Origin of the sequence: Pseudarthrobacter defluvii, assembly GCF_030816725.1 — a bacterium.
GTDB lineage: Bacteria > Actinomycetota > Actinomycetes > Actinomycetales > Micrococcaceae > Arthrobacter > Arthrobacter defluvii_A.
The window spans coordinates 2,114,849-2,172,519 of sequence record NZ_JAUSYG010000001.1 but is presented as its reverse complement, the minus strand read 5'-3'; the positions used below and the strand labels follow the sequence as shown (position 1 = coordinate 2,172,519).

The 57,671-nt window shown below is 66.1% G+C and carries 50 protein-coding genes, 1 tRNA gene and 2 pseudogenes (2 of these 53 running past the window's edge); 24 read left to right on the top strand and 29 right to left on the bottom strand.

Going from position 1 to position 57,671, the window contains the following annotated elements; genetic code table 11:
* The 4 genes from QF031_RS10155 to QF031_RS10140 all read right to left on the bottom strand — a co-directional run.
* Window positions 1–99, bottom strand: the 5' portion of a protein-coding gene (locus tag QF031_RS10155) for a carbohydrate ABC transporter permease (RefSeq protein ID WP_370874501.1). It extends 864 nt beyond the left edge of the window; only the first 99 of its 963 coding nucleotides appear in the window; it begins with the start codon at window positions 97–99; its stop codon lies beyond the left edge, outside the window.
* Complete coding sequence (locus QF031_RS10150; RefSeq protein ID WP_307427431.1) at window positions 65–559, bottom strand: hypothetical protein; 495 nt, start codon at window positions 557–559, stop codon at window positions 65–67. The genes QF031_RS10155 and QF031_RS10150 overlap by 35 nt, the downstream gene beginning before the upstream one ends.
* Window positions 560–576: 17 nt before the next feature.
* Window positions 577–1,284 carry an ABC transporter substrate-binding protein gene (locus QF031_RS10145; RefSeq protein ID WP_307427428.1) on the bottom strand — a complete coding sequence of 236 codons (708 nt, stop codon included), beginning with the start codon at window positions 1,282–1,284 and terminating at the stop codon, window positions 577–579.
* A gap of 267 nt (window positions 1,285–1,551) precedes the next feature.
* On the bottom strand, window positions 1,552–2,607 hold the full coding sequence (locus tag QF031_RS10140) for a LacI family DNA-binding transcriptional regulator (RefSeq protein ID WP_307427425.1): 1,056 nt from the start codon (window positions 2,605–2,607) through the stop codon (window positions 1,552–1,554).
* Window positions 2,608–2,887: 280 nt separating this feature from the next.
* Here QF031_RS10140 and QF031_RS10135 point away from each other — a divergent pair, with 280 nt between their 5' ends.
* Complete coding sequence (locus tag QF031_RS10135) at window positions 2,888–3,283, top strand: hypothetical protein (RefSeq protein WP_307427423.1); 396 nt, start codon at window positions 2,888–2,890, stop codon at window positions 3,281–3,283.
* 221 nt (window positions 3,284–3,504) lie between these two features.
* Window positions 3,505–4,086, top strand: a complete 582-nt coding sequence (locus QF031_RS10130; protein WP_307427420.1) for a DoxX family protein — start codon at window positions 3,505–3,507, stop codon at window positions 4,084–4,086.
* 7 nt (window positions 4,087–4,093) lie between these two features.
* Here the strand turns inward: QF031_RS10130 and QF031_RS10125 are convergent, their stop codons facing one another.
* From QF031_RS10125 to QF031_RS10085, 9 genes are all read right to left on the bottom strand, one after another.
* Complete coding sequence (locus QF031_RS10125; RefSeq protein WP_307427417.1) at window positions 4,094–4,336, bottom strand: SDR family NAD(P)-dependent oxidoreductase; 243 nt, start codon at window positions 4,334–4,336, stop codon at window positions 4,094–4,096.
* Between the two features lie 78 nt (window positions 4,337–4,414).
* Window positions 4,415–5,764: an MFS transporter gene (locus QF031_RS10120; protein ID WP_307427415.1), complete on the bottom strand. Its 1,350-nt coding sequence runs from the start codon at window positions 5,762–5,764 to the stop codon at window positions 4,415–4,417.
* A 231-nt stretch (window positions 5,765–5,995) separates the two neighbouring features.
* Entirely contained in the window at window positions 5,996–7,801 is a 1,806-nt protein-coding gene (locus QF031_RS10115; protein WP_307427412.1) for a glycoside hydrolase family 15 protein, read from the bottom strand.
* 118 nt (window positions 7,802–7,919) lie between these two features.
* On the bottom strand, window positions 7,920–8,675 hold the full coding sequence (locus QF031_RS10110) for a ZIP family metal transporter (RefSeq protein ID WP_307427408.1): 756 nt from the start codon (window positions 8,673–8,675) through the stop codon (window positions 7,920–7,922).
* 80 nt (window positions 8,676–8,755) lie between these two features.
* Window positions 8,756–9,862 (bottom strand): enolase C-terminal domain-like protein, encoded by a 1,107-nt coding sequence (locus tag QF031_RS10105; RefSeq protein WP_307427406.1) that lies wholly within the window; start codon window positions 9,860–9,862, stop codon window positions 8,756–8,758.
* A gap of 3 nt (window positions 9,863–9,865) precedes the next feature.
* Window positions 9,866–11,656, bottom strand: a complete 1,791-nt coding sequence (locus QF031_RS10100; protein ID WP_307427403.1) for a thiamine pyrophosphate-requiring protein — start codon at window positions 11,654–11,656, stop codon at window positions 9,866–9,868.
* A gap of 2 nt (window positions 11,657–11,658) precedes the next feature.
* Window positions 11,659–13,314: a GMC family oxidoreductase gene (locus QF031_RS10095; protein ID WP_307427400.1), complete on the bottom strand. Its 1,656-nt coding sequence runs from the start codon at window positions 13,312–13,314 to the stop codon at window positions 11,659–11,661.
* Entirely contained in the window at window positions 13,311–13,952 is a 642-nt protein-coding gene (locus QF031_RS10090; protein ID WP_307427398.1) for a gluconate 2-dehydrogenase subunit 3 family protein, read from the bottom strand. Before QF031_RS10090 ends, QF031_RS10095 begins: the two co-directional genes overlap by 4 nt.
* Window positions 13,949–14,416 carry a hypothetical protein gene (locus QF031_RS10085; RefSeq protein WP_307427396.1) on the bottom strand — a complete coding sequence of 156 codons (468 nt, stop codon included), beginning with the start codon at window positions 14,414–14,416 and terminating at the stop codon, window positions 13,949–13,951. The genes QF031_RS10090 and QF031_RS10085 overlap by 4 nt, the downstream gene beginning before the upstream one ends.
* A gap of 89 nt (window positions 14,417–14,505) precedes the next feature.
* Between QF031_RS10085 and QF031_RS10080 the strand changes: the two genes are divergently transcribed.
* The 3 genes from QF031_RS10080 to QF031_RS10070 all read left to right on the top strand — a co-directional run bounded on the left by QF031_RS10080 (window position 14,506) and on the right by QF031_RS10070 (window position 17,604).
* Complete coding sequence (locus QF031_RS10080) at window positions 14,506–15,006, top strand: MarR family winged helix-turn-helix transcriptional regulator (RefSeq protein ID WP_307427394.1); 501 nt, start codon at window positions 14,506–14,508, stop codon at window positions 15,004–15,006.
* Between the two features lie 874 nt (window positions 15,007–15,880).
* The gene (locus QF031_RS10075; RefSeq protein ID WP_307427391.1) at window positions 15,881–16,351 is read left to right on the top strand and encodes a hypothetical protein; all 471 of its coding nucleotides are present in this window, start codon (window positions 15,881–15,883) and stop codon (window positions 16,349–16,351) included.
* 464 nt (window positions 16,352–16,815) lie between these two features.
* Window positions 16,816–17,604, top strand: a complete 789-nt coding sequence (locus QF031_RS10070) for a phosphotransferase (RefSeq protein ID WP_307427388.1) — start codon at window positions 16,816–16,818, stop codon at window positions 17,602–17,604.
* 489 nt (window positions 17,605–18,093) lie between these two features.
* Here QF031_RS10070 and QF031_RS10065 read toward each other — a convergent pair whose 3' ends face one another.
* Window positions 18,094–19,605: an FAD-binding oxidoreductase gene (locus tag QF031_RS10065; RefSeq protein ID WP_307427385.1), complete on the bottom strand. Its 1,512-nt coding sequence runs from the start codon at window positions 19,603–19,605 to the stop codon at window positions 18,094–18,096.
* Between the two features lie 291 nt (window positions 19,606–19,896).
* Here QF031_RS10065 and fdh point away from each other — a divergent pair, with 291 nt between their 5' ends.
* The 3 genes from fdh to nrfD all read left to right on the top strand — a co-directional run bounded on the left by fdh (window position 19,897) and on the right by nrfD (window position 25,429).
* Window positions 19,897–23,235, top strand: coding sequence for a formate dehydrogenase (gene fdh, locus QF031_RS10060; protein ID WP_307427382.1), 3,339 nt, complete (start codon window positions 19,897–19,899; stop codon window positions 23,233–23,235).
* A gap of 98 nt (window positions 23,236–23,333) precedes the next feature.
* Complete coding sequence (locus QF031_RS10055) at window positions 23,334–24,341, top strand: 4Fe-4S dicluster domain-containing protein (RefSeq protein ID WP_307427379.1); 1,008 nt, start codon at window positions 23,334–23,336, stop codon at window positions 24,339–24,341.
* Entirely contained in the window at window positions 24,338–25,429 is a 1,092-nt protein-coding gene (gene nrfD, locus QF031_RS10050; protein WP_307427376.1) for an NrfD/PsrC family molybdoenzyme membrane anchor subunit, read from the top strand. The genes QF031_RS10055 and nrfD overlap by 4 nt, the downstream gene beginning before the upstream one ends.
* Before the next feature lie 15 nt (window positions 25,430–25,444).
* Here the strand turns inward: nrfD and selD are convergent, their stop codons facing one another.
* Window positions 25,445–26,470: a selenide, water dikinase SelD gene (gene selD, locus QF031_RS10045; protein WP_307427374.1), complete on the bottom strand. Its 1,026-nt coding sequence runs from the start codon at window positions 26,468–26,470 to the stop codon at window positions 25,445–25,447.
* 44 nt (window positions 26,471–26,514) lie between these two features.
* Here selD and QF031_RS10040 point away from each other — a divergent pair.
* The 3 genes from QF031_RS10040 (at window position 26,515) to selB (ending at window position 29,776) form a co-directional block, all read left to right on the top strand.
* Window positions 26,515–26,609, top strand: a tRNA-Sec gene (locus QF031_RS10040).
* Between the two features lie 35 nt (window positions 26,610–26,644).
* On the top strand, window positions 26,645–27,976 hold the full coding sequence (selA, locus tag QF031_RS10035) for an L-seryl-tRNA(Sec) selenium transferase (RefSeq protein ID WP_307427372.1): 1,332 nt from the start codon (window positions 26,645–26,647) through the stop codon (window positions 27,974–27,976).
* 3 nt (window positions 27,977–27,979) lie between these two features.
* Entirely contained in the window at window positions 27,980–29,776 is a 1,797-nt protein-coding gene (selB, locus tag QF031_RS10030) for a selenocysteine-specific translation elongation factor (RefSeq protein ID WP_307427369.1), read from the top strand.
* A 60-nt stretch (window positions 29,777–29,836) separates the two neighbouring features.
* Here the strand turns inward: selB and QF031_RS10025 are convergent, their stop codons facing one another.
* Window positions 29,837–30,334, bottom strand: a complete 498-nt coding sequence (locus QF031_RS10025; protein WP_307427364.1) for an AAA family ATPase — start codon at window positions 30,332–30,334, stop codon at window positions 29,837–29,839.
* 110 nt (window positions 30,335–30,444) lie between these two features.
* On the opposite strand from QF031_RS10025, the gene QF031_RS10020 reads away from it, so the two are divergent.
* Window positions 30,445–31,479 (top strand): zinc-binding dehydrogenase, encoded by a 1,035-nt coding sequence (locus QF031_RS10020; RefSeq protein WP_307433285.1) that lies wholly within the window; start codon window positions 30,445–30,447, stop codon window positions 31,477–31,479.
* Window positions 31,480–31,686: 207 nt separating this feature from the next.
* On the top strand, window positions 31,687–32,268 hold the full coding sequence (locus tag QF031_RS10015) for a lytic transglycosylase domain-containing protein (RefSeq protein ID WP_307427361.1): 582 nt from the start codon (window positions 31,687–31,689) through the stop codon (window positions 32,266–32,268).
* A 61-nt stretch (window positions 32,269–32,329) separates the two neighbouring features.
* On the opposite strand, the gene QF031_RS10010 is transcribed toward QF031_RS10015, so the two are convergent.
* From QF031_RS10010 to QF031_RS09995, 4 genes are all read right to left on the bottom strand, one after another.
* Window positions 32,330–33,499 (bottom strand): cytochrome P450, encoded by a 1,170-nt coding sequence (locus tag QF031_RS10010; RefSeq protein WP_307427358.1) that lies wholly within the window; start codon window positions 33,497–33,499, stop codon window positions 32,330–32,332.
* Window positions 33,500–33,604: 105 nt separating this feature from the next.
* On the bottom strand, window positions 33,605–34,555 hold the full coding sequence (locus QF031_RS10005) for a CPBP family intramembrane glutamic endopeptidase (RefSeq protein ID WP_307427355.1): 951 nt from the start codon (window positions 34,553–34,555) through the stop codon (window positions 33,605–33,607).
* Window positions 34,556–34,683: 128 nt separating this feature from the next.
* Complete coding sequence (locus QF031_RS10000) at window positions 34,684–35,658, bottom strand: Gfo/Idh/MocA family protein (protein WP_307427352.1); 975 nt, start codon at window positions 35,656–35,658, stop codon at window positions 34,684–34,686.
* Between the two features lie 128 nt (window positions 35,659–35,786).
* Entirely contained in the window at window positions 35,787–36,473 is a 687-nt protein-coding gene (locus tag QF031_RS09995; protein WP_307427350.1) for an endo-1,4-beta-xylanase, read from the bottom strand.
* Window positions 36,474–36,496: 23 nt separating this feature from the next.
* On the opposite strand from QF031_RS09995, the pseudogene QF031_RS09990 reads away from it, so the two are divergent.
* A pseudogene (locus tag QF031_RS09990) lies at window positions 36,497–36,793 on the top strand (substrate-binding domain-containing protein); the annotation flags it as partial.
* A 25-nt stretch (window positions 36,794–36,818) separates the two neighbouring features.
* Here the strand turns inward: QF031_RS09990 and QF031_RS09985 are convergent.
* Window positions 36,819–38,894, bottom strand: coding sequence for an acyltransferase family protein (locus tag QF031_RS09985; RefSeq protein WP_307427347.1), 2,076 nt, complete (start codon window positions 38,892–38,894; stop codon window positions 36,819–36,821).
* 228 nt (window positions 38,895–39,122) lie between these two features.
* On the opposite strand from QF031_RS09985, the gene QF031_RS09980 reads away from it, so the two are divergent.
* Window positions 39,123–40,016 (top strand): SMP-30/gluconolactonase/LRE family protein, encoded by an 894-nt coding sequence (locus QF031_RS09980; protein WP_307427345.1) that lies wholly within the window; start codon window positions 39,123–39,125, stop codon window positions 40,014–40,016.
* Between the two features lie 14 nt (window positions 40,017–40,030).
* Window positions 40,031–41,062, top strand: a complete 1,032-nt coding sequence (locus tag QF031_RS09975; RefSeq protein WP_307427341.1) for an aldo/keto reductase — start codon at window positions 40,031–40,033, stop codon at window positions 41,060–41,062.
* Between the two features lie 28 nt (window positions 41,063–41,090).
* Here QF031_RS09975 and QF031_RS09970 read toward each other — a convergent pair whose 3' ends face one another.
* A complete protein-coding gene (locus QF031_RS09970; RefSeq protein ID WP_307433282.1) occupies window positions 41,091–41,333 on the bottom strand; it encodes a hypothetical protein in 243 nt (80 codons plus the stop codon).
* Between the two features lie 18 nt (window positions 41,334–41,351).
* On the bottom strand, window positions 41,352–42,785 hold the full coding sequence (locus QF031_RS09965) for a flotillin family protein (protein ID WP_307427338.1): 1,434 nt from the start codon (window positions 42,783–42,785) through the stop codon (window positions 41,352–41,354).
* A 308-nt stretch (window positions 42,786–43,093) separates the two neighbouring features.
* On the opposite strand from QF031_RS09965, the gene QF031_RS09960 reads away from it, so the two are divergent.
* From QF031_RS09960 to QF031_RS09950, 3 genes are all read left to right on the top strand, one after another.
* Complete coding sequence (locus QF031_RS09960; protein WP_307427336.1) at window positions 43,094–44,416, top strand: MFS transporter; 1,323 nt, start codon at window positions 43,094–43,096, stop codon at window positions 44,414–44,416.
* A gap of 6 nt (window positions 44,417–44,422) precedes the next feature.
* Window positions 44,423–45,079 carry a flavin reductase family protein gene (locus tag QF031_RS09955; protein ID WP_307427333.1) on the top strand — a complete coding sequence of 219 codons (657 nt, stop codon included), beginning with the start codon at window positions 44,423–44,425 and terminating at the stop codon, window positions 45,077–45,079.
* A 68-nt stretch (window positions 45,080–45,147) separates the two neighbouring features.
* Entirely contained in the window at window positions 45,148–45,918 is a 771-nt protein-coding gene (locus QF031_RS09950) for an enoyl-CoA hydratase/isomerase family protein (protein WP_307427328.1), read from the top strand.
* Here the strand turns inward: QF031_RS09950 and QF031_RS09945 are convergent.
* The 3 genes and pseudogenes from QF031_RS09945 to QF031_RS09935 form a co-directional block, all read right to left on the bottom strand.
* Window positions 45,915–46,499, bottom strand: coding sequence for an SDR family oxidoreductase (locus QF031_RS09945; RefSeq protein WP_307433279.1), 585 nt, complete (start codon window positions 46,497–46,499; stop codon window positions 45,915–45,917). The two genes, QF031_RS09950 and QF031_RS09945, sit on opposite strands and share 4 nt — an antisense overlap.
* 92 nt (window positions 46,500–46,591) lie before the next feature.
* Window positions 46,592–46,777, bottom strand: a pseudogene (locus tag QF031_RS09940) (SDR family NAD(P)-dependent oxidoreductase); the annotation flags it as partial.
* Window positions 46,778–46,823: 46 nt separating this feature from the next.
* Window positions 46,824–49,412: an excinuclease ABC subunit UvrA gene (locus QF031_RS09935; protein ID WP_307433277.1), complete on the bottom strand. Its 2,589-nt coding sequence runs from the start codon at window positions 49,410–49,412 to the stop codon at window positions 46,824–46,826.
* A 180-nt stretch (window positions 49,413–49,592) separates the two neighbouring features.
* Here QF031_RS09935 and QF031_RS09930 point away from each other — a divergent pair, with 180 nt between their 5' ends.
* Window positions 49,593–50,417 carry a DUF1206 domain-containing protein gene (locus QF031_RS09930; RefSeq protein ID WP_307427325.1) on the top strand — a complete coding sequence of 275 codons (825 nt, stop codon included), beginning with the start codon at window positions 49,593–49,595 and terminating at the stop codon, window positions 50,415–50,417.
* Here the strand turns inward: QF031_RS09930 and QF031_RS09925 are convergent.
* On the bottom strand, window positions 50,365–51,228 hold the full coding sequence (locus tag QF031_RS09925) for an MBL fold metallo-hydrolase (RefSeq protein ID WP_307427322.1): 864 nt from the start codon (window positions 51,226–51,228) through the stop codon (window positions 50,365–50,367). The two genes, QF031_RS09930 and QF031_RS09925, sit on opposite strands and share 53 nt — an antisense overlap.
* Window positions 51,229–51,477: 249 nt before the next feature.
* On the opposite strand from QF031_RS09925, the gene QF031_RS09920 reads away from it, so the two are divergent.
* Window positions 51,478–52,221 (top strand): SGNH/GDSL hydrolase family protein, encoded by a 744-nt coding sequence (locus QF031_RS09920; protein ID WP_307427320.1) that lies wholly within the window; start codon window positions 51,478–51,480, stop codon window positions 52,219–52,221.
* A 55-nt stretch (window positions 52,222–52,276) separates the two neighbouring features.
* On the opposite strand, the gene QF031_RS09915 is transcribed toward QF031_RS09920, so the two are convergent.
* Both QF031_RS09915 and QF031_RS09910 read right to left on the bottom strand, forming a co-directional pair.
* Window positions 52,277–52,978 (bottom strand): SCO1664 family protein, encoded by a 702-nt coding sequence (locus tag QF031_RS09915; protein ID WP_307427317.1) that lies wholly within the window; start codon window positions 52,976–52,978, stop codon window positions 52,277–52,279.
* Window positions 52,979–53,006: 28 nt separating this feature from the next.
* Entirely contained in the window at window positions 53,007–53,636 is a 630-nt protein-coding gene (locus QF031_RS09910; protein ID WP_307427314.1) for an MSMEG_4193 family putative phosphomutase, read from the bottom strand.
* Between the two features lie 135 nt (window positions 53,637–53,771).
* On the opposite strand from QF031_RS09910, the gene QF031_RS09905 reads away from it, so the two are divergent.
* The 3 genes in view from QF031_RS09905 to QF031_RS09895 are tightly spaced (at most 15 nt apart) and all read left to right on the top strand, a layout consistent with a single transcriptional unit that may run on beyond the window.
* Window positions 53,772–55,160, top strand: coding sequence for a sigma 54-interacting transcriptional regulator (locus QF031_RS09905; protein ID WP_307427311.1), 1,389 nt, complete (start codon window positions 53,772–53,774; stop codon window positions 55,158–55,160).
* 15 nt (window positions 55,161–55,175) lie between these two features.
* On the top strand, window positions 55,176–57,176 hold the full coding sequence (locus tag QF031_RS09900) for a vWA domain-containing protein (RefSeq protein ID WP_307427308.1): 2,001 nt from the start codon (window positions 55,176–55,178) through the stop codon (window positions 57,174–57,176).
* A 6-nt stretch (window positions 57,177–57,182) separates the two neighbouring features.
* Window positions 57,183–57,671, top strand: the 5' portion of a protein-coding gene (locus QF031_RS09895; RefSeq protein WP_307427305.1) for a dihydrofolate reductase family protein. 117 nt of this gene lie beyond the right edge of the window; 489 of the gene's 606 nt are visible here — the first part of the coding sequence; its start codon is at window positions 57,183–57,185; the stop codon falls past the right edge of the window.

Here is a 57,671-nt window from a genome sequence, read left to right as displayed (position 1 = left end):
GCGCCACCGCGCGATGTTCGCTGTCTTCCTGCGAGGGGTCCGCTGTGCTTGCCGGGAGGGAGTTTCAGCTTGCAACGGTGAAGCCCTGTCCCTTGGCATATTGCACCAAGTCATCCTGCCATGCGGACAAGGCCGCGTTTAGGTCACCGCGGTCGCCGATGGCTTTGCCCATGGTCTTGTCATAGCTGCTGGCGGCATAGTCGTTGAACGGCAGGAACTGGAAGCCCTCCTGGACGGTCGAAGCGATATCAGTGAACTCCTTGTTGACCTTTTGGCCACCGTAGAAGCTTGCTGCGGCATCGGCGAAGGCGGGGTTCTTGAGCGTTTTCGTCGACGGCGGGAACAGGAACTGTTCGTTGGCCAGGGTCAGTGCCGCCTTGTCATCCGTGTTGACGAAGCGGGCCAGCATGGCGGCGGCAATGGGGTTCTCGCTTGACTTCAGGACGGCGTCGGTTGAACCGCCGTAGTTGCCGCTGGCCGGCTTGGAGGGGTCCCACTGTGGCAGTGGTGCGGCGCGCCATTTGCCAGCCGTGCTCTTCGCGGTTCCCTGCAGGAACACAGGGCCCCAAGCACCTGTCAGCCATGCCGGTACTTTCCGTTGTTTAGGCCCTGGTACCAGGCGTCGGCGAAGTCGGGTTCGTTACCAATGTTCCCTGAACGGAAGAGATCGTTCCAGTAGGCGGTGACCTTCTTGCACGCGGCGTCCCCGGTGAGGTTGATCTTGACGTTCTTTGTCCCGTCGAAGGAGAAGGGCCGGCCCCCGGCCTGCCAGAAGAGACCCAACATGTTCGCCTCCGAGCTGGGGGCCCAGTTGACGAGCATGCTTGATGGGTTCTTGGCCCGATAGTTCGAAACTGCGGCCGCGAAGTCGTCCCACGTCTTGGGGACGCTAATTCCGGCGGCCGTGAAGAGGTCTTCGCGGTACAGCATCCCCATGGGGCCGGTGTCCTGGGGAACGCCGTAGATACCCTTGCCACCCGGAGTCACCCCGTCCCAAACCCAGGCCGGGTAGTCGGATTTCAAATCACCTATGCCGTATGGCGTCAAGTCCAGGAGGTTGTCCGTAAGGGTGAACGAAGGCAGTTTGTCGAACTCCATCTGCACGACGTCCGGCGCCCCCTTTCCGGCTTGGATTGCCGCCCGCAGCTTCTGGTAGTGGGCCCCGCCCTGGCCGACGTTAACCACCTCGACTTTCACGGCAGGGTACTTGGCTTGGAACAAGCCCACTTCCTTTTGGATGTCCGGGACCCAAGTCCAGAAGGTCAGCTTTGTCTCCTTCTGCATTGCGGCGTCAATATCAGCTTGGGAGACGGGGGAGGATGCACCGCCTGACGCGGAGGACGTCCCGCCACCGCAGGCGCTGAGAGCGCTAACACTCAGGGCAGCCAAGGGGAATGCGGCCAAGATGGAGCGACGTGAAATATCTCGTGACATGGCTTCTGCTTTCTGATGGGTGGTGATCGGTGCGGCAGTTCGCCCGTAAGGTCGACGCGCGCTGCGCCGGGGAACTGGGTGATGTTCGTTCTTACGGGAGCTTGAGAAGCTGATAAATCAGCTCGGATTCCTGGGATAAGGTGCGGTAGAGTCCCGCACGATCAGCTCGGTAGGAAGATGAATGCTTGCCTCTTCCGCCGTGCGTCCTTCGATCAGATGAATCAGTTCGCGGACGGAACGTTCTGCGACGGCGGAAAAATTCTGGCGAACGGTCGTGAGGGGAACCATCTGGTACGCGGCTTCCGGAACGTCGTCGAAGCCGACCACTGACATGTCATCCGGGATGCGCATGCCCTGCTCACTGAAGGCGCGGATGGCTCCCATCGCCATGTGGTCATTTGCGACAACAATGGCAGTCGCTGACGTTCGATCGAGGGTCAGCGCCGCTTCGTATCCGGACTTTGGTGACCAATCACCTTCGAGGAGGGGGCCGGGGGAGAGGTCCAGGTCCTTCACTTCTTGCAGCCATCCCTCGCGGCGCCGGGCTGCTGAGTCCCAATCCAGCGGTCCGGCCAGGTGCGCAATCCTGCGATGCCCGGCGTCGTAAAGATGACGCACGGCAGCCCTCGTGCCTGCTACCTGATCCGTGTCGACTAACACGTGCTTTGCCGACTCCGTCGTGATGGGGCTGGTACTGACCAGAGGCATGTCAGTCAGGGCGGTCGCTTCGAGATGGAGAACTCCCGCCACGCCGGAAACGATCACTCCCTCAACGCCACGCACCATCAAGTAATGGATGGCTTCTTCAAGGTGCGCTTCGGATGCCTCTCTGACCGTTGTGAGTGTCAGACCGTAGCCAGCCTTCCAGGCGGCCTGCTCCAAGCTGAACAATCCAGCGGTCGGACCGTAAAGTGAGCTGGCGGTCGCGACGAGTCCGATCTGATTGGTCCGTTGCGTGACCAAGGCACGAGCGGCTGCATTCGGGCGATAACCCAAAGCCGCCACCGACCGAAGGACCTGGGCCCGGACCTGTGGCCGCACATTCGCTTCATTGTTTACGACGCGCGACACCGTCTTGGGCGAAACCCCGGCGTGAACTGCGACATCCGCAAGTCGCGGCACCACCTGTTTTGATACGTCTTTCGGTGTTGCTTCGACAGCGCTGTCATCCATGAGTGTGATCTAACTCGCAGACTGACAGCGCTGTCAATAATAAGGGCAATTTTCGTGACCGTTTCGTTATGGTTGGCCGCTGCAGTAGACATGGCACTGACTGCTCGGGTCCCACTCGCCCTTCTGTGAGGACGGGAAGTCGCTGCAGGTTTTCAATCATTGGTGGGGCCGGCCCGGTGAAACAGCCAGATCCGACCGGGAAGCAACACTGCCATACACCGCGGGCCCTATACTCTCCGACCATGAGAGGCAACAGCTATCAGCGGGAAGGGGACAGGTGATGGAGTTAACAGAAGCCGGCCGCCGTTGGGCAAGTGCGGCCGGCTGGGTCCTGCTCGTGCTCGCCTCTATTGTCATGATCGCTTACGGGATCGTGCGCGGCGGCTGGCACCTCTGGTTGCCAAGTCCTGCGGAGCAGGAGGAGATCTGGCTGGGCAGCCGCTTCATCTTCGCCGGCTGCGCGCTGTCCCTCGCGGCCGCCGCCTGGTCGCACGTTCGGGGCAACCCGGTTTGGGTAACAGTCTGCGTGGCCCTGCCAGGAGTTCTGGTGGGTTGGGCCGACCTGGCGGATCCCTACAGCCTGCTGCGCCATCTCGGCGCCGTCGTAGCTTTCCCGCTTGCTCTGGCGGGCGCCGCCGAAGTCATTTGGGCACGCGGGTACCGACAGCGGTCATAGAAAGGAACACCATGGCAAACCTCTTCTGGAGAACCTCCTGGTGAAGCACGATCCAGACATTGCTGACTGGCTGCGGCCTCCGCTGCCGGTGCACAGCGCCTGAACTTGAGCCGGCGGCCCCTCGGGCAGGTTGCGCTTACATTTCCGGTCCATGCGCTTTTCCGCGGCCTAGACTGTTGCAGGAGACCGATCGCGCATTACTGTCCGGAAGGATCACCACCGTGAGCTATGAGAACGTAACGCCGGCGGCCACCACCGCGGCCCGGACCCTGTTCCGCGCCGCACTCGGAGGTGTGCTCGTCGCACACGGATCGCAGAAGCTATTCGGGTGGTTCGGCGGCGGCGGCATCGAGGAGACCAGCAAAGGCATGGCTGCCATGGGCTTCCACCCCGCCAAGACCAGTGCCATGCTGGCTGGCCTCGGTGAAGCAGGTGCCGGCCTGGCCCTTGCTCTCGGCTTTGCCACGCCGGCGGCAGGAGCGGCCGCCGCCACGACCATGGGGGTCGCGGCCAGCGTGCACGCACCCAACGGCTTCTTCGCTATGGAGGGTGGCCTGGAATACCCTGCGGTCCTCGGGCTTGCGGCCGCGTCCTTCGCGATCGGCGGCCCGGGGCGGGTTTCCTTGGATGCCCTGACCGGGCATGCCCTGGACAGACCGTGGATGCGGGCAGTCGCCGTGTCGGCGATACCGGTGGCTATCGGCATTCAGGTGTACCGCCGTCGTCAGGCGCTTTCTGCAGATAATACGACGGCGGCGTCCGGCGATGCTGCGCTGGACGGCGGATCGCCGGAACCGGCCTGAGCCGGCTCTACACTGCGCCGACATCGCCCAGCCGCCACGCCGGGTGGGTTGCGGCCTGTGCTTCGGCATTGCCGCCCCGGTCCGTCAACCCGGTGAGTGTGAATCCCGGTGAGACCGCTGATACCCGCAAGTCGGTGTTTTCCTGGCGGAGCCCTTCCGGAAACGCACGCACCGCGTACTTGCTGGCGCAGTAAATCGGTCTTGACCTGCCAGGTTCCGTGGCCGCGGACTTAGGCGAAGCTGTAAGCATCCTGGTCCCAAAGCGCGGCAGCACCGACGGTGTTCGGTGCTGCCGCGCATGCTTCAAACTGCCAGGGTCAGCCCCCGGTCAGGAGGTCTTCTTCGTACCCGCTGGTGTCCCCGTCTTTCCGTCGCCGGACTGCTGCAGCCGTCGGTTTTCAAGCGGCCTGTCACCGCCGCGCCTCAGCGTCAGCATCACCAGGCCGGCCGCCAACAGGCAGCACGCCAGGAAGATGGACGTGGCCAGGAAGCTGCCGTGCGTGACATCCTGCAGGAAACCGCCAACGTAGGGTCCGACAAACCCGCCGAGGTTGCCAACCGCGTTAATCAGACCCATGGCTGTGCCGGCAACTGCCACCGGCATGGCGCGGGACGCGGAAGCCCAGAACGGACCGTCGTAAGCCAGGGCGCCGGCGACGGCGATGCTGATGAGCGTGACTGCCAGGAACGGAAGGTTGTCCCCGGTGGCGACCGAGACCACCAGGGCAACAGCACCCACCGCCATCGACAGAAGGACATGGGTGGAGTAACGGCCGGAGCGGTCGGCTGCCTTGGCGTTGTACCAAAGACCGAACATCGCCAGCACGTACGGGATGGCAGTGATCAGGCCAACTTGGATGGAGGACCCGGAGGTGATCGTCTTGATCACGTGGGGGAGCCAGATATTGATGCCGTAGAAGCCGATTTGAATGAGGAAGTACACCAGGGTCAGCCGCCACACCACCGCGTTGGACAGGACGTGGCGCAGCCCTACCCTTTCCTGCTGTGGATGTGCTTCGGCGTCGGCGGCAAGTCCCTTCTCGATGTACTCGCGCTCTTCAACCGAGCACCACGTTGCCTCGCGCGGGTGGTCGGCGATAAGGGCCCACCACAGTGGTGCCGCGATGACAAACGGGAAGATGCCCTCGATGATAAACAGCCACCGCCAGTCCGAGAAGGAGAGGATCCACCCGGAGAGCGGGGCGGTGATGATGGAAGCGATGGCGATGTTCATCATCCAGAAGGCGTAGGCGCGGGCCCGTTCAGCGGCGGGGAACCAGTGGCTGATTAGGACAAGGATCGCAGGCCAGATCCCGGCCTCGGCCACGCCGAGGAAGAAGCGCACCACCAGCAGTTGGGTAAAATCCTGGATGAATCCGGAAAGGACGGCCAGGACACCCCAGACGAGCACCATGATGCCGACGAATTTCTTCGCGCTCCAGTGCTCGGCGAGGTGGCCGCCGGGTATCTGCAGGACGAGGTAGCCGATGAAGAAGATGCCGGCTGCCAGTCCCTGCTGGGCGGCGTCGATGCCCAGGTCCTGGTGAAGCCCGTTCAGGGCGAAACCGATATTGGTCCTGTCCATGAAAGAGATGATGTACACGACGATCGCGACAGGAATGAGCCGCTTCCACCGTGCATTGCCTACTGCCGGTACTGACGTGACGTTATGTGCCATCGGAATTGCTCCTTCGCAATGTGGCCGATCAAATCGCGCCCCAGCGCGCTGTTGCCCTCCCGCGGGCACGTGGCCCGCTTTCCGTTTGCGGCGGAATAGAGCAGGACTTCACGGGTGGAGCCGGGGTGGCGGCACGATCACGCTCGGCATTCGGCCGGGCAGCGGTCTCCACTCGCAATCACTCTCTTATTGAATCGCAACTGTTGCAGTAACGCAAGAATATGAAGAGCCTCAATCAGTGTGATCGCGCGGCATGGGGGTGTCGCTGTGGCGGGCACTCCCTTGTTCGAGTTGCAGGGCGCAGTGGACAAGGGGAAAGTGGCTGAATGCCTGGGGAAGGTTGCCCAGTTGCCTCCCCGCTTTGGGATCCCATTCTTCACTGAGGAGTCCCACGTCGTTGCGCACCGTGAGCAGACGCTCGAAGAGGTCAACGGCCTCGCGCCGGCGGCCAATGCCCAGCAGCGCGTCAACGAGCCAGAAGGAGCAGGCCAGGAACACCCCCTCACGGCCGGGGAGGCCGTCGTTGCTGGCTTCGGGGTGGTAGCGGAGTACGAATCCGTCCTCGGTGAGGTTCTTTTGAATTGCGTCGACGGTGCCGATGACGCGTGGATGGTCATGTGGCAGGAAGCCGACCCGGGGTATCAACAGGAGGCTGGCGTCGAGTTCGGTGCTGTCATAGGACTGGACAAAGGTGTTGTGTTTTTCATTGAACCCGTGCGTCATGACATCCGTGTGGATCGTGTCCCGGAGGTCGGCCCAACGCTGCCGGGGTCCAGGCAGGCCGCATTCGGTGATTCCTTTGACCATCCGGTCGGCGGCCACCCAGGCCATGACCTTGGAGTGCGTGAAGTGGCGGCGCGGGCCGCGCATTTCCCATAGACCGTTGTCAGGCTGGTCCCAGGCGCCTTCCAGGTACTCCATAAGCGCAACCTGAATATCCCAGGAATCGTCGACGGCGCCGGCCGGGGCGGCGGCCCTGGTGAGGGAGAGCCCGTCCAGCACTTCGCCCCACACGTCCAGCTGCAGCTGCGGGGCGGCGGCATTTCCGGTGCGGACGGGGGTTGAGTTCTCAAAGCCTGCAAGCCAGGGGAGTTCCGTTTCCGGAAGGCGGCGGGTGCCGTCGAGCCCGTACATGATCTGCAGATCGGCCGGGTCCCCGGCAACGGCGCGGAGCAGCCATTCGCGCCAGGCGGCAGCTTCCTCGGTGTACCCGCAGGCGAGCAGGGACTGCAGGGTCAGCGTCGCATCCCGGAGCCAGCAGAACCTGTAATCCCAGTTCCTGGAACCACCGGGGTCTTCGGGCAGGGAGGTGGTGGCTGCAGCGACGATTCCCCCGGTGGGGGCGTAAATAAGTGCTTTAAGGGTGATGAGGGATCTTTCCACGGCATCCTTGTACTCACCGTCAATCCGGTTCCGGCCGATCCAGCTCCGCCAGAAAGTCTCCGTGGCCGCAAGGGATGTGGCCGGGTCTGTCATCCTCGGCGGGGGCCGGTAGCTGGGCGCCCACCGCAGGACGAAAGATACGCGCTGCCCGGCGTGGACGGTGAACTCGCTGACGGTGCGGAAGTCCCGGCCCTCGAGGGGTGCGTCGGTTGTCAGGTAGGCGGCGTCCGGGCCAGCGATAGCACTCAATCCGTGTTCGTTGCGCCGCACCCAGGGGACTATGCGTCCGTAATCGAAGCGCAGGCAAAGTTCGCCGTACATGGGCACGCTCCCGCTGAGGCCATCAACCACCCGCACCACGTCGGCAACTTCATCCCGCGCAGGCATGAAGTCAGTGACTCTGACGCTTCCATCCGGGGTGTCCCACTCGGTCTCCAGAATGAGCGTGCCGGGCCGGTACCGCCGGCGGGTGCATGCCCCGGCGCCGGCCGGTGCCAGCAGCCAGCGCCCGGCAGCAGGGGAATCGAGCAATGCGGCGAAGCAGGCCGGGGAGTCAAAGTTGGGCAGGCACATCCAGTCGATGGACCCGCTGGTACTGACCAAAGCGGCGGTGTGCAGATCGCCCACCATCGCGTAGTCACTGATCTGTGGCATCAGAAGCCTTTTCCTGCCGGAACCTGATCCGGCAGCCGTCCGTACGTTTGCCCTCTGGCCGCGCGTGCGGGTTTCCTGGTGTTCGCAGTGGTGTTCATGGGTTCCTTTCAGTCGTGGTTCAGCCGCCTACCTGGTCTACGGTGAAGGCGGCCAGGAATCCGACGGCGGCGATCAGGCCGGTGAGGAGGTGGTGTTCCTCGAATGCTTCGGGAATCATCGTGTCGGCGAGCATGGCCAGGATCGCGCCGGCCGCTACGGCGGTGATGAAAGCCACCAGTTCCGCTGGGGCGCCCTGCAGCAGGACGAACCCGACCAGTGCCGCGAGCCCCGACAGCACGGCGATGCCCACCCACACCCCGAAGACGTATTTGGCGCTGCGTCCGGCTTTTTTCATGCCGGCGGTACTGGAGAGTCCTTCCGGGACGTTGGAGATAAAGACGGCGGCCAGCATGGCCGGGCTGACGGCGCCGGCAGTCACCAGCCCCACTCCAAGGACTACTGATTCCGGGATGCCGTCCAGCAGTGCTCCAATGGCGATGGCCGTTCCACTGCCTGGCTTCTGCTGTTCCGATGGCTGTTTTCCGCCGGACCGCTTGCGGTGTTTGGCGCCCTTGAGGGCAAGCAGGGCGTTGGCGGCAACGTAAACCACGGCGCCCGTGGCGAAGCCGCCGATCGTCGGCCACAGGCCGCCGCCGTTGACGGCTTCCTCCACCAGTTCGAAGGCCAGGGCCGAGATCAGGACGCCGGCGCCAAAGGACATCACGGAGGAAACGACTTTGGACGGGATCTTCCATGTCCATGCCAAGGCGCACCCCAGGACGAGCGCCGCCCCGGCGATGGTGCCCCACATCCAGGCCTGTAACCATTCGGGCATCAGGCGCCACCCGCCGTCGGACGTTTTGTCGGGCTACTGCCCAGGTACTTCACAGTTCGGTCCTTCCTGTGGGTGGCGGATCAAAGGACCCGGAATTGCTCGGCATCACTGCTGCGGAACGACAGTCCGTTCCCTGGCTCGTCCCCCGGCCGCAGTGCTCCTCCGCCGGGGTCAAGCGATCCTTCGAAGAAGAGGTTCTCGATACGGACATGGTCGTGGAACCATTCCAGGTGGCGGAAGTTGGGGGTGGCGGCGGCGACGGCGGTGCTCAGGTGGGGTGCGCAGTGGCCTGAGACCTCCAGGCCGTGGGCCGCGGCAACGGCGGCGATGCGGAGCCATTCGCTGATTCCGCCGCACCTGCTGACGTCTGCCTGCAGGCAGTCGATGGCATTCGCGGCGCACAGGCGCTGGAAGTAGGGGAGCCCGGTGCCGTATTCGCCGGCGGCCACGTCGGCATCCACTGCGTCCCGCACCAGGCGGAGTCCGGCCAGGTGGTCACTGGAGACAGGCTCCTCGAACCACGTGACGTTCTCTCCAGCAGCCTCGTGCAGGACGCGGACGGCCTGCTTGGCGGTGTAGGCACCGTTGGCGTCCACGAACAGTTCCACGTGAGGCCCGACGGCGGCGCGCGCCTGGCGGATGCGCTCCAGGTCCCGCGGCACGTTGGTTCCGTTGTCCTCCCCGATCTTGATCTTCACGCACCTGATGTCCTGGCCCTGGACCCAACCCTGAAGCTGGTTTTGCAGCTGCTCTTTGGAGTAGGTGGTGAACCCGCCGCTGCCATAGACCGCAACCCTGTCCCTGACCGCACCGAGCAGTTTGTGCAGCGGCAGGTCCAGCAGGCGGGCCTTCAGGTCCCAGAGCGCGCAGTCGACGGCGGACACGGCGTAGGAGGCCAGCCCCGTGCTGCCGGGGTTGCGCACAGACCTGGCCATCGCCGCCGCCGCAGCCGGTATGTCCAGTGCGTCAATACCGTGGACGGCGGGGCCGAGGAGTTCTTCCACCAGGTTGGCTGCGGCGGCCGGTGCATATGTCCACCCCAGGCCGGTCTTCCCGCCCGCCGCGGCCTGGACCAGCACCATGGTGGTGGAGTCCCAGCTGAAAGTTCCGTCCGCTTCAGGGGCGTCAGTGGGCACCGCATAGGCCGCTGCCCATATGGCGCTGACGGGAGCCTGCGCCGGTGCCACGGTTCACCCCTCCCTGTGGGGCAGGAATTCCTGGATCTTGGTCTTGACCCCTTCCTTCACCACACCCCAGGCACTGTCATCGCCCTTGACCATGGCCTCGGCCGTCTTTCGTGCCTGCTCCAGGGTGGCATGCGGCGGGATGGGCGGGATGTCGGGGTCGGTGCGGACGTCCAAAAGTGTGGGCCGGTCTGCGGCGAGGGCCTTCTCCCACGCCGGCCCGACGTCGTCGGGGTTGTCCACGTGGATGCCCTGCAGTCCCAGGCTTTCGGCGAAGCCCGCGTAGTCCACGTCCGGGAGTGCCTGCGACTGGCGGAAGGCCGGCACTCCACCCATGGCCCGCATTTCCCAGGTCACCTGGTTCAGGTCATTGTTGTGCAGGACGGCGACCACCAACCGGGGATCGTCCCATTCACGCCAGTAGTGCTTGACGGTGATGAGCTCGGCCAGGCCGTTCATCTGCATGGCCCCGTCCCCTGCGAAGGCGATGGCCGGGCGGCCCGGGTGGGCGAACTTGGCCCCAATGGCATAGGGAACGCCGGGCCCCATGGTGGCCAGGTTGCCGGACAGCGAGCCCCGGACCTCTCCCCGGAACTTCAGCTGCCGGGCGTACCAGTTCGCCGATGACCCTGAATCCGCGCTCAGCATCGCATTGGCGGGAAGCCGGGTGGAGAGTTCGGCAAACAGGCGCATCGGGTTGACGGGATCAGCACTGACCATGGCCTCGTCATGCATGGTTTCCCACCAGCGGCTGATCTTCGCTTCCAGGGCATCCTGCCAGGACCGGTCCTTCTTCCGGTCCAAGTGCGGGATCAGCGCCCGCAAGGCCGTGCCGGCGTCGGCCACGATGTTGAACTCGTTGGTGTAGCGCAGCCCGATCATTTTCGGGTCCACGTCGATCTGCACGCCGCGTGCCTGACCAGGTTCGGGCAGGAACTGGGTGTAGGGGAAGCTGGAGCCGATGGTGAGCAGCGTGTCGCAGTCGCGCATCATCTCGTAGCTGGGACGCGTGCCCAGCAGGCCGATCGAGCCCGTGACATACGGCAGGTCATCGGGCAGCGCGTCCTTGCCCAGCAGGGCCTTGGCCACCCCCGCGCCCAGCAGCTCGGCCACTTCGCGGACCTCGGCGGCAGCGCCCCGGGCCCCCTGGCCGATGAGGATAGCCACCTTGGAGCCCTCGTTCAGCAGCTGTGCCGCACCCCGGACCGCCTGGCTGTCGGGCTGGATGTCAGGCCATTGGATTCCGACGCTGGAGGGCACCATCTTGAATTCGTGGGTGGGTGCGCTGTATTCGAGTTCCTGGACATCCGCAGGGATGATCACGGCAGTGGGAGCCCGCTGCGCCTCCGCAATCCTGATGGCGCGGTCGATGACGTTGGGGAGTTGCTGCGGGACGGTGACCATCTGGACGTAATCGGAAGCGACGTCCTTGAACAGGGTCAGCAGATCAACTTCCTGCTGGTAGGACCCGCCCATGGCGCTGCGTGCCGTCTGTCCCACGATGGCCACCACCGGAACGTGGTCCAGTTTGGCGTCGTACAGCCCGTTGAGCAGGTGGATCGCGCCGGGCCCGGAGGTGGCCATGCAGATGGCCGGGCGGCCGTCGAACTTGGCGTAGCCCACGGCCTCGAATGCGGCCATCTCCTCGTGCCTGGCTTGGATGAATTTCGGCTGGTTGCCTGCCTTCTCGAAGGCGGCCAGGATGCCGTTGATGCCGTCTCCGGGGAAACCGAAGACCTTGTCCACGCCCCACTCGCCGAGGCGGGAGAGCAGGTAGTCAGCCACTGTAGTTGCCATGATCAGTCTTCCTTGATGCTCATCGGGACGCCCGTGCGGGCGCCTTGAACCAGGACGCGGGCGGCGCGGGCCGCCAGTGCCATGATGGTCAGGGCCGGGTTTGCGCTGCCCTGGGTGGGCAGGACGCTGCCGTCGGTGACCAGCAGGTTGGGTACTGCGAAACTTCGCAGGTTCCGGTCCACCACTCCGTCCCGCTCACCGGCGGCCATCCGGGCACCGCCCACCAGGTGCGCGTAGCGGTTGATGGTGATCACTTCCTCCGCTCCCGCCGCGGTGAGGATCCGCTCCATGACCTGCTGGGCTGCGGACATCAACTGCCGGTCGTTGCCGCACTGGCTGTAGCTGAAGCAGGCAACCGGGATGCCGTTCCGGTCCGTTTCGTCCGCGAGCGTGACCCTGTTCCCTTCGAGGGGGAGGAACTCGCAGAGTGCACCGAGGCAGGCCCAATGCGGGTAGTCGCTCATGTAGCGGCGGAGCGCCGCGCCCCAGTGTCCCTGCGCGGCAACGTGTTCCGCCCAGGTAATGGGCAGCGGGGAAACGCACTGGATGGAGAATCCGCGCTTGTACGGTTTGGCCGGGTCTGTCTCGTAGAAGTCCTCGGTGCTGACTTCCGGGGGAGGGGCCTTCCACATGCGTACCTCGGCCTGGAACCGGCCCGCCGTCTGGGGTGCGCCCTGGACCATCAGGTACCGGCCCACCTGGTCGAAGTCGTTGCACATTCCCTCCGGAAAGCGCGGGGATGTGGAGTTCAGCAGCAGGCGGGGGGTTTCGATCGAGTAACCCGCCACAGCCACCAGGCGGGCGCGCTGGAACCTGCGGACCCCGCCCTGGACATATTCGACGCCGGTCGCCCGGCCGCTGCGTTCGTCGAGTCCGATCCGGGTTGCCATGGCGTCGGGCCGGATTTCGGCCCCGTGCGCCAGGGCGTCGGGGACGTGGGTGATCAGCGGTGAGGCCTTGGCGTTGACTTTGCAGCCCTGAAGGCAGAAGCCGCGGTAGATGCAGTGGGGACGGTTGCCGAACCTCCCGTTGGCGATGGCCACCGGCCCCACCTTCGCCGTGACGCCGCAGGCGTTGGCGCCCCTCATGAACAGTTCCCCGTTGCCGGATACCGGGTGCGGCCGGTGGGGGTAGGTGTGCGGATCGCCCCAGGGCCAGTGCTCCCCGGAGACAGGCAGCTCCGCTTCAATGTCTTCATAGAACGGCTTGAGCTCCGCATACTCCAGCGGCCAGTCCGCGCCCACGCCATCCGCGCTGAGGGTGTGGAAGTCGCTTGGGTGGAAGCGTGGCGTGTATCCGGCGAAATGCACCATCGATCCGCCGACGCCGCGGCCCGAGTTGTTCGAACCCAGCGGTACCGGGTCTTTGCCACTGATCACCCGCGGTTCAGTCCAGTAGAGATGGTGCGAGCCGGCCTCGTCGCTGACCCAGTCCTGCTCAGGTTCCCAGAACGGCCCCGCATCCAGGGCCACGGCCCGCCACCCGGCGCGGGCGAGACGCTGGAGCAGCGTAGCTCCTCCGGCACCGCACCCCACAATGAGAATGTCCACTTCGTCGTCGTCGGCGTACCGGCGCATCTTTTCCCGCAGGCGTAGGTTGCTGCCGGGGCCGGAGGGCAACAGCCAGGCTGAATCGTTCCGTTCCCGGAGCCGGTTCATCGATCCGCTCCATGGGTCGGGTCCGCGTCCGGTCGGACGTCGCGCACTTCGAACGGCTCAAGCCGGTCCACGCCCAGGTTCTTGTAGCCGCGGGGGTAGGCGGGGCCGGCAAAACCGATCTCGTCCCAGGCCAGGGGATGTGAATAGAACGCGGTGCAGGCGTACCGCGTCCACAGGCTCCATACGCGGTCCGCCGGGAGGCCCCTCCAGAGGTCGCGGTCCAGGTCGCAGATGTCCTGCAGCAGCCGTGCCTGCCCGTCCCGGCTGAGCGCGGCGAAGGTGCAGTCCTCCCGGGACCGGGCCTCCTGGTCCAGCGCCGCCAGGGAGGCACGCCAGGCTTCGCCGTCCCGCGGCAGGTTGTCGTAATGCCAGCCGTCGGTCTCTTCCTCGGCCAGGCGCGCGTCCACCATGTTCACCACCGGCACACGAGGTTCCGCGAACTGGTCCAGCAACTGGTCGAAGAGCGCCCGCGCCGCCGCTTCCTCGGCCGGGCTGAAGAAGCGGACGTCAGGAGTCAGGCCCATCCTGGCAAGCACGACGGCGGCCGTCGCCGGGTCCCAATGCTTCGCCTGCGCGAGGGTGCTGAAGCCCGGGTACCGGCTCCCGCCGTCGTCCTCGCTCAAGGGCAGCCCGCTCACGGTTCGCGCCTCAGGACCGAGGCCAGCACACCCATGCCGCCAACGAGGGTGACGAGCAGCGGTGCGAACAGCGGCGGGCCCATCTCAAGGTTGTAGCGCAGGTTGGCCAGGCCCCCTGGCTTCTGCCGGATGCCCTGCAGATGCAGCCAGGTGCCCTGCAGTCCGTTGGCGATGATGGCGGCGCTGGCCAGCGGTAGCGCCGTCTTGGCCATGCGGCGGCTGAAGACCCCCGCCACCCCCGCGGCAGCCCCCACCGGGCCCAGGGCAACAGGAGCCCACATCCACTTGTTGCCGAAGCTTGCCTTGTCATGCTCCAGGAAGATCTCCGCGGCGGTGACCAGGGCGCCAGCTGCCGTCAGCGCCGAGAGGGAGCGCTCAAACCGGCCTGTCTGAACGTTCCTGATGAGCCTGTCAATTCCGGTCAGCGTACGGGCCGTTGGCTGTTTTCCTTGATGCAGCTTCATGGCTGTCCTTCCCTGCCGTGTCGTCCGGATGTGACCCTCAGGGGCCGCAACCTTTGCAGAACCGAAAATGTCAGAGGAAACTGGTCCTCATGGATACATCTGATGCTTTGGGTGGGGTGCCGGGCTTTGCGAGCCGGGAAGTGGAAGCCGTCATGGGGGCCGCGGACGTGCTTCTGCGCGTGGTGGCGCATTCGGTCGCAGAAGTGGAAGACACAGTGAACACCCCGCAGTTGCGGGTACTGGTCCTTATCCATTCGCGAGGGCCGCAGAACCTCGGCGGCGTCGCTGCAGAACTGGGTGTCCATGCTTCCAATGCCACCCGCATCTGCGACCGGCTTGTCAGCGCTGACCTGCTGCAGCGCCGGGAAGACCCGGCTGACAGGCGGTACATCCGGCTCGAGTTGACCAGCAAAGGCCGTGACCTGGTGGACACCGTTTTGGGGCACCGGCGACAGGCCATAGCCGAAGTGATCTCCCGGATGCCCGCCGGCCGCCGTCCCGCGCTGGCTTCAGCACTCGAAGCTTTCGCAGCGGCCGCAGGGGGCCAGGGCACCTCCGACGGTCGCTTCACGTTGGGGGCCGGCACCTGAAGTGACGGGTTTCCGCCTGCACACGCCATGCCTCCATTGAACCCCAATGCTTGCGGTTGCGCAATAGATTCGCATCTTTGCGGGCTGATGCTAAAGTCCGTCAATGCTTTAGGCGGCCGGTTGTGACGACCCTTTTCCTGGTGAACACTTCCTGGTCACGTTCGCCCCATCAAGGTCTCGGTTGCGCAAACACTGTGGTTCGCCGGCCATGGCCCGGCCTACGGTTGGGGGAGCGGCGGCTGATCAAAGGGATGAGGTTGATGACCAGGTTTCCATCGCTGTTTCACAACACTCTCCGCAGGCAGTTCCTGCCGCGGACCGTTCTGATGGGGCTTTTGGTGGTCGCCCTGTTTGCCGCGGCAGCGTCTTTCTCCCAGGGGAACCGGTACACCTTGACCGACCCGTCAGCAGGCCACGCTGTCGCCGCAAACCCCCACGCTGTCGCCGCAAATTCCCACGCTGTGCCCACCGCCCATCCGGCCGGACCAGCGATCCGTTCCGGTGGCGCTGTTGATGACCTTTCCGCCAGCCCGTCCAGCGCAGCCGCGTTAGCTTGCATGGATTCCGTCCCGAAGCAGGACCCGTGCTGTATCCGCTATCACGCTCCGCGTGCTGAGCCTACTTTCCTGATGTCCGAGGACCCTGAGCTGCCGGAGGCCGCCGTGCCCTGGCGGCCGGGAGCGGCCCACTGCCCGCCGTCACAGCACGAACCCGGAAGGCATTGCCTGGGGCTTGCCGAGCTGTGCATCAGCCGGACGTAAACCGGTACCAGGGCCCGCGGCGGCTGCACGCCGCATGTTTCCTTCAAGCAAGGGGAATCGGGCTGCCTGCCGTCCGTTGCCCGGTCACAGCACCACCAGGATAAGGACTTTTAATGAGAACCCCGCACAGCACCACCAAGTTCTTCCGCCTCATACCAGCTCTAGGGATGTCAGCCTTTATGCTGACCGGCTGCTACCACTCTTCCGAAGGAGACCACGACCCCGTCGCGCTCGGCGCGGACTTGAATTTCGCTGGATTGAAGTTGCGAAGTGTCCTGATCATCACTTCAGGGCAAAACGAACCCGGGCGCGTCCTGGGGACGATCTTCAACACCACTGCCACGCCGATGGAATTGGTGCTGGCTGATTCGGACGAACAACTTTCCGTCAAAATCCCGGCCCTTGAGCACGTAGAGTTCGACCGGTCGCCTCTGATCTTCGACAGCACGCAGGAGCCGCCCGGGGCGCGCACGGATTTGAAGGTGACCGTAAAGGGGCAGGAAGGCTCGATCAATGTCCCCATCCAGAACGGGACCTTCGACCAGTACCAGCCCTACGTCCCCTCTTCCAAGCCATCCAGCTGACCAGAACAGATAAGTGGCCCATCCGGACAGATATCGGCCTCGGCATCCGTGATCAAGGTTGACCGCACCGGACTTCCGGCCGCCAACTTCACTTCGTCGGATCCTCAGGTAGGTTCACTCACCGTAGTGATCGGAAGCCCCCTGGGGTTGGAGGAGACGGTCACCGCCGGAATCGTCTCCAGCCTGCACCGGAACATGCCGCCGTCCAAGGAATCGCCCCACCGCGCCTGGCGAGCGGATCGGTCAAACACGCTGCCCTGGGCGTGGCCCACACCGATATCACTCCACAGCTGGCACAACGGTTCTCTCTGCCCGCTACCGCCGACGCCTTGATAGTGAAACCTGAAGGTCACCCTCACAGACCTGGCTGCACAACGCTGAACGACGGCGGCACCGGTCCTGCTTTGCCCCCTGAAACCCTGAGGCCAGGGCGGGGGAGAAGCCGGACCCGGTAGTCTCCATGGGTGGGATGCCTGCACTTACTCAGCGACGAACAAGCTGGCTTTGTTGAGGCCCATTTCCCAGGGTTTCGATTTGTTAATGATCTTTCGTGGTACCTCGCGGATACGGTCGTACTGGAAATAGAGCATGATGAGCGCAGATACGTGGTCAAAGCTGCCGCACCCGGCAACCACCACATCGGCCGTGAAATAGACGCCCACCGGTCCTTTGCCGGAGTCTGGGCGTCTAAACACAAAGCGCCCAGACTCGTGCACGCGAACCGACTGTTGAACCTTCTGGTGACGGAGTACCTGGAGGGTTGCCTGGTCGAGGGGACGGCAGCCGAATACGACGCGGGACCCTACGTCCAGGCCGGGCAACTCCTGCGTGAATTCCACGGCCAGACCGTGCGGATGGACCGGGAATATGAGACAACAGCGACTGGCAGAGCGATGGCATGGCTAAGGATGCCCCATCGCATTGAAGAATCCCTGGCAGAAAAAGCGGTGACAATCCTGGCCGCATACCGGCCGGGACCGGTGCCCGTCGTTCCAACCCACGGGGACTGGCAACCGCGCAACTGGCTGATTAACGGCGCTGAGCTCAGGGTCATCGACTTTGGCCGGTTTGCGTTCAGGCCGGCGGTCAGTGATTTCTGCCGGTTGGCCGCGCAACAGTGGCGGTCCAACCCTGTGCTGGAAGTTGCTTTCTTTGAGGGGTACGGTTTCAGACCCCCGGGAGAGCCGGCTATGGAACATGACATCCCTGCGCGAGGCTGTCGGCACCGCCGTTTGGGCGTTTCACGTTGGTGACCGGGAATTCGAGAGACAGGGACACCGGATGCTTCACGATGCCCTGGCCCTCTACTGAAACCCACTGCTTTCGGGAAGCAGGAAGGGAATAACGCAGCCTCCCCGCGCTTTGTTAACGGTGAGGCGACCGGCAGTTGGTCCCCTCATTCGAAAGGACCCCCTTGCCCACAGCTTTCATTCCGTTCACTATGCGCGCTTCAGCCCGTGACGACCACCGCGGCACCTTCCGCACCGATATAGAGCGGTTGAGTGCCGGACACCTGCACTGGACGCCCCTTGATGTAATCAGGTCCACGAGTACGCAGGCTGTCTTTCGCGGCGCTGTTCCGAAGGGTGCTCACACCGCGACTGACGCGAACCTGGCGCGCTTCCTTGAAGATCGCCTTGCCGCAGCGGACATTTACCTGGACCTGAGCGTCGCAATCGAGCGATAGAGGGATCGTGGAGCCCCGGACCTTGGTCCGGGGCTTTCTTGTACCCGGGCAGGGCTTACGTGGACGGAGTCCCTTCCGCCGGATTGGCTGAGGTCCCCCCGCCGGGTTGGAATGGAAGTGCCTCCTCCGCAGCCAGGGACTGGTGCAGTGCGACCGGCGTCTCAGACCGGACGACGGCGGGGGTGCCTGCCGCTGCGGGCGTGATGTTCTGGTTGACATGGAAGAAGTTGTCCGGGTCGTACTTCGCTTTGAGTTCAGCGAGCCGGGCGTAGTTCGACCCGAGGGTGTCCTGGATCCTTGCCTGATCGTCGGCGTCCTGGAAGTTGATGTAGCCGCCAGGCTCGGAGTACTCGTGGAGCGCGGCCCAGTACTCCCGGACCCAGGCAATGTTCTTCTCGTTCTCCGAAGCTTCGGGCCATTGCCCGGCAATGACCGGGGCGAACTTCACGTCGCGGTAGGCAAAGGCGGTGGCTTCCGGCGCAACCCGCTGGGCTGCCCCGTCGATCGGGTAGAAGTGGTTTGCCGAGTGGACGCTGGGGATGCCGGGGGAGTGTTCGACGGCGACACGGAGCGCGTCGTCGCTGAGGGTCCGAAGGAAGTCGGCCTTCCAGTAGCCCTGGAGTCCGGGGATGCCGCTGAGTCCGTCGAACATGATGTTCAGCCCGGGGTACGGCATTGGTGCAAAGAAATTCCCCAGCACCGGGCCGGCATCCAGCATGCGCTGCCAGTGCGACGGGCCCGCATCGAGGTCGCCCGTCCACATGCCTGCAATCACTGCCACTGGTCTCCCATGCCACTCCTCAGGCAGGAAGGGAACCGGGGGTCCTTGGTGGAATCCCAGGAAAGCGCCCATCTCCTCAGGCTCGGCCGCTATCCACTCGCGGTACGCCGCACCGACCTGGGCGCCAATTGAAGCGTCGAAGAACATAATTCCCACATGGACCATGTCCACAGGGTGCAGGCGGAACTCCATCGAGGTGACCACCCCGAAGTTTCCGCTTCCGCCGCGGAGGGCCCAGAAAAGGTCTACGTTTTCTGCATCGCTGGCAGTAACGAAGGTTCCGTCGGCAAGGACGACGTCGGCCGAAGCGAGGTTGTCGCACGCCAGGCCGTACTTGCGGGTGAGATATCCGATGCCGCCGCCCAGGGTAAGGCCGGCGACGCCTGTGGAGCCGATGATGCCCCCCGTACTTGCCAGCCCGAACGCGTGCGTCGCGTGGTTGTAGTCCGCCCAGGTGGAGCCGGGCTCGACTCGGGCCATGCGTGCTGCCGGGTCGACGCGCACTCCCCGGCGCGCCGAGAAATCAAGGACCAGGCCGCCGTCGACCGTCCCAAATCCGGGGGCGCTGTGACCCCCGCCGCGCACCGCAACCTCAATGTCGAGGCCGCGGGCGAAGCGGACGGCGGCCATGACGTCTGCGACCTGGGATACCCGCAGGATTGCTGCAGGACGACGGTCAATCATGCCGTTGTACACGCGCCGCGCGGCGTCGTACTCCGCGTCGTCCTCTTCGATGACCTGCCCGCGGACCTGTTCGCGGAGCACGTCGAAACGATCGCTACCCATCACAACTCCAAACATTTTTTTCGCCAAGACCAGGGGCAGCCGGCTCCATACAGGGCCCAGCGGGGGCCAGCATGATGATTCCTTCGGTATACGCCCGGCCCTCAAGGGGGTCAAGGTCGGATGCATTCTTCAGCTACCCAATTTGCAGGCCCCGCCAGGAAGGGGCAGCGAGGCTGTCAAACCGGGTTCGCGGGGGCGGCTCCTTACGGGGCTTCGGGCTGCACGACCCGGGGGACGACACGCCCAGCCCTGTCCTGTTGCTCCGGCGGTGGTGTGGGATAAGCTCCAGAAATGGCACCGCGAAGTTTCCTTCAATGGCCGGTCGTCCGTCAGCTAAGCACGGGCGACCTGTTGGGTCGTGGCCCAGCGGTCACATCGGCCAAGACCAAGGCAATAGCCCCCCGCACAGCAACTGCTGACCGAGTGGTTCAGAGCGTCTGCCCCTACTGCGCCGTTGGGTGTGGACAGCGCGTGTACGTCAAGGACGAGAAAGTGGTCCAGATCGAGGGCGATCCGGATTCACCCATTTCGCGCGGCCGGCTCTGCCCCAAGGGCTCAGCCAGCGAGCAGCTGGTCAACTCGCCGGGCCGGCAGACCAAAGTGCTTTACCGTGCGCCGCGTTCCACGGAGTGGGAACATCTGGACCTGGATACGGCCATCGAGATGGTGGCCGACCGGTTCATCGAGACCCGCCGCAGGACCTGGCAGCAGGAGGACGACCAGGGCCGGCTGCTGCGCCGGACCATGGGCATCGCCTCTCTGGGCGGCGCAACCCTGGACAACGAAGAGAACTACCTGATCAAGAAGCTCTTCACGGCTGCCGGGGCCGTGCAGACCGAGAACCAGGCCCGCATATGACACTCCGCCACGGTTCCCAGTTTGGGAGCCTCGTTTGGACGCGGTGGTGCAACGCAATCACTGCAGGACATGGCCAACGCCGACTGCATCGTCATCCAGGGTTCCAACATGGCCGAGTGCCATCCTGTGGGGTACCAGTGGGTGGCGGAGGCTAAGGCCCGCGGCGCTAAGGTCATCCATGTCGACCCGCGCTTCACGCGTACGTCAGCGGTGTCGGACAAGCACATCCCCATCCGGGCCGGTTCTGACGTTGTGCTGCTTGGCGCGCTCATTAATTACGTCATAACCAACGATCTCTGGTTCAAGGAGTACGTCACCGCGTACACCAACGCGGCCACGCTGGTGCATAAGGATTTCCGTGACGCCGAGGACCTCGGCGGGCTGTTCTCCGGCTTCGATCCGGAGAAGGGCGCCTACGACACTTCGTCCTGGGCCTACGCGGAAAAAGAGGAGGGCGCCATTGACGAGCCCGGCCCAGGTTCGGAACACGGTGCCGATGCCACCGCACGTGCCACCGGCCACGCCTATGGAAGTGGCGGTCCACCGCTGGAGCATGCCGAGGTCCAGCGTGACGACACCCTCCAGGACCCCCGGACCGTCTTCCAGATCTTGAAGCGGCACTATGCCCGATACACAGCGCAGACGGTGCAGGACATGTGCGGCATCAGCGTCGCGGACTTCGAATACCTGGCGCGGACCATCACGGAAAACTCCGGACGCGACAAGACCACCTGTTTCGCCTACGCCGTCGGTTGGACCCAGCACTCCCTTGGGGCGCAGTTCATCAGGGCCGCAGCCATCCTGCAGCTCCTGCTGGGCAACGTGGGGCGCCCGGGTGGAGGAATCATGGCCCTGCGAGGCCATGCCAGCATCCAGGGCTCCACAGACATCCCCACCCTGTTCAACCTGCTGCCCGGTTACCTGCCGATGCCCAGCGCCGGCCGCCATGACAGCCTCGAAGAGTACCTGTCAGTTATCGGATCGAAGCAGCAAAAAGGCTACTGGGCTGACGCGGACGCCTACACCATCAGCCTGCTGAAGGCCTGGTGGGGCGAGGCCGCGACTGCGCAGAACAATTGGGCATACGACTACCTGCCGAGGCTGACCGGCGCCCACGGTACGTACGAGACCGTGATGGGCATGCTTGAGGACGAAGTGGAAGGCTACTTCCTGCTCGGGCAGAACCCGGCAGTCGGGTCGGCGCATGGCCGCATGCAGCGCCTGGGCATGTCGCATCTGAAGTGGCTGGTGGTGCGTGACCTGAACATGATCGAGTCCGCCACCTGGTGGAAAGACGGCCCCGAAATTGAATCGGGGGAGTTGCGCACGGAGGATATCGAGACCGAGATCTTCTTCATGCCGGCGGCAACCCACGTGGAGAAGGCCGGCTCGTTCACCCAGACCCAGAGGCTGCTGCAGTGGCGGCACCAGGCTGTGGCTCCGCCGGGGGAGTGCCAAAGCGAACTGCAGTTCTTCTTTGAACTGGGCAAGCGGATCCGGGAGAAGCTGGCAGGATCCAAGGACGAGCGCGACCGTCCGCTGCTGGACCTGACGTGGGACTATCCCACCGATGAACACGGCGATCCGGATGCCGAGTCGGTCCTTGCCGAGATCAACGGCCGTCACTTGGTCGGTCCGGAAGCCGGCAAGCCCCTCTCCGCCTACACGGAACTCCGCGCTGACGGCTCCACGTCGGCCGGTTGCTGGATCTACACCGGCGTGTACGCTGACGGCCTCAACCATGCGGCCAACCGCAAGCCCGGCCAGGAACAGGGACCGGCAGCTCCGGAATGGGGCTGGGCATGGCCAGCCAACCGCCGGATACTCTACAACCGCGCTTCGGCCGACCCCGCCGGTAAACCCTGGAGCGAGCGGAAGAAATACATCTGGTGGGACCAGGAGCAGGGCAAATGGGTGGGTGATGACGTGCCCGACTTCCCGGTTGACCGGGCGCCGGGCAGCCATCCGGACCCCTCTGTCGGTGGTCCGGCCGCCCTCAGCGGGGATGATCCGTTCATCATGCAGGCCGATGGCAAGGGCTGGCTGTACGCGCCGAAGGGCCTACTGGACGGACCCCTTCCCACCCACTACGAGGCGCAGGAGTCACCGGTGGCCAACGGGCTGTATCCGCAACAGCAGAATCCGGCGCGGCTGGTATTCCCCCGGGCGGACAACCTCAGTGCCCCGAGCGCAGGGACCAAGGGCGCCGAAGTTTATCCCTACGTCTTCACCACCTACCGCCTGACCGAACACCACACGGCGGGCGGGATGAGCCGCTGGCTTCCGTACCTCTCCGAGCTGCAACCGGAGATGTTCTGCGAGGTCTCGCCGGAACTGGCAGCTGAGCGCGGTCTTGAACCCTACGGGTGGGCCACGATCATTTCGCCCCGCTCTGCCATCGAGGCTAAGGTGCTTGTGACGGACCGGGTGAGGCCGTTGCGCGTCGGCGGTCACACGGTGCACCAGATCGGGCTGCCCTACCACTGGGGTGTCGGCAGCAACGCCGTCGTCAGCGGTGACGCGGCCAACGATCTGCTGGGTGTGACGCTGGATCCCAACGTCCAGATCCAGGAGTCCAAGGTGGCGTCCTGCGACATCCGACCGGGCCGCCGGCCCCGCGGAAAGGAACTGCTTGCCTTGGTAGCCGAGTATCAGGAACGGGCCGGAGTGACTATCGAGACCGGCAACCGCGCCGTTACCGACTCCGCGGCGGAAGGCATCGAATCCGCCGCCGGGGGCGGGGAACGCCCCGCCGAGGGTGGTCCGAGTTGATGGACGTGACTGCCTCCGCCCAAGCACACATTGCCCCGCCCGGACAGCCACTGCCAGACGGCAGCGTTCCGGACACCGACCCGACGACGGAGGACTAGATGGGCCAGCTGTCCGGACCGACCGACCCCACCGCCGATGCCCATTGGGAGCACAACCATCCGCGCAAGGGGTTCTTCACCGACACCTCGATCTGTATCGGCTGCAAGGCCTGCGAAGTCGCCTGCAAGGAATGGAACCACAACCCGCAGGACGGGAACCTGGAGCTGCTTGGGTCCTCCTACGACAACACCGGGTCCCTGGGCGCCAGCACGTGGCGGCACGTCGCCTTCATCGAGCAGGGCCAGGAACGCATTGTTGAGGCACGGGAATCAGGCCGCGCCCTGGTCAGCCTGGGCATGCCGCGCATCGGTCCTCCGGCCCCGGCAACGGCTGTCACGGACCTCGCGGACGCTGATACCACCCCGCCGGACACCGCAGACTTCCGCTGGCTGATGTCCTCCGATGTCTGCAAGCACTGCACCCACGCCGGCTGTCTCGACGTCTGTCCCACCGGTGCGCTGTTCCGCACCGAGTTCGGCACTGTTGTGGTCCAGGATGACGTCTGCAACGGCTGCGGAACCTGCGTGGCCGGGTGCCCCTTCGGCGTGATCGAGCGCCGCAGCAACGGCACGGTCAAGGTTGCCAGCAGCAGGGAAGAACAGCACGCCAAGCATCCGTCCGTCCCCAACGAGGGCATCGCCCAGAAGTGCACGCTGTGCTACGACCGGCTGGTTGATGACCAGACACCGGCATGTGCCAAGGCCTGCCCGACGACGTCCATCAAGTTCGGCGACCACGATGACATGGTGGAGACGGCCCGGGAACGGGTCGCCACCCTGCACACGCAGGGCATGACCGAAGCGAGGCTTTACGGGGCGAACGAACACGACGGCGTGGGTGGAACCGGATCGGTCTTCCTGCTGCTGGACGAGCCCGAAGTCTATGGGCTTCCGCCGGACCCCCGGGTGCCCACAGCCGACCTGCCAACGATGTACCGGCGGGCCGGACTGGCCGTGGCTGGCATGGCCGCGGCAGCTGCGCTGGCTTTCCTGGGAGGACGGGCGTGACCCTCTCAGAGTTTGACAGTTTCCGGCCATCTGAGCCTGCCCGCCGTCGCCGGGAAGGCGGTAAGCGTGGCAACGGCCGCCGCCGTGACAACAGTGACGGTTCCCGCGAGATGCCCATGGTGCCGGAGCCGGAGTTCACTTCGTATTACGGCCGTCCCGTGGTCAAGCCGGCTCCTTGGGGCGATGACGTCGCGATCTACCTCTTCCTCGGTGGCGTGGCAGCCGGGTCGGCCCTCCTCGGACTCGGCGGGCAACTGACCGGACGGCCCACGCTGCGGCGCAACGCCCGACTGGGCGCCCTGACAGCAGTCAGCGCCGGTGCCGTGGCCCTGGTGAAGGACCTGGGCAGGCCTGAGCGTTTCCTGCACATGCTGCGGACCTTCAAAGTGACCTCGCCCATGAGCGTCGGCTCCTGGATCCTCAGCGCCTTCAGCGCAGGTGCGGGGGTCGCGGCAGTGGCTGAAATCGACCGGATGAGCGGAAGCCGGCTGCCGCTGGGACCCCTGCGCAAGGTGCTGCAGGCTGTCGAAGGACCGGCAGGCATCGAAGCTGCGGTATTCGCCGGGCCTTTGGCCGCGTACACCGCGGTCCTGCTGGGTGACACCGCCACCCCGACGTGGAACGCTGCCCACGAGGAACTGCCATTCGTCTTTGTGAGTTCGGCCTGCCTGGCATCTGCCGGCCTCGCCATGGTCACCACACCGGTCCACGAGACAGGGCCCGCCCGGAAACTCGCCGTCCTCGGCGTCTTGGGCGACGTCGCTGCCATGAAGGTAATGGAGCACCGGATGGACCCGGTAGCCGCGGAGCCCCTGCACCAGGGGAAGGCGGGGGCCATGCTGAAGTGGAGTGAGCGGCTTGCTGTGGCCGGCGGCCTCGGGACGCTGCTGGCCGGACGGAACCGCCTGGTGGCAGCAGCCTCGGGGTTGGCGCTGCTGACCGCCTCGGCGCTGACACGCTTCGGTGTGTTCGAGGCCGGACTCGAATCTGCGAGGGATCCGCGCTACACCATCGAGCCGCAGAAGAACCGGCTCGCCCGCCGCCGTGCCGCCGGCATCACCGGAGACGCCATCACCACCGCCGGCTGAGCCGGCAGGCCGGCATCAGCGGACCTCGATGCCCCGCCCTGCTGTGGTGTGGCCAACCACGGGGTAGCCCGGTAGTTCGCCGACCACCAGCAGGCCGCCGGAGGTCTGGGCATCAGCCAGCAGCAGCAGGTCGTCTTCGGTGATGCCGGGAGCGGATCCCACATGCGGCCGCACCCAGTCGAGGTTGCGCCGGGTCCCGCCGGAGACGTAGCCGTCCCGGAGCGCTTCCCGTGCCCCCTCGATCAGCGGCACCGACTTCAGATCGATCACGGCGCCCACTTGGGAGGCGCGCACCATCTTGTATAGGTGTCCCAAGAGGCCAAATCCCGTCACGTCGGTTGCCGCCCGGGCGCCGGACGCTACAGCGGCGTCTGCGGCGTCGCGGTTGAGGGCGGCCATGGACTCCACCGCTTCGGCGAACACCTCACCGGTCTTTTTGTGCCGGTTGTTGAGAAGTCCGACGCCGAGTGGCTTGGTGAGCGTGATGGGCAGCCCGGGCTCGGCGGCGTCGTTGCGGAGCAGGCGGTCGGGGTGGGCGACACCGGTCACCGCCATGCCATACTTTGGCTCCGGATCGTCGATGGAGTGCCCGCCGAGCACCGGGCACCCGGCCTGCGATGCAACGCTCAGGCCGCCGCGGAGTACTTCGGTCATCAGTTCCATCGGCAGGACATCGCGGGGCCAGCCGACGAGGTTGATCGCCGTGACCGGCCGGCCGCCCATGGCGTAAATGTCTGAAAGAGCGTTGGCGGCTGCAATGCGGCCCCAGTCAAAGGCATCGTTGACGACCGGAGTGAAAAAGTCGGCTGTGGTCAGGACCGCAAGGTCGTCGCGGACCAGGACGGCCGCGGCATCGTCACCGCTGTCGAGCCCAACCAGCACCTCGGCGCCCGGTTGGCCAATCAGCCCGCGGACCGCGTCTTCGAGTTCGCCCGGCGGAATCTTGCAGGCACAACCCCCGCCGTGGGCGTAGTCGGTGAGCCGGAAGGCGCCGGCAGCACCGCCGTCGAGTTGCTGGACTGATGTCTGAGCCTCATTCACCCGCCTAGCGTACCCCTCCAGCCAACCCTGCTATATTGAGGCGCGGTGGCGTCCGGGTCCTGGTGGGCCCCCCGGTCTTCAAAACCGGTGAGGCTGAGCATCTCGGCCTGGCGGGTTCGATTCCCGTCCGCCACCGCCAACTACCGGCAGGAATGCCGCGAAAAGAGGAGGGCTGTGGACCAGGTCGATCCCCGGCGCCTGATTCCCCGCACGAACGACCTGCTGGCACTTCCGGCCGTCCGCCACGCCGCGACACGCCTGAACGGGCGCGTTGTCCGGGAGCTCGTCCGGCAGGTCCAGGAACAGGCGCGGCGCGGCGAACTTCCTCCGGCCCAGGTGGAACCAGCGCTGTTGGCGGCCGTTTCGTCACGGACGGCAACAACCCTCCGGCCCGTGCTGAACGCAACCGGCGTCATCGTGCACACCAACCTTGGCCGTGCCCCCCTTTCTGCAAGCGCGGTGGAAGCCCTTGTCGCCGCCAGCGGCTACGTGGATGTCGAACTGGACCTCACGGACGGCAGCCGTTCCCGCCGTGGCGCCGGCGCCCGGGCGGCCCTGCTCGCCGCCTGTCCCGCAGCCGAAGACGCCCTGGTGGTCAACAACGGGGCCGCAGCCCTGGTGCTGGCCACCACAGCCTTCGCTGCGGGCCGCGAAGTGGTGGTGAGCCGCGGGGAACTCGTCGAGATCGGTGCAGGCTTCCGGCTCACCGACCTGATGGAATCCACGGGCGCAAGACTTCGTGAAGTGGGCACCACGAACCGGACGCACCTGCATGACTACGCGGGCGCCCTCGGACCGGACACGGGCTGCGTCCTCAAGGTGCATCCCAGCAACTTCCGGGTGGACGGCTTCACGTCCGCTGTTCCAATCGACGAACTGTCCCGGCTGACCGTGGCGCACGGGGTACCGCTCGTGGCCGACCTGGGCAGCGGACTGCTGGCCCCCGACCCGTACCTGCCGGATGAACCCGACGTTGCCACGGCTCTGGCGGGCGGGGCCGACGTCGTCATCGCCAGCGGTGACAAACTGCTGGGCGGCCCCCAGGCGGGTTTGCTGCTGGGCCGCAAGGAGATCATCCAGCGGCTGGCGCGCCACCCGCTCGCCCGCGCGGTGCGGGCCGACAAACTTGCCCTGGCCGCCCTTGAGGCGACCGTCGCCGGCGGCCCGCCGCCGGTTGTCGAGGCGCTGCACGCCGACGTCGAACAATTGCGGCGCCGTACTGACCGGCTCGGCCAAGCACTCGGGGTACCCGTCGTGTCCCACGACGGCCGGGTGGGCGGCGGCGGTGCCCCGGGTGTTCCGCTCCCGGGATGGGCGCTCCGGCTTCCCGAGGGAATTGCGGGCCGCCTGCGCACCGGTGACCCCGCCGTGCTGCCCCGCGTCCACGACGGCGCCTGCCTGATCGATTTGCGCTGCGTGCCCGCAAAGGATGATGACCGGATTCTCGGTGCGGTGCGGCAGGTGCTGGCAGCCTTCGAAGCCGCGGACACGGGCAGGGCGGGCTGAACCGTGCATGTCGTTGCCACGGCCGGGCATGTCGATTCCGGCAAGAGCACGCTGGTCCGCGCCATGACCGGCATGGAGCCGGACCGCTGGGAGGAAGAGCGTCGCCGCGGGCTGACCATCGACCTGGGCTACGCCTGGACCACCCTGCCCTCCGGCCAGGACGTTGCGTTCGTGGATGTACCCGGCCACGAGCGCTTCCTTGGCAACATGCTTGCCGGCATCGGACCAGCGCCAGTGGTCTGCTTCGTCGTGGCGGCCGATGAGGGTTGGCAGGCCCAGTCGAGTGATCACCGGGATGCCGTCGCCGCACTCGGTATCGAACACGGCGTTGTGGTGCTCAGCCGCGCGGACCGGGCGTCCGGGCAGCGGGCAGCCGAGGTGCTCGCGCGGACCCGCACGGAGCTGGCAGGGACCGGACTGCGGGACGCGCCCGCGGTGGCTGTGTCAGCCATCGACGGGACGGGCCTGGCCGAGCTGCGTGCAGCGCTCGACGGCGTCCTGGCCCGGGTGCCTGCTCCCGCCACCACCGGGCGGGTCAGGCTGTGGGTGGACCGCTCGTTCACCATCACCGGTTCCGGAACGGTGGTGACCGGAACACTGGCGGCAGGCACAGTGGCCCAGGGGGACAGGCTGGAGCTGCTCGGCCATGTGGACTCCCGGCCCGTCGTGGTCCGCGGCGTGCAAAGCCGGGACACCTCGTACACTTCAGTCGAGCCGGTCAGTCGGGTGGCGTTGAACCTGCGCGATGTTGCCGCGACGGACATCCGCCGCGGCGATGCACTGGTTACCCCGGATGCCTGGCCCACTACCGGCGTCGTCGGCATCCAGCGCACCACCGGTGTGGCGTACACCGAGGTGCCGGAACAAATCATGGTGCATGTTGGCACGGCCTCCGTGCCGGCCCGGCTGCGTCCCTTCGGGGACGACCACGCCCGGCTGGTCCTCGACAGGCACCTGCCCCTGGTTCTCGGGGACCGGCTGGTGCTGCGCGATCCCGGCAGCCGCTCGGTCCTGGGTGGCGCCAGCATCCTGGACGCCGACCCGCCGGCCCTGCGGCGGCGCGGCGATGGCGCCCACTGGGCTGAGCGGCTTGCAGGCATGGATTCGGGCGGAGACGTGCTGGGGGAAGTGGCGGCCCGGGGAGCGGTCCAGGTGCCTCATCTCCGCAAGCTTGGACTGCTGTCCGGGTGCGACGCGGATGCCCCGTCGGGGGTCCGGGTTTTCGGTGACTGGTGGGTCCATGCCCCTGTCCTCGAGGCCTGGCAGCACAGGCTGCGGACCGCGGTCCAGTCCCTGCAGGAGCGGGATCCCCTGGCTCCGGGCCTTTCCATGGGCGCGGCGCGTGACCTGCTTAAGCTGCCCGACGAGCGGCTGCTCACCCATGTCCTCCAGGGGGCGGAGCTGGAACACGAGAGCGGCTACATCCGCCTGCCGGGCAGCCAGGACAACCTCGGTCCCATTGAAACGGCAATCGCCCAGTTGGAGGGCAGGCTCAGCGCGGACGCCTTCCACGCCCCGGAAGCCGATGAACTGGCTGCACTTGGCCTGGGCGCCCGGGAACTTGCCGCCGCCGAACGCACGGGGCGCGTGCTGCGGCTGCGTGACGGGGTGGTGCTGCTGCCTACGGCCCCGGCCCTCGCGATGCGCACCCTCGCCGGCCTGGACCAGCCGTTCACCACCAGCCAGGCACGCCAGGCGCTCGGCACGACGCGCCGGATCGCGGTTCCCCTGCTCGAACACCTCGACTCCCGCGGCTGGACCAGGCGGCTGGATGCGGGCCACCGCACGGTGGTGCGCTGACCTCGCCGGTCGTCGAAAAACGCGGCACCTCAAGAAGGACGACCAGGCACCGTGGGGTGATCAAACGCGCCGCAGAATGTCGTCCACAACCTTGGTGAGCGGCGCGGTGGCGTCGATCGCGATGCCGCCGGGCGGGATGTCCTCCCGTGTGCCGTGCAGGTGTTCGATCAGCTCCCGTTCGGTCTTCCGTCCGCCCCATTCATCCCGCGGGCGCCCGTCAAGCCGTCGCTGCAGCGTTTCGAGGTCCACCTCGAGAACGAAGACGCCGTCGAAGAGATCGATGAATTCGGCGAGGTTCCTCGACCCGCCGCAGAAGAAGGTGAGGGCTTCCCGCTGGTCCGCTGCCAAGGCCCTGACCTGGTCCACCCTCCACAGGTGGTGCCGGTGGACGGCGACTCCGGTGATGCCCTCTACTGGTTCACCGGTTTCCGGGTCGCCTTGGTAGGCGAGCTCCCGGTCCCCGTTGATGGCGTGGAAGCCGCGCCGCCGCAGTTCATTGCAGACAGCGGTCTTGCCGGTTCCCGAGCCGCCTTCAATGAGGTAGTTCTTTCTGCCCATGCCTGATGGTACCGATGCGGGGCGGGCAATTCTCCCCGTGTCCCTTGCGGCCAGCTGCCCTGGCCCGCGCCTAAGCTGTGGTCATGACCATGCCCCCACCTCCGCTTCTGATGCGTGCAATCGTCATGAACCGGATCGCCGGCCCGCTCACTGTCCAACAGGTGGCTGCACCAGAGGTGCCGGCAGGTGGCGTGGTGGTCACCGTTGCCGCCACCGGGCTCTGCCGCAGTGACTGGCATGCCTGGGCCGGCCACGACGACATCGTGCTGCCGCATGTCCCGGGCCATGAGTTCGCCGGCGTCGTCTCCGCCGTAGGGACGGGGGTGACCAAATGGGCGCTGGGCGACAGGGTGACGGCGCCCTTCGTCGAGGGCTGCGGGGCGTGTGAATGGTGCCGCGGGGGCAACGCTCAGGTCTGCCCCCGGCAGCAACAACCCGGCTTCACCCACTGGGGCTCGTTCGCCGAGCAAGTGGCCATCCACGCGGCAGACACGAATCTCATCTCCATTCCGCGCGGTGTCAGTTTCGAGGCAGCGGCGAGCCTGGGTTGCCGTTTCGCAACGGCGTACCGTGCACTCACGGGACGGGCACGCCTTGGCAGCGGTGAATGGGTCACCGTGGTGGGGGCAGGCGGGGTGGGCCTCAGCGCCGTCATGATCGCGAAGGCACTCGGCGGCAACGTGGTTGCCGTGGACCGGAACCCGAAGGCCCTCGAAGTGGCGGCCTCCCTTGGCGCCGACCACACCCTTGTCGCAGACGGCTCGGACATTCCTGCACGGGTCCAGGCCCTCACGGGCGGAAGCCATGTCTCCATCGATGCCGTAGGCAGCGAGCAGACGTGCGCCGACGCGGTCCTCAGCCTTCGCCGCCGCGGACGCCATGTCCAGATCGGACTCCTCCCGCCGGTGCAGGGTCATCCCCGCGTCCCCATGGCCCGCGTGATCGCCTGGGAACTGGACGTCTTCGGCAGCCACGGCATGGCAGCAGCGGATTACCCCGGGATGCTTGCCCTGATCGAATCCGGTGCGGTGGAGCCACAAAAACTCATCGAGCGCATCATCGGGTTGGATGAGGCCGCGGACATGCTGGTTCGCTTCGACACGGCGAACGTCGCGGGCATGACAATGGTCGATCCCACGCTGTGACGCTTACGGCGCGGCGATCAATGGTTTGATTAGTCAGTGCTCCGGATAAGACGCTTTGCAGTTTTCAGCCTGTTCGTGGCCTGTGCCAGCGCAGCGTTCTCATTCTGGGTCCTCGGGCAGCCGCGCGCAGAAGCCCGCCTGGCCTTTTCTCCGCCCCCGCGGGCGGAGGCCGCCCTTGAAACCGCGCCTGCAGGCATCACAACGGCCGTGAACGTCACACGCAGTCCGGACGCTGAATGGCTTCGCGGGGCTGCCGCGCAAACCGGAATTCCTGCCCGTGCCCTACGCGCTTACGTTGCTGCCGCCGTCACGGTGGATGATTCCAGGCCGCAGTGCGGAATCGGCTGGAACACGCTGGCCGCCATTGGCTTCGTCGAATCTGCCCATGGAACGCATGGCGGCGGAAGCCTGAGCGCCGCAGGCCAGGCCAGCCGGCCAATTGTGGGCCCGAGCCTCAATGGTGCGGGCTTCGCTGCCATCCCTGACACGGACTCCGGTGCCCTGGACGGCGACGCCAGCTGGGACCACGCGGTGGGGCCGATGCAATTCATTCCCTCTACCTGGCGTCTTGCCGGAGTGGATGGAAACGGCGACGGAACAGCAGACCCCTTCAATATCGACGACGCCGCCCTCAGCGCGGCCATCTACCTGTGCGGCCACGGCCGCGACCTCGCCACGGCGCGAGGGTGGACGGACGCAATTTACGCTTACAACCAGTCCGACGCCTACATCCGCCAGGTGCGCTCGCAGGCCACCGCATACGCCGCGAAAACGGGCACTGCCGGGTGAGTGACGGACACACCGCCGTGGTTTCCGTGGGAACTCCCGCGTCCGGCTACGCCCGCGGCATTCAGGCCGCTTGCCAGCTGATGGGAAGCGCCCTCAACCCGTAGACGATGGTGCTTTCCATGCGCTCCAGACGGGCTCCTGGTGCCAGGGAGAGGCCGGGCAGGCGGGACAGCAACGCCTCCAGCGCGATCCTTGCCTCGAGCCGGGCCAGCGGTGCTCCGAGGCAAAAATGAATGCCGTGGCCGAACGCCAGGTGCCGGTTCGGGTTGCGGTCGACGTCGAAGTCGGCCGGCCGCTCGAACTGCCGTTCATCGCGGTTGGCCGAGCCGATCCAGGCCACGATCGGTGCCCCGGCCGGGATGCGTTGCCCGCTCAACTCGGTCTCCGCCACGCTCACCCGGTACATCGACTGGACCGGTGACCGGAAGCGCAGCACCTCTTCGAGGGTCTGGGGCAGCAAGGCCGGATCTGCCAGGAGGCGCTCAAGGGTGCCGGGGGATTCGGCCAGGCATAGAACCGCATTGCCGATCAGGTTGGTGGTGGTCTCGTTGCCGGCGACCAGCAGCAATGCGCAGAAACCCAGCAATTCAGGCACCGAGAGTTTCTGGCCTTCGATCTCGGCGGAAAGCAGGCCGCTGATCAGGTCCTCACCCGGGTGGCTCCTGCGCCGGTCGATCAGGGCCAGGAAGTACTCGACCATTTCAGATGTGGTGGAATCCTGGCTTTCGCCGCCGGGAACAGTCCGTGTTTGGCTGACGATTGTGTCGGACCAGTGCTTGAAGCGGTCACGGTCTTGGGCGGGTATGCCCATCAGTTCGGAGATCACGATGACTGGCAAGGGGTACGCCAGGTCCTGGATCAGGTCTGCGCTTCCACCACGCGCCGCGACCCCGTCCAGCAGTTCGTCCGTGAGTGCTGCAATGCGTGGGGCCAGCGCATCAACTGCTTTGGGCGTGAAAGCCTGGGTAACCAAGGAGCGCAACTGCCGGTGCCGCGGGGGATCCGCTGTAATCAGGCTCGACGCGAACAACTGGCCGGAACCGGCGGGATTGTCACCGCCCATGCGCGACGAAAACGTCGCGTGCTCGGACAGCACCCGCTGGACGTCGTCATACCGGAACGCATGCCAGCTCCCCGACTGATCGTCCTGAAAAACGGGGGCCGCTGCCCGCATGCGTTCATAGTGGGGAAAGGGGTCCAGCGGGAATTCGCCGGGCTGGGTGGCGTCCATGGTGGCCTCTCTCTGCCGGGCCGGCGCCCTGGGGAACGAAGAGCGCCGGGCCTTCACTGACTGACCGTAGAACCTCGATCTTAACCAAGCCGTGCCGCTGGGTCATTAGTCCCGCCGTCGAACGTTACGGCGTTTCTCTTTCGGATCACCGGACCGCCCCACCCCAGCCAACCCGCGCCGCCGTTCATGCCTTGCGGCGAACCAGACCGCAGCCACCATCAGGCCCAGCACGTCCGCGAAACCCAGGATGGCCTCCCATGGCATCTGGATCGCACCCCCGCGCAGGTTGTTGTAGAAGGAGCCGAGGGGGACCAGCAGGGGCCAGAGGACGATGAGGTTGCGGGCAACGCTGTAAGCCACCGCGTAGACCACGCCGAGACCAAAAAGGAACAGCATCTCGGACCCTGCCATGCCGTAGCCGACGTGGTAGGCCGCGTAGAGGGCGGAGGCGCCGGCTACCCCCGGGACCGGGCCGAAGCTGGCTTCCAGGCGCGCCTGGATGAAACCCCTGAAGAAGACCGCCTCGAAGAAACCCACCGTGACGGCGAGGGCCGCCAAGGGCACCCAGTCGACGGGACGGGGAAGCGGGTACCCCCAAAGCGTGATGGCGAACTGCACCGCTGCGAGGACGAGTCCCAGGGCAAATGCCTGGCGCAGATTTGCGCGGCTGATGCCCAGCGCCGCCAGGGACCGGCGCCGGATCCAAGTGTTGTAAAAGATGGGACCGAGGACGCCGAGGAGCATTCCTGCAGCGAATGTGAGAAACAGCCCAAGGGTGTTTCCTTGCGTAAACACCCTGAACGCCAGCCAGAAGAGGGCCACGACAGCTATGTAGAGTGCCCCGATGGCGCTGATGTCAGCCCAGTCTGGATGCCCGGCCCACAGTGGCCGGGACGTGGGCAGAATGAGCGCAAAGACCAGGGCGGCAAGCGGAACGCCAACACCGTACACAGCGGGGTTCCCGAGGGTCAGCAGCAGAATCGCCCCGACCAGAAACACCGGCCAGGCAAACCGCGGAAGACGCCGGGCAACCCCACTCACGTTCGTTCCCGACATGACTCCTCACTCCACGCGCCTGCCGACCGCATGCCCCAAGTCTTGTCCCAGCGATCCCCCGATTACAGGGGCGAAGGGCCCAAGCCGGTTTGGCGGGCGCTTCACGTGGTGCCGGGTCACTGAGCGCCTCAGCGGTTGACTCCCGCGGCAAGGTAGATTGCGTCGATCAGCGCCATGTTGGACAGGGAGTCGGAGCCTTCAGTGGGCAGTTTGGCACCCGACTGAAGAGCGGAGACGACAGCCTCCAGCTGGTGATCATAGGTCTCGAGGCCACGCACGGTCCAGGACCGGTCCAGTCCCTTGGCGGTCAAGGTGATGGAGTGGCCCCGGGAGGGAAACACCATGTTGTTGACGAGCAGATGCGCTTCGCTACCGGTCACCTCAAACGAGGAGTTCAGGTGGTGGGGCTGTTCGAGCATCGCCGACGTAACAAGCGCTTTTGCCCCGGAGGGAAACTGCAGGTCGGCGCTGACGCTCAGGTCCGCACCCAGGGGATTGAGCGTTGCACTCGCCCCAAGCACGTGCGGTTCTTCGCCCATGAATGCGCGCACCCAGTGGACGGGGTAGCACCCAAGGTCCATCAACGACCCTCCTCCCCAATGGGGGTCGTGCCTCAGCGATGCGGGGTTGAAAGGGTTGGTGCTGGAAAAGTCGGCGCGCAGTACCTTGATCTCCCCGAGGACGCCGGAGCTCTTGACGGCATCGAGCTCGGCGCTCAGGGGGTGGTACCGGTCGTGGAACGCTTCGATGAGCCGGTAGCCCGTCGATTGTGCAGCTTGGAGCATTTGCGCGGCCTCTGCTGCATTCATGGCAAAGGGTTTCTCGCAAAGAACGTGCTTGCCGGCCTCAAGGGCCGCGATTGACCACTCAGCGTGCAGGGACGGTGGGAGCGCGTTGTAGACAAGATCAATATCGGCATCAGCCAGCAAACTGGCGTAATCACCGTAGAACCGTTCGATTCCGTGCCGCTCCGCGTATTGGCGGGCACCGTCCGCCCGCCGGGAGGCCACGGCCAGGACCTTGACGTCGGAGCGGCGGCCGGCGGGCCGGATGACCGCTGCGGGCGCAATGCCCGCTGCCCCTAAAATTCCTATTCGCAGCACTCTGTTTCTCCTTACCGTCCAGCCGGGTAACTTCCATTTTCACGCGCTGCTGACGCAGCAGCGGGAGGCCGGCGGTGGTTCCGGCGTCCACCGCCGGCCTCCCTGCAGAGGCTTCCCGTGCGCGGGCCCTAGCCCCGGCCTGCGCCCTTGCCGCTCCTGTGAGGTGCGCCTGCTGCCAGCTGGAGGTCCTGCTGGAGGGCGTAATACTCCGGCTTGGGCTGGAGGTCCTCGTCGTAGATGCTGGCGGCGCCTTCTCCCTGGAAGACCCCGGGCACCCATGAGTAGGCATCCCCGAAGCCCCAGACGGTGTAGGAAATGCACTGCTTCACAGCCATGCAAGCCTGAAGCGTCTGTGAGTATGCAGCCACCTGTGCAGATTGTTCAGTGGCTGTCACGGGCAGGGTGGTTCGCACGTCGACTTCGGTCTCGGCCACGTCCAGGCCAAGGTCAGCGAATCTCTGCAGGTTGTTCTTGAGGTCCGGAAGTGGGTACTGCGTGTCCAGGTGGGTCTGGAATCCTACCCCGTCGATGGGAACTCCCTGCGACTGAAGGTTCTTGACGAGCGCGTAGACGGCATTGCTCTTCGGCCCGGTGGATTCGATGTTGTAGTCGTTGTAAAAGAGCTTGGCCTGCGGATCAGCCTCGTGAGCCCATCGGAAGGCATTTGCGATATAGCCCGGCCCCAGCTTCTGCAGCCAGATGCTGTTGCGCAGGGTCCCATCGTCATTGAACGCCTCGTTGACGACGTCCCACTGCCAGACCAAACCCTGGTCGAAGTCGGGAACATGACTCCGAATATGCCCGGCGGGCAGCACACCGCCTTCTCAACAGGCACGACCGCCCCACTGCGGTTTTCGCCGCGAATGACCTCTCTGCCATCGTGGTCATAGCGGTGGCCCAAGAGCTTGGATTACAGGTGCCCGGAGAACTTTCGGTGGTGGGCTTTGATGACATTCCTGAAGCAGCGCGGTATGCCTTGCCGCTCACCACGGTGCACCAGCCCATGAGCCGCATGGGCGCCTCGGCAGCTGCCCTCGTGGTTGCGCTCATGAATGGCGAGACGCCGGAAACCATGCAGCTCAAGATGCCGACGAAGCTGATAGTCAGGTCCACAACAGGCCCGCCTGCACTTTGAGATGGTGCGAGCGGAAAGGAAACGCCTAGCTCAGGCCCAGTGCGACGGCCAGGTCCGGCCCAAGTGACTTTGCGAAGGTATTCGTCATGTGGTTGTCCCGGTAGACCAGAACATTGCCGATGACAGCAGGGCAAAGGCCGTCCCGGCAAAACAGCCTCGACAGGTCCACAACTTCCACGCCGTCAACCCGGCGGGCTGCCGCCACCAGTGCGTCGTCCCCGCCTTCAAGGGCCTCGGAAGCGGGGGTGGCACAAGCGCCGCCGTCGGCATGCTTTTGAACGCATTCCACGGGATTGCCTTGGGGATACGGCAGGTCCGCGACGACGGCGACGCGCAGCCCGTCCCCGCGCAGGCGGGATAGGGACTGGACATAACCGTCCAGCAGCGGGGCGTCCGGCCCCCAGGACCATCCAAGTGCCTTGCGGTACCCGGCTTCGCGCATCCCGGCAACGAGGACAAGGTCAGGCTTTGCTGCCGCTACTTTTTCGGCTGTTACAGCGTTTTGATTCGAGCAGTTGGCGTACGCGGTGGCGGCAGACCGCGGCGGCGTCAGCGCAAAGGGGCAGCCATTGCGCACCATGGCGTGGATCCTGAGCGGAATCTTCCTCGAGACGGCGATGAGGGGGTCCACAAACTGGCCGGCATGGGAATCCCCGACAACCACGACAACCGGGGCACCTTCCTGTTCGGTTGAACCGAACCAGCAATCCGTGTCAGGTACCAGGGTGGGGTCGTACACCCCGCAGGCCCCGGAGCTTGTGGCAGGCACATCCTGCATGGCAACAGAGGGATCAGGGCGGATGGGCAGGCCGGCGGGCACCGGCGCGGACCGGGCAGACCACGCCTGGGCGCCGGGGTAATCGTGGTCGGACAGCTCGGTGGACAACTGCGCGCGCTTGAACTCGATCACTTGCCAGGGCGCCCACGCTGCCACAGACACCACCATTGCCACGCAGAGCGCCATTGCGTAAACCCTGCGGTACGCGCTCCAACCGGCGTGTGCCGCGGAGTGCCGGAAGCGCTGCTCCACGAGGTAGTAGGAGGCGGTGGCGAGCACAAGGCTCAACACGGCGAGGAGGAGTGCTTCCCTGATCCGAGGGGTGCGGCCCAACAGCGCCACAGCGAAAACGATGACTGGCCAGTGCCACAGGTACAGGGAGTACGACACGTCTCCGACGAACGTCATGGGACGGATGCCAAGGAACCTTGAAGCGGACCATGGAACGGCCATTGACAGGCTGCCCGTACGCAGCAGGATGGCAGTGCCGAGCACTGGAATGGCGGCGATGCTGCCGGGGAAAGCCATATCGGTGCTGAGGAGGAAGGCAGGCACGACAATGGCGGAGACGCCCAGCCAGCCGCTGAGCGCCGCCAGGCGGTGGGAGCCCTTCAGCGTTGTCGGGAGAAGGGCGGCGAGTCCGCCGACGGCGAGCTCCCAGATCCTGGTGGTGGTGGCAAAGTACGCGATGGTGTGCTCGTGGTCGCTCAGGTAAATGCTGTAACAGAACGATGCCAGGGCAGTCACGGTCAGGGCCGGGACAATGAACCGGCCGGCTTTTTGCTCTGCAGCCCGGGCCGCGGCGATCAGGCCAAGGAAGAAGAACGGGATGACAAGGTAGAACTGCTCCTCGACGGCCAGGGACCAGAAGTGCTGCAGGGGCGACACTTCCTGAGTCGCACCCGCATAGGACACCGCGGAAAGTGCCTGGTGCCAGTTTTGTACCTGGAGCAGCGAGAACAGCACATCGGAAGAGATGTTCTGCCAGCGGCTTGGGGCAAGCAGCAGGACTGCGCCGGCCAGAACTGCCACCAAGACAACTGCCGACGCCGGAAACAGCCTCCGAATGCGGCGTGCGTAGAAGCCGAGGACGGAGATGGACGCATTTTTCGCAGCTTCCCTCGCGAGGGAGCCAATGATGAGGTAACCCGAGACGACGAAGAACACGTCGACTCCTACGAATCCGCCAGGGAGGGCTTCCGGCCGAAGGTGGTAGATCACCACGATCCCCACGGCCAACGCCCGGAGGCCCTGGATGTCCGGCCTGGGGCCATGGCTGGTCCGAACCTGCGCCCGGCGACCCTTAACTGCCGCGTGCCTCATTGCTCCCCCTCTATAAAACGGCGCTGTCAACCTCCGCCCGGCAGGGGGAACCGAGGCGAGTGAGGCTCGCCGACAGCCGATTGTATCCGAAGACCATATCCTGCAGGATCCGGCGCGGGTACGGCGTCGTCGTGACCGTTGGGGCTAGGGTGGTGCACATGCCGCCGTTGGAGGGCCCGTCCAGTCCGGGCACGCCGCAGCGAACCCCCGGAACGCAAAGGAGCTCCCTTGGTTGACGACTTCACGACCGGCCCGCTTGAGTGCCTTTTCACGGGCTCGATCTGGGCCGAGGGCCCGCTATGGGTGCCCTCGTCGCGGACCGTGCGCTGGAGCGACATTCCTAATGACCGCATCCTTGAGTTCGACCCGGCCAGCGGGAACACCCGGGAATACGCTGTTGGCGTTGAATTCACCAACGGCCGAACCCTCGACGCTGACGGAAGTGTGGTGCAGTGCAGCCACGGCCGGCGCCGGGTGGAACGGGACGCCGGTGGAACAGTAACGGCCCTGGTTGACTCCTACGGGGGCAGGCGGCTGAACTCACCCAACGATGTGGTGGTTGCCCGCGACTCCAGCATCTGGTTCACTGACCCGCCGTACGGAATTCTTTCGGGGACGAGGGAAGGCCACGAAGGGGAGCAGGAGTACGGCGGCTGCAATGTGTTCCGCTTTGAGCCGGCTACCGGAAAACTTACGGCCGTAATCACGGACCTGGTCCACCCCAACGGCCTGGCCTTCTCGCCTGACGAGTCTGTCCTGTATGTGGCCGACACCGCCGGCCCCCGCAACGGCGTGCCCCTGCGGATCGCCACCTACAGTGTGCGCGGGGGCGGCCGCAGCGCCAGGACCGGCACGCTGGAGCTGGAGGATGGCCATCCGGCTGATGGGTTGCGGGTCGACACCGGCGGCAGGATCTGGACCTCTGCCGGCCCCTCTGTCCGGATTTATTCGCCATCTTTCGAGCTCCTGGGCACCATCCCCGTACCCGAGACAGTATCCAACCTGTGCTTCGGCGGTCCCGACGGCCAGGACCTGTACCTCACCGCAACCACCAGCCTGTACCGCATCCGTACCACCACGACGGACGCTGCAGCGCGCACCTTTCCGCCCAACCACAACTGATCGCGAGGACACCCATGCAGTATCGAACCCTTGGCCACAGCGGCGCCATTGTCACCAGCTATGCGCTGGGCACCATGACCTTTGGCGCGGAGGCGACGGAGGAGACTTCCCACGACATTCTGGACAGCTACTTCGAGGCGGGCGGCAACTTCATCGACACCGCGGACGTCTACAGCGCAGGCGTGTCGGAAGAGATTATCGGCCGGTGGCTGGACAAGCGGCCGGAGGCCCGGGACAACGCGGTGATCGCCACCAAGGGGCGCTTTCCGATGGGAACGGCACCGAACGACGTCGGGACGTCCCGGCGGCGCCTGACCCGCGCCTTGGACAATTCCCTCCGCCGCCTGGGCGTGGAACAGATTGACCTTTACCAGCTGCATGCGTGGGACCCGATCACCCCTTTGGAGGAGACCCTTCGCTTCCTGGATGATGCGGTAGGGAGCGGCAAGATCGCCTACTACGGCTTCTCCAACTTCTTGGGCTGGCAGCTCACCAAAGCCGTCCATGTTGCCCGCAGCCAGGGTTGGAACCCGCCCGTGAGCCTGCAGCCGCAGTACAGCCTGTTGGTCCGGGACATCGAGTTCGAGATCGTTCCCGCCGCGCTTGACGCCGGAATCGGCCTGCTCCCATGGTCGCCGCTGGGCGGCGGCTGGCTGTCCGGAAAGTACAAGCGGGACCAGCCCCCCTCCGGTGCAACCCGCCTGGGGGAGAATCCCGAACGCGGCATGGAAGCCTGGAAGGCGCGTAATGACAATCCGCGCACGTGGACGGTCATCGACGCTGTAGAAGGCATCGCGGCTGACCACGGCGTGAGCCCCTCCCAGGTTGCCCTGGCCTGGCTCGCGGACCGGCCTGCCGTGACGTCGGTGATCCTTGGGGCCCGGTCCACGGAGCAGCTCGCTGACAACCTGGCGGCCGCTGACCTGATCCTCAGTACGGACGAGGTACAACGGCTCACTGAAGCCAGCCGGCCCGAGGCGGGGGTTTATCCCTACGGACCATTGGCCCAGGAACAGCGCAGCCGCAAAATGGAGGGCGGAAGGTAGCTCCACCCGGGAAGGAGGACGCCGGGCCTCACTGACCGTGCTTCAACACGTCCGGCAGCTCATCCACGTACACCGTTTGCGGAGGGTCGAAATAGATCACCAACACTTCAGCGCCCACCGGATAATCGCTTTTCTTGTCGAATGGATGTGCGTGGAATGCCATGGTGCCGCCAAGGTAGGGCAGCATGACTTCGCCGATGGTGCCCGGGGCGATCCGCCCGGTTACCCGGCCGATCTTCCCGGTGAGGCTTCGGTCAACGTTCCTGCGGATCATGACACGTCGGAGTTCCTACGCGCCCGGCGCTTTGGGCTGGCGCTTGGCGTCTTCACCCTTTCGTAGCGCCGATGCGAGCGCCGGCAGGTAGTCTCCTGCCTGTGCCAGGATTCCGCCCAGCATCTTGTTGACGCCCTCGCCGCCGTTCAGCACGGTCATTTGGCCAACATGGGAGAAGGGCTCGGCCGCTGCGGCGATGATGGCCGGCATGTTCTCGGCGAGCTGCTGGGAGATGACCGCGTCCTGGTTGGTACCGAGTGCTTCGGCGCGGGCCTTGATGCCGTCCGCCTCTGCCAGCGCCTTGGCCTTGATTGCAGACGCCGCAGCGTCACCTTTCGCCCTGGTCGCTGCGGCTTCGGCCTCGCCCGTGACCTTGGTGGCTCCAGCCGCTGCAGCCGCGGCCGTGGCGTTGGCCTGGGCCTGCAGCTCCGTCCGGCGGGCATTGGCCTGGGCCTCAAGCTCGGTGCGGCGTGCCAGCGCCTCGGCGGCGCTGATGTCTGCGGATTTCTGGCCCTCAGCATCGGTGCGTTTGGCGTAGGCTTTCGCATCCGCGGGTTTCCGGATGCTGGTCTGCAGCTTCTGCTCTTCCCGGTCCGCTTCAAGCTTGGCGACCTCGGTTTCCTGCACCACCACCTGCTGCCGCGCCGTGGCCTCCGCCAGCGGGCCGGCCTGGGCGGCGTTGGCCCGGGCGCGTTCGGCGTTGGCCTGCGCCACTGACTGCCGGATGGCCGAGACGCTCTGCGCATCCGCGATCAGGGCTGCCGCCTCCGCCTCCTTTTCCGCCGCCTCCCGGTTACGGGTGGCCTCGGCGATCCGGGCCTCCATCTTTACTTGGGCGATATGCGGCTTTGCGATGTTCTGGATGTAACCGGTGGGGTCCTGCAGGTCCTTGATCTGCAGCGAGTCCACCACAAGGCCCAGCTTCTCCATCTCCACGCCACTGGCGCCGCGGACCTGCGACGCGAGCTTGTCCCGCTCGCGGATGATCTCCTCCATCGTCATGCTGCCAATAATGGAACGCAGGTGGCCCTCGAAGACGTTGTACACCTGGCTTTCCATCTTTGGTTGCTGGCCCAGGAAGCGGCGGGCGGCATTGGCGATAAATGGCGGCGCGTCGCCAATCTTGTAAATGACGACGCCCTCCACAATGACCTGGATGCCCTGCGACGTAACGCAGGACACTTTGAGCTCGGTTTCATTCAGGGTCAGTGACAGGGGCCGCACGGTCTGGAGTCCGGGAAGGACCAGGGCGCCCTTACCCGTGACAATTTTGAAATCCATTCCTTCCCGGGTTTCCAGGGTTCCCCGGGTCAGCCCGGAAATGATCAGGGCCTCGTTGGGTTCAGCGACCTTCCACATCAGCTTTGTGGCCATCCAGATAAAACCAATGGCGACAAGTACTCCCAGGATAATGGCGATAAGTGGAAAGAATGGTGCAAAGTCCGGCATAACCAGATCCTTTCGACGCCGGATAACGGCATCACGCTAAAGCCCCAATAATGCAGCCGCCCATTTACCCGACCAATGAAAGTGCCGTGAATTCCGGTGCACCTGGCCAGCTGTTGTAGACAGTCTGATCTGGCCCCGCCAAAGAGTCCAGAGCGGGGCGGCACGCAAACCGTTGACACGGGCAACTACAGCTCCCACGATGGGTGAAGAACCGCAATGCGGGTCCAGCGCCCGACTTCAATACTCCTTCCCGTTGCTTTCTCGAAGCCAAGCCGGGCGTTCTACTACATCTGAGCAATGGAGTGATGATGAGTATTCAAGGAGTGACCCGGGAGCAGGCCGTGAGGCGTGCCACCGTGGCGAGCGTGGTGGGTACCACCATCGAGTGGTACGACTTCTTCCTGTACGGAACTGCCGCCGCCCTCGTGTTCCCCCAGTTGTTCTTCCCGGGCCAGGTCGCCTTTGCCGGCGTGCTGGCCGCGTTCGGCACCCAATTCGTCGGTTTTGTGGCCAGGCCCGTCGGTGCGGCCATCTTCGGTCATTTCGGCGACCGGATCGGCCGCAAGACAACACTGATGGCCACGCTCTTCCTGATGGCGTTCGGGACGGTGCTGATCGGCTGCCTTCCGACATACCAGAGCATCGGCGTGGCTGCGCCGGTCCTGCTGGTGGTTCTCCGCATCATCCAGGGCATCGGCGTGGGCGGTGAGTGGGGCGGTTCGGTCCTGCTGAGCATGGAATGGGGTGACCAAAACCGCCGCGGCCTGTCCGCTTCCTGGCCGCAGATCGGCGTGCCGCTGGGGCTGGTGCTGTCCACCGGCGTGGTCAGGATCACCACGGCCGCAACGGGTACTGAGGGATTTGTGGCCTACGGCTGGCGGATCCCCTTCATTTTGAGCATCATCCTGATCGGCGTGGGCCTGTTCGTCCGGCTGCGGGTAATTGAAACCCCGGAATTCGATGCCGTCCGGCAGTCCAACAAGGTGGTCCGAGCCCCGATTGTCGAGGTCATCAGGAGGCAGCCCAAAGAAATCCTCCTGTCCGCCCTGGTGCGCACTTCGGAGCAGGCGCCGTTCTACCTGTTCATTACTTTCGTGATTACGTACGCCACTAAGCAGTTGAAGTTGGACAGCAACTCGATCCTTGACTACACGCTGATCGCGGCGGCACTGGGGCTGATCAGTGTTCCCCTGTTCGGACGCCTGTCAGACCGGTTCGGGCGGCGCCGCGTCTACGGCACCGGCATCGTGCTCACCGCGTTGTTCGCATTTCCCTACTTCGGGCTGCTGAACACCCGCGACTCGCTGTGGGTGGCCGTTGCCATCGTGGTCAGCCTGATCCTGCACGACATCCAGTACGGACCGCAGGCCGCCCTGATCGCCGAAAGCTTCGACACCGACATCCGCTACACGGGTGCGGGGCTGGGGTACCAGCTGGCCAGCGTGATCGCCGGTGGCCCGGCGCCCCTCATCGCGGCCGCACTGCTGGCGACCTATGGCAACTCGACGTCGATCTCGCTGTACATCATCCTCTGCTGCGTGATCGCAATGGCCGCCCTGATCTTCCTCCCTAGGGCCAAGGGGGCGCTGGCCAAGGATGCCGCTGCTGCCGCCGCGCCAGGAAGCCCGTAGGACCGGATGCGCACAGACTTCGATCCTGGCCAGCTGGGTCCGCGGGACTTTTACAAGTTCCTCACATCGGTGGTGGTTCCGCGGCCCATCGCCTGGGTTTCGAGCACATCCCCGGACGGGGTGGACAACCTTGCGCCCCATTCGTTCTTCACGGTCGCCTCGGTGGACCCGCCGATCATCCAGTTCACCTCGGTGGGCGAAAAGGATTCGCTGCGGAACATCGAGGCGACCGGGGAGTTCGTCGTGAACCTCGCCCCGGCAGGGCTGATCCAGGAAATCAACGCCACCGGCACCAATTTCAGCGCAGATGTGAGCGAATTCGATGCCGCCGGCCTGACCCGTGAACCCAGTGCGGCAGTCCGGCCGCCCAGGGTCAAGGAGTCTCCGGCGGTCATGGAATGTTCGCTTCACCAGACCCTGCGGGTGGGCGACTGCGTCCTGGTGTTAGGCCTGGTGGTCCACGCGGCCGTCTCTTCCGACGTGCTCAACGGCAACCATCCGGAGGTGGCCCGGCTTGATCCATTGGCAAGGCTTGGCGGGGACGAATGGGGCAGCCTTGGCCCCGTCCACCGCCTCCCGCGGATCCGCGCATCGCAGTGGCCTGGTTCCTTCACGCCACGGGTTACCCGCGGAGAGACGCTTGATACTCCTGGCGGGGACTGACATCCGCACGCGACGGGTGGGAAGGCCGGGAGAGCATGGCCGCGGCCGGTCTTGAAGAATCGGGGTCCGTGGCGACGGTTTCCTTCGGCGGTGGGGAACGGCTCAATGCTCTCGGACTGAACGATTGGCAGGAGCTGCGGCACGCCATCCACGGTCTGGCAGCAGACCCGTCCCTGCGCGCCGTCGTTGTGCGGGGCAGGGGAGGCGTGTTCTGCTCCGGCTTCGACGTACGCGAATGGGACGGGGCGGCGGACGAGGAGGTCAACCGTACGTTCGACGTCATCGAAGCTGCGCTGCAGGCGCTCGAGGACCTGCCCGTTCCCACCCTGGCTGTCGTTGAGGGGGTGGCCGCCGGTGCCGGCTGCCAGCTGGCGCTGGCCTGCGACCTGCAGCTACTCACCCCCTCAGCCCGCATTGGGATGCCCGTGGCACGCCTTGGACTGCTGGTTCCGGCCACCTTCGCCACCCGCCTGGCATTGCGGGTTGGCCCGTCCCGCAGCAAGGACCTGCTTTATGCCGGCCGTATGCTGACTGCCCGCCAGGCCTGGGACATGGGGCTGGTCACAACCCTGGCCCCTGACGACAACGCTGATGCTGCGCTCGCTGCAGTCCTCGACCCCTGGAAGGAAGTCTCAGCGGCATCGCTGAGGGCATCGAAGGCGGCGGTAGACGAGGGCCTGCGCCAGCTGACGGAAGCCGGCCGATGGGCGACACGGGGACCGGCGGTGGATCCCCACGAGTTCCGGGTCCGGGTTACGGGCTTTCTCCACCGCCACCGGGGCACGCCTGGCCGGCATTCGACGGGGGCGGACCCGGAACACGGACCGCGTCCGGACTAGTGCGGGTCCGCCGCCTCCTGGACCGTGATGTCCATTGGCATCCTGTTTCTCCGGCGCAGGCGGCCGGCCAGCACGTTGCGGAGGCCGTGCGTGACCATCCGCCGACCGGTCAGGAAGCGGAATTCGGCGGCATCTGCCGTTACCAGGTCCACAATGGGGCGTGCCGCTGCGCGTGGGGTCTGTCCCCACAGCCCGACCACCACCTGCAGGCCCGTGAGGCGTTCCTGGTAGCCTGCCTGCGACGTCACGCGCCCGAGGAGGTCGGTCTCCACCAGTCCCGGGTTCATGCCGTGCACCCGGACGCCGGTTCCTTTGGTTTCCAGGCGCAGGGTCTCCGTGAACTGGCGGACCCACCGCTTGCTGGACGCGTAGGCGTTCTGCATGGCCACCGGACCGCGGTCACCCTGGCCGTAGAGGTTGACCAGGTCGCCGTGGCCCTGTCCCAGGAACACGGGCAAGGCCACCCGGGAGCCATGGAACGTGCCAAGGATGTTGGTGTGCACCACGCGCGTGAAGTCATCGATGGGCGTGGACGCCGTGGGCCCGAAAACCCCCGAGGTGCCCGCGTTGTTGACCCAGATATCCAGCGTCCCCCGGGCCAGGGCCTCGTCCTGAGCGCCTCAACGTCTCCCAGTTTGGCGGTGTCGCAGCGCCTGCCGGAAGCCGGGATCCCCTCAGCGCGCAGGCGCTGGACGGCGGCAGCAACGCCGTCGTCCGACCTGGCTGCCAGCACTACCGCTGCTCCGTGCAGGCCCAGCACGCGGGCCACGGCAAAACCCAGCCCACGCGTCGAGCCGGTCACTACCGCCACACGGCCGCGAAGGATGTCGTGGTTGGGCACCGCCCGTTGGGTACGCATTCCTCTGTCCTACGCCCCTGCGTGCATGCGGGCAAGAGCGCCCGCCCTAATGGCCCCTGCCGACGGAAGCCGCCTGCAGCGCTGCCGCGAGGTAGGGGGCTGTGCGGCTGCTGCGGGAACGGGCGACGGCGGCCGGGTCACCGGCGGCGACGATCGTGCCGCCGGCATCGCCACCAGCGGGTCCCAGGTCCATGACCCAGTCGGCGTCGGCCACCACGTCCATGGCGTGTTCCACCACGATTACCGTGTTCCCGGCGTCCACCAGGCGGTTCAACTGCGCCATCAGGAGCTGGACGTCGGCAGGGTGCAGCCCCGTCGTGGGCTCATCCAGGAGGTAAAGGGTGTGCCCGCGCCGGGCCCGCTGCAGTTCGGTGGCCAGCTTGATCCGCTGCGCCTCGCCGCCGGAAAGTTCAGTGGCGGGCTGGCCCAGCCGCAGGTAGCCCAGGCCCACTTCCTGCAGGGTCTGCAGGGACCGTGCGGCCGCGGGAACCCCGGCAAGGAAATCGGCCGCGGCATTGACCGTCATGCCCAGTACTTCCGCGATATTCCTGCCCCGGTAGGTGACCTCCAGGGTCTCGGGGTTGTATCGGGTACCGCCGCACTCCGGGCACGGGCCGTAACTCCCGGGCAGGAACAGCAGTTCCACGGCCACGAATCCCTCGCCCTGGCAGGTCTCACACCGTCCACCGGCCACGTTGAAGGAAAAGCGTCCGGGACCGAACCCCCGGCTTCTGGCAGCATCGGTGGCGGCGAGTTCCTTGCGGACAGCATCGAACAGCCCCGTGTAGGTGGCCAAATTGGACCGCGGCGTGCGCCCGATCGGTTTCTGGTCCACTTTCACCAGTCGGTCGATCCGGTCCAGCCCGGAGACCTGCCCCACGGTAACCGGTCCGCCCTGGTCTTCGGCGTCCTCGTCCTGCTCGTCGGGCGCTGCCCCTGTCCCTGTCCCGGTTGCGCCGATGCCATGAAGTGCGGCGCCGGCAACATCGGCGAGGACCCGGCTGACCAGCGTGGATTTTCCGGAACCCGAGACGCCAGTGACCGCGGTCAGGACGCCGAGCGGAAAGGCTGCGTCCAGGTTCCGCAGGTTGTGGCGGCTGACGCCCCGCAGTTCCAGCCAGCCGGAGGCTGTCCGCACGGCATCTTTGCCGGCGCCCGCACCGGTTCCGTCGCCGTCCGCGGCGCCCGTTGTTCCGCCGGGGAACAGGAACGGCCGTGTTACGGAGTGCGGCACCTCATCGAGGCCCTCCACGGGCCCGCTGTACAGCACCTCTCCGCCGTCCTCGCCGGCCCGGGGCCCCACATCCACAAGCCAGTCAGCCCGGCGGACCACATCCATGTTGTGTTCCACCACGAACACGGAGTTTCCTGACGACTTGAGCTGGTCCAGGACGGACAGGAGGGGTTCGGCGTCTGCAGGGTGCAGGCCCGCCGACGGTTCATCCAGCACGTAGATCACGCCGAACAGCCCTGAGCGGAGCTGGGTGGCGATCCTGAGCCGCTGCATTTCCCCTGGCGAGAGCGTAGGCGTGGCGCGCCCCAATGCCAGGTATCCCAGGCCCAGTTCCAGCAGCACGTTGATGCGCTGGAGCAGGTCGCGGGTGATGGCCACAGCAACTTCATTGGACTCGGATGACTGCTTGCGGGATGCCGTGCCTGCCGTGGCCAGCGTGGTGGTGGGGCGGATGATGTCCGCAAGTTCGGTCATGGGCACCGCATTGAGCCCGGCGATGGTGTGCCCGGCGAAGGTTACCGCAAGGGCCTCGGGCCTGAGCCCGGTTCCGCTGCACCGCGGGCAGGGCCCGGTTTCCATGAAGCGCAGCACCTTTTCCCGCATGGCGGGGCTTTTGGAGTCGAGGAGCGTGTGCATGACGTAGCTCCTGGCGCTCCAGAACCGGCCCTTGTACGGCTTGGCCACGCGGTCCCGCTGGGGCGTTACTTCCACTACCGGCTGTTCTTCGGTGAACAGGATCCAGTCCCGCTGTTTCCGGGGCAACTGCCGCCACGGGATGTCCACGTCGTAGCCCAGGTGGGTCAGGATGTCGCGCAGGTTCTTGCCCTGCCAGGCCCCGGGCCAGGCGGCAATCGCCCCGTCGCGGATGCTCAGGGACGTGTCCGGAACCAGGGATGCCTCGCTGACGGTGTGGGCGGTGCCCAGGCCGTGGCACTCCGGGCAGGCGCCTGCCGCGGTGTTGGGGGAGAAGGCGTCCGAGTCCAGCGGCGCTGCGCCCTCCGGGTAGCTGCCGGCACGGGAGAACAGCATGCGCAGCGAATTGGACAGCGTGGTGACGGTCCCCACGGTGGACCTGGAGGTCGCCGTTCCCCGGCGCTGTTGGAGTGCGACGGCGGGTGGCAGCCCGGTGATCAGGTCCACTTTGGGGTTGTGGCCCTGCTGGATGAGGCGGCGGGCGTAGGGCGCCACTGATTCGAAGAACCGCCGCTGCGCCTCCGCGTAGATAGTGCCGAAGGCCAGGGACGACTTGCCGGAACCGGAAACCCCGGTGAACGCCACGATCGCATCCCGCGGCACATCCACGCTGACGTTCCGCAGGTTGTTTTCGCGGGCGCCGCGCACGCGGACGAAGCCGTCTTGAGCGTGGTCCGCCGCGGGGTCGGAGATGTTCAGTTCGGTCAGTTCATCAGCGTTCTCTTTGGCATGCACCGCTTCGACTGTAGTAGCCAACCGTGCTTGGCCGGAACTTTCGGGGACCTGTCGGGACGGCGCGGACGGATTTACACTGAAGCATTCCGCGGCGCAGGCAGGGGAAGCCGGCGGCGGAACAGGAGATCAATTACATATTTGGAAGGGCCGGCCATGGGCAACGCGTCGCAGGGAGCTAACAGGGCAGTATCCGAGGCGGCCTCGGCGAGCCGCAGCCCGGCAGTCCGCGTGCTGGCCCGTGCCGGATATGTCTTCATCGGCCTGGTCCATATCCTGATTGGCGCCATCGCCTTGCAGTTGACCCGGGGCCAGGGTGGAGAGGCTGACCAGTCCGGGGCACTGGGAAGCCTGGCATCCAAGCCGGGCGGCGGGATCCTGCTCTGGGCCGGCGCTGTTGCCTGTGCGGCCCTTGCCCTCTGGATGCTCAGCGAGGCCGCTTTTGGGGCGCGCACCGAGCCCGACTCCAAGAAGAAGCTGAAGAAAGCAGGCGGTGCTGCGGGGAAAGCTGTGATTTTCGCTTTCCTTGCCTTTACCTTCGGCGTCTTTGCCGCCGGGGGCAGCAAGAACTCCAGCCAGTCGGCCAGCGATTTCACCGCAAAGCTGATGGGAGCGCCCGCCGGGGTGGTGCTTCTGGTGGTGCTGGGGCTGGCGATCATTGCCGGCGGCGTCCTTTACGCCTACCGGGGCGTTTCCCGGAAGTTCATGAAGGACCTGCAGGACCCGGGCAACGCGCGGACTGCCGTGGAATGGCTTGGCATCATCGGTTATGCAGCCAAAGGTGTGGTGCTCGCCGTCGTGGGTGTCCTGGTCATCGTGGCGGCCGTAACAGCGGACCCGTCCAAGTCCTCGGGCCTGGACGGCGGACTGAAGACACTCGGTGCACAGCCGTACGGCGGGTTCCTCCTCGCTGCCATCGCTGCCGGGCTTATCTGCTACGGCGTGTATTCCATGGCACGGGCACGGTACGGAAAGTTCTAGGCGCGGCACGGAAAGTTCCACGCACGGCAGGGGACGCTCCAGGCGTCCCCTGCCTGAGAACTGCCAGCGCTTCCGCCAGCGGGGCGCTCAGGGCGGGGCCGTGGCCGGGAAGGACAGCCGCGGATTCCATGCCGGCCAGGTTCTGTAGGGCGGCCAGCGCGGCGGCCGGATTTGCGTGGTACATCGGGTGCAGCATCTGCGGTCCGGAAGTCCGGCTGATCGGGTGGCTGCTGACAAAGCAGTCGCCCACGGCGATGGCACCCGCCCCGGGCAGGTGGATGGCTGCATTGCCTGGCGTATGGCCGGGCATTGGTACGGCAACGGGCCGCCCAGGCAGGGCCCGGAGCTTGGCAGCGTCCCACGCTTCGGCCGCCGGCACCGGCTTGGCACCCAGGGCGCCCGCCCTGATGACGTGCACCATCCAGCGGAAGATGCGCGGCCTCCAGGCGCGGCGGATGACCTGGCCAAAGGTGACCTGGTGCTTCTCCTTTCCCTGCACGTGGGCCAGTTCCCAGGGGGCGCACAGGACCGGGGTTCCGAATGACTCGGAAAAGAAGGCGGCGGAGCCCGTGTGGTCCACGTGTCCATGCGTGATCAGCAGTGCAAGGGCGTCGCCCGGTTCCAGGCCCAGGTGGCGGATCGACGCAACGACGTTGCTGCGGTCACCGGGGTAGCCGCTGTCAATGAGGATGAACCCGGAAGGGTCTCGCACCACGATCCAGTTGGAGGCCGGCCCTTCGGCGAAGTAGACGCCGGGCGCCTGCTCGGAAACACTGGTAGCGGGGTTCCACCCGGTTGACTGCCGCTGCACGGATACAGCGTAGCCCCGCCGACCTCAGTGCAGCCGGGTGGACACCGGCCGGCGTCGAACCCGCCCGGCGGCAAGCGGGGTACCTAATGCCCTAAAGGTTCCTGTGCAGTCGCTGTGCATCCTGTTGATCCTGGTCACCTTGGCCCTAAAGTATTCCCACAGTTGCCTACGATGGGACACGGACAAGAAGATATACGGCCGGCGGTCAGTTTCCCGGCCACCCGGAAATTCCAGGCGGGAGGAGGTGCCATGCAGGACAACGCGCTGCTGCACGGGCATCCCGGCCGGCTGGTGACTGCCGGTGTGGCTGCCCTCCTCCTGGCCGTGACGTCGGGAAGTGCAGCCCGGACCCAGCCTCCGCCCACGGCGACGCTTCCGGTCCGCGTTGTGGTGGTGGGGGACTCTTTGAGCACCGGTCACGGCACGTCGCCGCAGCAGGCGTGGCCGGCGTTGATGCGCACGGACGCGGAGGTGGCGGGCCTTGAGGTGGTCAACGCAGCTGAGGACGGAAGCGGTTACCTCAGCCTGGGGGACTACAACGGAACCTTCGGCACCCAGGTGGATGATTACGTCACCCCGGACACCGGGATCGTGGTCTTTTTCGGTTCGGAGAACGACCTCGGCTACGCCTCTGCCGACGTCGGCGACGCGGCCCTGGCCGCCATGGACCGGGCAGAAGCCCTTGCCCCGGACGCCAGGATCATTGTGGTGGGGCCGCCGTCGTACACCACGGACCCTGATCCCGGGCTCCTGGATATCAGCGACCAACTCAAGACTGCCACTGCGCGGGCGGGCGGTGAGTACGTGGACGCGATCGCCGAGGGCTGGATCAGCGATGACTTTGATGACCTGATTGGCCCGGACGGCGACCACCCCACAGTGCTGGGGCAGCACTACCTGCTGGACCACATCGGTGCGCACCTTGAGCAGGCCGCACCGGCGGCCGCAGCCGCTCTGGAAGCGCGCCAGGACCAGCACAGGCCCGCCGCCTGAACCTGGGACCCCTGAATTCCAGGCACCCGGACCCGGGACGCCTAGACTTCACTACCTAGACCAGCGGCCAGGGGTAGCGCATGCCCGTGCGGTCCACGGGAAGCACCCTTTCCTGCAGCATGCGCTGGACCCGGCGCTGGAGTGCCGCCACCTCGGCGTCGTCAAGCAGCTCGGCCAGTTCTGGCGGCACCGCGGCAGCCAGGGGACTGATGTCATCGAGCAGGCCGTCAGGAATCGGATCTCCCGCGAAGTCCCAGATCACCGTGCGCAGCTTGAACGCGGCCGAGAAGCAGAGGCCGTGGTCAATGCCCCAGATATGGCCGTCCGTGCCGCGCAGCACGTGCCCGCTTTTCCGGTCGGTATTGTTTGCCACGTAGTCGAACAGGGCGATCCGGGCCAGAGCCGGGTGCGTTTCGGGGGAGTCGGCGTACAGGCTGAAGTAATGCTCCTGGAGGTCGCCCTCGATGAACCACTGCAGCGACCCCTCCCCAAGGGGCGCGTCCGATCGCACCACCGTGGGCGGGACAATTCCCCACCCCAGTGCTTCGCTGAGCAGATACGCTGCGCGCTCGCGGCGGTGCAGGCCGGCGTCGAAATCCGCCAAGGGCCTTTCCCCGGCAACCGGTTTGTAGACTGCCCAGGCGGAGTCGTCCCCGCACGAAAGCTCCGCGAGGAAGGTGGCATTGCTGCCGCTCATGATCCGGCCCAGCAGTTCCACGCGGCCCTCGGTGAGGAGGGTCAGCTCCCGCCCGGGCACCGCAGGCTTCCCGCCACAACGTGCCGGATCACGGCGCCCTCAGCCCGCTGAGGGATTCCGACGTCGAATTCACCGTGAGCACGGCCGGCGCTTGTCCGTCCGTGTAGGAGATCGCAGAGACCGACGCCGGGCTGATCATTATCCGCTGGAAGAGGTCCAGGTGGGTGCCCAGCGCGTGGGCCATGGCCGCCTTGATGGGGTCCGCATGGGAGAAACAGACGACGACGGCACCCGGGTGGGAGGCCCGCAGCGACTCCAGCGTGCCGACCATCCTGGCCTGCATTCCGGAGAAGCCCTCGCCGTTGGGAAAGCGGAAAGCCGACGGGTTGTGCTGGACCGTCTGCCACTCCGGCAAACCCGTCAGGCCGGCGAGCGCGGCACCGGTCCAGTCGCCGAAGTCGCATTCCAGGAGCCCGGGCTCCTCCCTGACGGTGAGCCCGGCACGGGCCGCCGACGGTGCCGCGGTTTCCCGTGCCCGCTCCAGGGGCGAGGAGTAGATGGCCTGAACGGGCAGGCCGGAAAGACGTTGGGAAACCGTGTCAGCCTGGGCGCGGCCCCGCTCGGAAAGGTGCAGTCCCGGGGCCCGGCCAGGCAGGACTGTACCGGTGGTGGGCGTCTCGCCGTGCCGGACCAGGAGGATCAACGTGCTCTGTGTCATTGGGTCTAAGCGTAGCCGCGAGGGGACCCCGTGCCGAGCTTGCGAGGCGTGGGGAGCGGCGAAGCGGTAGCCGCGAGGGGCGGGAATCTGGAGGAATCCCTCGATTAGCCGCGAAGCCGGGCTTACCGTAGAGGGGTGACTGATCGCCCCGATATCTACACCGTTGGTGAACTCCGCGCGGCAGGCTATGTCCTCAAGGATCTTCGCCACGAAATCCGCGACAATCTCCTGGCCGCCCTGGCGGAGGGGCGTGACCCCTGGCCGGGTCTCTATGGCTTCGGCAGGACAGTGATTCCGCAGCTTGAGCGGGCACTGATTGCAGGCCATGACGTTGTCCTGCTGGGTGAGCGGGGCCAGGGCAAGACCCGCGTGCTCCGCACCCTGGCCGGGCTGCTGGACGAATGGTCCCCCGTGATTGAGGATTCGGAGCTCAACGAGCATCCGTTCGAACCGATTACTGAACAGTCCCGTGCCCGCGCCGTCACCGAAGGCGACCGGCTGCGCGTCGCATGGCGGCACCGTTCGGAGCGTTACGTCGAGAAACTGGCAACGCCGGATACGTCGGTGGCTGATCTCATCGGCGACGTGGACCCCATGCGGGTGGCCGAAGGCCGCCGCTTGGGGGATCCGGAGACCATCCACTACGGGCTCATCCCGCGCTCCAACCGCGGCATCATCGCCATCAACGAACTGCCGGACCTTGCCGAACGCATTCAGGTGGCCATGCTCAACGTCATGGAGGAGCGGGACATCCAGATCCGCGGCTACGTGCTGCGGCTGCCGCTGGACGTGCTGGTGGTGGCATCGGCCAACCCGGAGGACTACACCAACCGCGGCCGGATCATCACGCCGCTGAAGGACCGCTTCGGCGCGGAGATCCGGACGCACTATCCGATCGAACTGGACGACGAGGTCTCGGTCATCCGGCAGGAGGGCCGGCTGGTGGCCGACGTCCCGCCGTTCATCCTGGAGATCCTTGCCCGCTACACCCGGGCGCTCCGGCAGTCCCCGGCGATCAACCAGACCTCCGGCGTCTCCGCCCGGTTCGCCATCGCCGGGGCTGAAACCATCGCCGCGGCTGCCCTGCGCCGGGCAAGCCTGCGGGGTGAGGACCAGGCCGTGGCCCGGATCATCGACCTGGAGCCGGCAGTGGAGGTGCTCACGGGCAAGATCGAGTTCGAATCGGGCGAGGAAGGCCGCGAACAGGGCGTCCTTGACCACCTCCTGCGCACCGCAACCGCCGAAGCGGTCAGGGCGAACTTCCAGGGCCTGGATATGGGCCCGCTCGTGGCCGCCCTGGACGGGAACCGGACCGTCAGCACCGGCGAGCAGGTCACCGCGCAGGAGTTCCTCGGCAACCTCCCGTCGCTGAACGGCTCGGGCCTTTACGACGAAATCAGCCGGCGCCTCGGTGCGGTGAACGACGGCCAGCGCGCCGCCGCCGTCGAACTCGCCCTGGAGGGCCTGTACCTCGGCCGCCGGATCTCCAAGGAGTCCGACGACGAGGAAACCATTTACAGCTAAGCACCAGGAGGCGCCATGGCCATCCACAAACGCTCCGCCAGGTACGGCCGGTACACCGGCGGACCGGACCCGCTCGCCCCGCCGGTGGACCTGGCCGAGGCGCTGGACGCCGTCGCCGAGGACGTGATGGCGGGCTACTCGCCGCGCCACGCCCTTCAGGAGTTCCTTCGGCGCGGCGGCCGGAACCGCGACGGCCTGGACGACCTTGCCAGGCGCGTGCAGCAGCGGCGGCGCGAGCTGCTCAGCCGGCACCGGCTGGACGGCACGCTGGATGAAGTGAAGAAACTCCTGGACACCGCGGTGCTGGAGGAACGCAAGCAGCTGGCCCGGGACGCGATGATGGACAACACGGACCGTGCCTTCCGGGAAATGCAGCTGCAGAACCTGCCGCCGTCCACGGCCGCGGCCGTCAATGAGCTGGCGTCCTACGACTGGCAATCCAGTGCAGCACGCGAAGCATACGAACAGATCAAGGACCTGTTGGGCCGGGAAGTCCTTGAACAGCGGTTCGCCGGGATAAAGCAGGCGCTGGAGAGCGCCACCGAGGAAGACCGCGAGGCGGTGAGCGCGATGCTCCGGGACCTCAACGAGCTGCTGGGCAAGCACCGCCGCGGCGAAGACACGGACGCCGACTTCCGTGAGTTCATGGCCAGGCACGGCCAGTACTTTCCCGAGAACCCCCAGTCGGTCGAGGAACTGGTGGATGCCCTGGCCCAGCGTGCCGCCGCTGCCCAGCGGCTCCTGCAGTCAATGTCCCCGGAGCAGCGTGATGAGCTGATGAGGCTGTCAGCCCAGGCCTTTGGCTCACCCGAACTGATGGCCCAGCTCAGCGAGCTGGACGCCACACTGCAGGCACTGCGGCCAGGGGAGGACTGGACAGGCTCGGAACGATTCGAAGGGCAGGAAGGCCTGGGACTGGGCGACGGCACCGGGGTGCTCCAGGACATCGCGGAGCTTGACGAACTGTCCGAGCAGCTCTCACAAAGCTACAACGGCTCCCGGCTGGATGACCTGGACCTCGATGCCCTCGCGCGCCAGCTTGGCGAAAATGCCGCCGTCAGTGCCCGTACGCTCGCCGACATCGAACGCGCCATGCAGGACGGCGGCTATTTGCGGCGCGGCGCGGACGGGGACCTCCGGTTGTCCCCGCAGGCCATGCGGCGGCTGGGAAAGTCGCTGCTGCGGGACGCTGCCAGGCGGCTGTCCGGGCGGCAGGGCAGCCGGGAAACCAGGATGGCGGGGGCGGCGGGTGAACAGACAGGTTCCAGCCGGCAGTGGGAGTTCGGCGATGCGGAGCCCTGGGACGTCACCCGCACCATGACCAACGCCATCCGTCGGACCATGGCCGACGGCGGCGACCCGTCCCGCGGGCTGCGGCTGGCCGTGGACGACATCGAAGTAGCGGAGACGGAGGCCCGGACCCAGGCCGCGGTTGCCCTGCTGGTGGATGTCTCCTTTTCCATGGCGGCCGAGGGGCGGTGGGTTCCCATGAAGCGGACGGCGCTCGCACTGCACCATCTGGTGTCCACCCGCTTCCGCGGGGACCGGCTGCAGCTGATTGCGTTTGGCCGGTACGCGCAGTCCATGGACATCGGGGACCTGACGGCGCTGCCTGCCCTGCGCGAACAGGGAACCAACCTGCATCACGGCCTGTTGCTGGCAGGGCGTTTCTTCCGGCAGCACCCCTCCATGCAGCCTGTCCTGCTGGTGGTCACGGACGGCGAACCCACGGCGCACCTGCTGCCCGACGGGGACTCCTGGTTCAACTGGCCGCCGGACGCCGAGACCATCCGCGCCACCATCGGCGAACTGGACCGCCTTGGCCGCATGGGGGCACAGACCACCTTTTTCCGATTGGGGAACGACCCCGGCCTGGAACGGTTCATCCAGCGCATGGCGCGGCGGGTGGACGGCCGGGTGGTGGCGCCCGAGGTGGGCGACCTTGGCGCCGCGGTGGTGGGGGAGTACCTGCGCGCCCACGTCCGCAGCGCCTACGCCGACGGCGATTGGTTCTGATCGGCCATGGCCCAGTTGACGGTGGATCTGATCATCACGCTGGACGGCTGTGCCTCGGGCGACGGCTGGCCGGGGTGGTGGGGCCTGGAAGGACCGGAATACCTGGCCTGGCTTCAGCAGGAGGCGGGAAAGGACTATACGTTCCTGATGGGGGCCAACACTTACCGGCTCATGTCCGGGATGTCTGAGGACGCCGCGGCCGGGGCTGCCGGCTATTCGGAGGAGGAAGGCGCGTCCCTGACGGGCCTGGCAGCCGTTCCCAAGGTGGTGTTTTCCTCAACCTTGAAGGCACCCCTCAGCTGGCCGAACTCCCAACTCGTCGCGGGGGACGCAATTGAGGCCGTCCGGCAGCTGAAGCAGACCCATGCGGGGCCGTTGAGCACCCTGGGCAGCCTGAGCCTCTGCCGCTCCCTGGTGGCCGCGGACTTGGTGGACCGGTTCCGGCTGGTTGTCTTCCCCCTGATCACCGGGCGCACTGGAAGCGAACGGATCTAT

Bases quoted from the DNA above. Each gene is read 5' to 3' on its own strand.
- QF031_RS10115 (WP_307427412.1), bottom strand. From the start codon at position 7,801: ATGCCACAGATCAGTGACTACGCGATGGTGGGCGATCTGCACACCGCC.
- QF031_RS10025 (WP_307427364.1), bottom strand. From the start codon at position 30,334: ATGGGCAGAAAGAACTACCTCATTGAAGGCGGCTCGGGAACCGGCAAG.
- QF031_RS09920 (WP_307427320.1), top strand. From the start codon at position 51,478: ATGCAGGACAACGCGCTGCTGCACGGGCATCCCGGCCGGCTGGTGACT.
- QF031_RS10020 (WP_307433285.1), top strand. From the start codon at position 30,445: ATGCGTGCAATCGTCATGAACCGGATCGCCGGCCCGCTCACTGTCCAA.
- QF031_RS10055 (WP_307427379.1), top strand. From the start codon at position 23,334: ATGGGCCAGCTGTCCGGACCGACCGACCCCACCGCCGATGCCCATTGG.
- QF031_RS10075 (WP_307427391.1), top strand. From the start codon at position 15,881: ATGAGAACCCCGCACAGCACCACCAAGTTCTTCCGCCTCATACCAGCT.
- QF031_RS10140 (WP_307427425.1), bottom strand. From the start codon at position 2,607: ATGGATGACAGCGCTGTCGAAGCAACACCGAAAGACGTATCAAAACAG.
- QF031_RS10065 (WP_307427385.1), bottom strand. From the start codon at position 19,605: ATGGGTAGCGATCGTTTCGACGTGCTCCGCGAACAGGTCCGCGGGCAG.
- QF031_RS10095 (WP_307427400.1), bottom strand. From the start codon at position 13,314: ATGAACCGGCTCCGGGAACGGAACGATTCAGCCTGGCTGTTGCCCTCC.
- QF031_RS10110 (WP_307427408.1), bottom strand. From the start codon at position 8,675: ATGCCCGAATGGTTACAGGCCTGGATGTGGGGCACCATCGCCGGGGCG.
- QF031_RS09900 (WP_307427308.1), top strand. From the start codon at position 55,176: ATGGCCATCCACAAACGCTCCGCCAGGTACGGCCGGTACACCGGCGGA.
- QF031_RS10080 (WP_307427394.1), top strand. From the start codon at position 14,506: ATGGATACATCTGATGCTTTGGGTGGGGTGCCGGGCTTTGCGAGCCGG.
- QF031_RS10100 (WP_307427403.1), bottom strand. From the start codon at position 11,656: ATGGCAACTACAGTGGCTGACTACCTGCTCTCCCGCCTCGGCGAGTGG.
- QF031_RS09960 (WP_307427336.1), top strand. From the start codon at position 43,094: ATGAGTATTCAAGGAGTGACCCGGGAGCAGGCCGTGAGGCGTGCCACC.
- QF031_RS10120 (WP_307427415.1), bottom strand. From the start codon at position 5,764: ATGGCACATAACGTCACGTCAGTACCGGCAGTAGGCAATGCACGGTGG.
- QF031_RS10135 (WP_307427423.1), top strand. From the start codon at position 2,888: ATGGAGTTAACAGAAGCCGGCCGCCGTTGGGCAAGTGCGGCCGGCTGG.
- QF031_RS09965 (WP_307427338.1), bottom strand. From the start codon at position 42,785: ATGCCGGACTTTGCACCATTCTTTCCACTTATCGCCATTATCCTGGGA.
- QF031_RS09930 (WP_307427325.1), top strand. From the start codon at position 49,593: ATGGGCAACGCGTCGCAGGGAGCTAACAGGGCAGTATCCGAGGCGGCC.
- QF031_RS09910 (WP_307427314.1), bottom strand. From the start codon at position 53,636: ATGACACAGAGCACGTTGATCCTCCTGGTCCGGCACGGCGAGACGCCC.
- QF031_RS10125 (WP_307427417.1), bottom strand. From the start codon at position 4,336: ATGCTTACAGCTTCGCCTAAGTCCGCGGCCACGGAACCTGGCAGGTCA.
- QF031_RS09975 (WP_307427341.1), top strand. From the start codon at position 40,031: ATGCAGTATCGAACCCTTGGCCACAGCGGCGCCATTGTCACCAGCTAT.
- QF031_RS10010 (WP_307427358.1), bottom strand. From the start codon at position 33,499: ATGGACGCCACCCAGCCCGGCGAATTCCCGCTGGACCCCTTTCCCCAC.
- QF031_RS09955 (WP_307427333.1), top strand. From the start codon at position 44,423: ATGCGCACAGACTTCGATCCTGGCCAGCTGGGTCCGCGGGACTTTTAC.
- QF031_RS10145 (WP_307427428.1), bottom strand. From the start codon at position 1,284: ATGCAGAAGGAGACAAAGCTGACCTTCTGGACTTGGGTCCCGGACATC.
- QF031_RS09985 (WP_307427347.1), bottom strand. From the start codon at position 38,894: ATGAGGCACGCGGCAGTTAAGGGTCGCCGGGCGCAGGTTCGGACCAGC.
- QF031_RS10005 (WP_307427355.1), bottom strand. From the start codon at position 34,555: ATGTCGGGAACGAACGTGAGTGGGGTTGCCCGGCGTCTTCCGCGGTTT.
- QF031_RS10085 (WP_307427396.1), bottom strand. From the start codon at position 14,416: ATGAAGCTGCATCAAGGAAAACAGCCAACGGCCCGTACGCTGACCGGA.